The organism is Luteimonas terricola (assembly GCF_004352845.1).
GTDB classification, from domain to species: Bacteria; Pseudomonadota; Gammaproteobacteria; order Xanthomonadales; family Xanthomonadaceae; genus Luteimonas; species Luteimonas terricola.
Map to the genome: position 1 here is coordinate 1 of NZ_SJRX01000012.1, position 45,168 is coordinate 45,168.

Genomic DNA, 45,168 nt, shown 5'->3' on the forward strand with positions numbered 1-45,168 from the left:
GCAAAGCCGGTATCCCGCGAACCCGCAGCAACGCCGAGCCCCGTCGTGGCCGGAAGGCCTTCGCGGGGAAGTAAAGGAGGAGGCATCCGCCGCCAGGCGGATGCCGGGGGACATGAGCCGCGAAGGCCTTCCGGCCGCGGCGGGGCCCTCCAAGCCACCGCGAGGCGTAGCGAAAGAAGCAGACACTCCTCTTCCAAACCGTGTCCCTGGACTTGGGGGATGAACCAAAAAGAAGACGCCCGGCACTGGGCCGGGCGCTGTGGAAGCCAACGCTGGGCCTCCGAACCGCGGACGCCCGGCCTGGACCGGGCGTCACGATGCTGCGCTGTGGGGATCAGCGAATCGAAGGATCGAGTCGGCGCAAGGCGTCCTGGAGATCGACCGAACCGGTCTTATCGATGTCCTCGCGGGTGTAGACGCGGCCGCCGGCGGCCACGCATTCCTTCTGGTCGGACTTCGAGCGCGCATTGCGCGCGGCGGTGATGCGCGAGCCGGTCTGCTCGATGCAGAAACGGTCATCGGCCTTGCGCGCGTCCTTGGCTCGGCTGCGCGCGGCCTCCTCGGGCTCGTCCTGGGCATGGACCGGGGCCGGCGCGGCGGCGAACGCCATCGCGGCCAGGGCGGCGGTGATGAAGACGTACTTCATGGGTCACCTCATCGGTGCAGGGACAGTCTCCAACGATACGCCGGACGCGCCGGGCGCGCAGGCGCCCGCGCGCGGACGTTCACGACATCGTCAGACTTGTGGACAGCGTGGGCACCGGCGCCGCCGGCAGCAACCGGGCGCGGTAGCGTCGCTCGGCGTAGTAGCGGATCTTGCCGCAGCGCACCGGATGCGCCATGCCTTCGCAAAACAGGATCTCGCGCCCGGGCCCCATCGCCTTGAGTTCCTGCGGCAGCATCAGCGCGCGCCGCTCCTCGCTTTCGCTGCGGCTGACGTCGCGGCGGCGGCGGCCGCGGGTCAGGTTGCGCCGGCGCAGCGTGGTGTAGCCGAGCATCTCGGAATAGTCGGCGGCGTCCTGCTGCTCGCGCGGGGCGAACACCACCTGCATCGCGTGGTTGGTGACGATGGCGCGCGCCACGTCCTTCCCGTACACCGCATCGAGCTGGGCCATGCTCTGGACCACCGGCAGCAGGCGCAGGTTGTAGCCGGCCATGTAGGCCATGGCGGTGGCGATGATGTCGACCCGCCCGAGCGCGGTGAACTCGTCCATCAGCAGCAGGCACTGCTGGCGCAGCGAGGGATCATCCTGCGGCAGGACGCGGGTATTGAGGTTGATCAGCTGGCTGAAGAACAGGTTGAGCAGCGGCCGCGCCTCGGCCAGGCGGTGCGGCTGCACGCCGACGTAGATCGTCATCGGCCGCCGGCGCAGGTCGTCGAGCAGGAAGTCGTTGCCGCTGGTGGCGGCGTCGAGCACCGGGTCGATCCAGGGGTTGAGCGGCTCGCGGAAGCTGCCCAGGATCGAAGCGAAGGTCTCTTCGGCCTGCGACAGCAGGTTGCCGAAGGCGCGCCGCGCGTGCTCGCCCAGGAACGGTCGCGCCGCCAGGTCCTGCAGGTGCTGGCGCGCGGCCACGCCCTCCGACGACGACAGCCGGAACACATGGCCGATGGTCGGGAACAACTGCAGCTCCTCCGGCACGCCGTCGCGCCGCTGCGCCTCGTAGTGGTCGAACAGGTACAGCGCGAAGGCCAGGAAGGCGTTGCGGGCCTGGCTGGTCCAGAACTTCTGCTCCGGGCCGGCGTCGGGATACAGCAGGTTGGCGATGCCCTGCAGGTCGGACACGCGCTGCAGCGCTTCGGTCGACACGTACGACAGCGGGTTCCAGCGGTGCGAGCGGCGATCCTCGGCGAAGGGATTGAACAGGTACACGGCTTGCCCCTGCGCCCGGCGCCAGCCGCTGGTCAGCGCGAAGTTCTCCTGCTTGATGTCGAGCACCACCACTGAACCGCGGTACTCGAGCAGGTTGGGCACCACCACGCCGACGCCCTTGCCCGAGCGCGTCGGCGCGGCCAGCAGCACCGACTGCTGGCCGTCCAGGCGCAGCAGGCGGCCGAACCAGCGTCCGACGACGATGCCGTGGCCCGAGCGCGTGAACAGCCCGCGGCGCGCGAGGTCGAAGGCGTTGGCGAAGCGCGCCCTGCCGTGCGTCGCACGCCGCGCGGGCCGCAGCAGGGCGAACATCGGCACGCTGGCGAGCAGCAGCGGCAGGCCCATGCCGATCCCGCCCGCCAGGCGGATGCGTCCGGCATACGGCGCCACCTCGGGATGCCCGATGGCGCGCAGATAGTGGAGATACGTGGCCCAGCCGGCAGCGACATCGCCGATGCCGAGCAGCTTGAGCACCAGCGCGCCCGAGAACCACAGCCCCGCGGCAAGCGCCGCGCACAGGCACGCGAGTGCCAGCGTCATCCTGATCCTGTCCATGTCACCTTCCGTGGTGTCGCCGATACGTGGCTGCCGCGAGCTTAGCGTAAGCTGGCCGCGAGTCCCAAGGGAGGAGCCTGCCGATGCGCTGGCCCGGATTCCGCGAAGACGGCAGCCTGGCGCTGCCGCTCGACCCGGCGCCGCTGCTGCCGCCGGCAATGCCGCTGAGGCTGCGCCTGGACGGCCACGTGCTGGAACGCAAGCGCGAACTGCACATGACCCTGCTCGGCCGCGACGCCGGCGCCGCGCTGCGCATCCAACTGGGCGATGAGCGCATCCGCGCCCTGTTCGAATCGGTCGAATGGGCGCCCCGCGGCACCGGGCGCTACGCCCTGCTGCACAAGGCCAAGGACCAGTGGGACGGCACGCTCCAGGCCTGGTCGCTGATCGAACACCTGCAGGCCCCCGCCTGCGCCGAGTTCCGCTACCACCTGGCGCAGGCCAGCGGACTGGCACTCGACTGCGGCGTGCCGCACGCCACGCTGTACGTCGTCGGCGATCCCTACGGCATCGGCCTGCCCGACCTGGCGGCCTACCGCGCCTGCTTCGTGCGCGAGGTGGCCGCGTCGGAAGTGATCCGCGATCCGATCACCGCCGGCGAAGCATCCCGATAAACGCAGCGCTTCCGGCGCCGCGTACCGGCTTCAATCCTGCTCCTCGGCCGCCTCGCGGCCCTGCTGGCGGATCAGCGCCTCCTCGCGCGCGTCGTTGATCGCTTCGCGCACGCCGTCGATGTCGGGCACCGATTCGTCATGGGCGAAGACGCCGCTCAGCTCGCTGTCCGGCCGCAGTTCACCGGCCTCGAACAGCGCCCACATCTCCTCGCCGTACCAGGTGTCGAGCAGGTCGGGCGCCCACGCGCCGAGGCTGGCCGTCAGGTTGTTGACGTCGCGCAGCAGCATCATGCGCGCGGCGTTGTTGCCCGCCGCGCTGACCACCTGCGGGAAGTCGATCACCACCGGGCCGTCCGGCGCCACCAGCACGTTGTACTCCGACAGGTCGCCGTGGATCAGCCCGGCGCAGAGCATCCGCACCACCTGCCGCACCAGCACGCGATGGAACCCCCGTGCCTGTTCAGGCGACAGCTCGACCTCGGCCAGCCTGGGCGCCGAGTGCCCATCGGCATCGACCACCAGCTCCATCACCAGCACGCCGTGGAAGTATCCGTGCGGCTCGGGCACGCGCACGCCGGCGTCGCGCAGCTTGTACAGCGCTTCGACCTCGGTGTTCTTCCATTCCGCTTCCTGCTGCCGACGGCCGTAGCGCGTGGCCTTGCCGATCGCGCGTGCCTCGCGGCTGCCGCGCACCTTGCGCCCTTCCTGGTACTGGACGCGCTGCTGGAAGCTGCGCTGCGCCATGTCCTTGTAGACCTTCGCACAACGCACGTCTTCGCCTGACCGGACCACGTAGACCGCGGCCTCCTTGCCACTCTTGAGCGGGCGCATCACTTCGTCGATCACGCCGTCGTCGATCAGCGGTTGCAGGCCGCTCGGGGTCTTCATGGAATTCCGGCGCCTGGCCTGTGGGGGACCGAGCAGTCAACCACGCGCGCCAGCTGGATGCCAGTCCTGTGCGCGGGCCGCTGCCTGCGGCCCTGGAGCGCCGGCTGGCGCTTTCCGGCCGCTTTGTTCGTTACTACCGTGACCACGAACCAGGAGATCGGCATGCGCAGGAAGCAACTCACCACAGCAATCCTCTCGGCAGCCCTTGCAGCTTCAGCCGCCCTTGCGGCGGGTGGCTGCGATCGGGACAGCCACACGGACGCAGGGGACACCACCACCATCGCGGCCGCCAGCGGCCATGCCCCGCAAGCCACCGATCCCGTCACCGCGCGCTCGGCGACCGAGGCCGGCAGCGCGGATGCCTGCCGCCACGACACCCGCACCGTCGTGCAGATCGAACTCACCGACGAACTGCTGCAGGGCTATGCCAAGGGCCTCGCAAAGCAGGCCGAGATCATCAAACGCCCGGGACGCGAGCGTCCCAGCCACATGGGCGTGGACGTCTCCTGCCTGTATCCCGACGCGGAGTCCGAGGAGCTGCTGGCCGCAGCCGGCCTGAGTGCCCAGGACTACCGTGCGGCGGACAAGGTCGTGAATTTCGTCTTCGACACGCTCAGCCTCCAGGGGCGGATCGAGCCCAGACGCTCACTGGACATGGAGCGCGCCAGCGAGGACATGAAGCGGCGGATGGCCAGCGATCCCTTCGACGACCTTTCGCCGGCGTCGGCCGCGGCCCTGCGCCGCAACTTCGACCTGATCGCGAAGCCCTGGAGCGCGGTGACCGGCCAGCTGGCGCAGTTCGGCTGACGCACCCTCCTGGCTGTAACGAAAAACCCGGCACGCTGGCCGGGTTTCGTTCCTTCTCCACGAAATCCCTTTGAATCAAGGTCTTAAGTGGTGGGCGGTGAGGGTTTCGAACCCCCGACCCCTACCATGTCAAGGTAATGCTCTACCACTGAGCTAACCGCCCCGAAGGGACGCGAATTCTAGCTGCTCGCCGGGGTCCCGGCAAGCCTCAGCGGGCAGCCAGCATGGTTTCCTTTAGGGCCTGGATGCGGTCGCGGACGGCCGCGGCCTCCTCGAACTCCAGGTCGCGGGCGTGCTGGTACATCTGCTGCTCCAGCTCCTTTAGCCGGGCCGCGGCACGCGCCGGGTCCATCCGGGCGTAGTCTTCGCCCTGCTCGGCCACCTTGCGGCCCTTGCCCCGGCCGCTCGCGCGGGCCTCCGCGGCGTCGCTGCGGGCGCCCTCCATGATGTCCATGACCGGCCGCGCCACCGAGCGCGGGGTGATGCCGTGCTCGAGGTTGTATTCGACCTGCTTGGCGCGGCGGCGGTCGGTCTCGTCGATCGCGCGCTTCATCGAGTCGGTGACCCGGTCGGCGTAGAGGATGGCCTTGCCGCGCAGGTTGCGCGCGGCGCGGCCGATGGTCTGGATCAAGGAACCCGTCGAGCGCAGGAAACCCTCCTTGTCGGCATCGAGGATCGCCACCAGCGACACCTCGGGCATGTCCAGGCCCTCGCGCAGCAGGTTGATGCCCACCAGCACGTCGAACTTGCCCAGGCGCAGGTCGCGGATGATCTCCACCCGCTCGACGGTGTCGATGTCGGAGTGCAGGTAGCGCACGCGCACGTCGTGCTCGCCGAGGTACTCGGTGAGGTTCTCGGCCATGCGCTTGGTCAGCGTGGTGATCAGCACGCGGTCGCCCATGGCCACGCGCAGGTGGATCTCGCCGAGGACGTCGTCGACTTGCGTGGCCACGGGGCGGATCTCGACCTCGGGATCGATCAGGCCGGTGGGCCGGACCACCAGCTCCACGATCTCGTCGCCGGAGTGCTCGAGCTCGTACTTTCCGGGCGTGGCCGAGACGAAGATCTTGCGTGGAGCCCGCTCCTCCCACTCCTCGAAACGCAGCGGGCGGTTGTCCAGCGCCGACGGCAGCCGGAAGCCGAACTCCACCAGCGTCTCCTTGCGCGCACGGTCGCCGCGGTACATGCCGCCGATCTGCGGCACGGTGACGTGTGACTCGTCGACCACCAGCAGCGCGTCGGCCGGGAGGTAGTCGAACAGGGTCGGCGGCGGCTCGTCGACCGCGCGCCGGGTCAGGTGCCGCGAGTAGTTCTCGATGCCGTTGCAGTAGCCGACCTCGGCCATCATCTCCAGGTCGAACTGCGTGCGCTGCGCCAGCCGCTGGGCTTCCACCAGCCTGTTCTCCGCGTACAGCTTCTCGAGGTGCGACTTCAGCTCCACCTTGATGGTTTCGATCGCGTTGAGCACGCTCTCGCGGGTGCTGGCGTAGTGGGTCTTGGGATAGACCGTGTAGCGCGGCACCTTGCGCTGCACCTCGCCGGTCAGAGGATCGAACAGGCTCAGGTTCTCGACTTCGCCATCGAACAGCTCGATGCGCAGCGCCTCCGCCTCCGACTCCGCCGGATGCACGTCGACCACCTCGCCGCGCACGCGGAAGGTGCCGCGGCGCAGTTCGGTGTCGTTGCGCGTGTACTGCAGCTCGGTGAGCTGGCGGATCAGCTGGCGCTGCTCGATCAGCTCGCCGCGGGCGAGGATCAGGCGCAGCTTGAGGTAGTCCTCCGGATCGCCGAGTCCGTAGATCGCCGACACCGTGGCCACGATCAGCGCATCCGGCCGCGACAGCAGCGCCTTGGTCGCGGACAGCCGCATCTGCTCGATGTGCTCGTTCATCGCGCTGTCCTTGTCGATGAACGTGTCCGAGGACGGGATGTAGGCCTCGGGCTGGTAGTAGTCGTAGTAGCTGACGAAGTACTCGACCGCGTTGTGCGGGAAGAAGGACTTGAACTCGCCGTACAGCTGCGCGGCGAGCGTCTTGTTCGGCGCCATCACGATGGTCGGCTTCTGCACCGCCTCGACCACGTTGGCGATGGTGTAGGTCTTGCCCGAGCCGGTGACGCCGAGCAGGGTCTGCTGCGCCAGCCCGTTCTCGAAGCCTTGGATGAGGCGCTCGATGGCCTGTGGCTGGTCGCCGGCGGGCTGGTAGGGGGAGACGAGCTGGAAGCGCGGGTAGTCCGGACGATTCATCCCCCCATTGTAGGAGTGCGGGCGGGTGCGCTCCTCCCTGCCCCTTCACATCGAAGCCGGCTTCCCCTGCAGGCGGGTTCCGGCCCTCCTGATTCCGGCCGCCGTGCCGCCCGCCCCAAGCTGTCCCTGAACCTCCACCGCGCGCGCCGTCCTTGACCGAACCGGAACAAGCACTAAAATGTGCGTCCCCGCCCGAATAGCTCAGCTGGTTAGAGCACTTGACTGTTAATCAGGGGGTCGTTGGTTCGAGTCCAACTTCGGGCGCCAAAGAATTCAAGGGCTTGTGGAGCAATCCGCAGGCCCTTTTTCTTGGTTCATCTCCGAACTCCGGGGAACCGGTTCGACGAGGAGTGTCTGCTTCTTTCGCTACGCCTTGTCGTGACCTGGAGGGCCCCGTCGCGGCCGGGAGGCCTTCGCGGCTCATGTCCCCCGGCATCCGCCTGGCGCGGCATACGGACGCTCATTGCCCGCGACCAGGCAATGGAGACTTGGCTGCGCGAGCAGGTTGTGCCGGCCGCCCAGGCCTTGAAAGCCGATCCCGGACGAGCCGTGTCCGCCAACCTGGCCCGTGAGCAACTGGCGACGACCACGCCGATGAAGGCGGCAAAGCCTGAATGCAGGGCACCGTGTCTTGCCCCGGAGCGGTGATGGGGCTTACCGGGGGTCGGGCTGGGGCTGCCCGTCGAGGCCGACCAGTGACCACTTGCCCCACTGGTCGTCGACGCCGGCGCCCGCGGTCCGTTCCGCACCCGCATCGCCGGCGTAGCGGTACAGCGGCTGGCCGCCATAGGTGACGTAGCTGCGATCGCCGCGCTCCAGGGTGCCGATCCGCGCGCCCTCGACGCCGGGGCCGGCGGTCGGCTGCGCGTCATGCGCCAGCACGGGCGGCCAGACTTCTTCGCAGGCTGCATCGCACCGGCTGCCGTCGGTATTGCCGGCCAGCACGTAGATCGCGCTGCCCGCGCCATCCACCAGGTGCGATGACGGCGTGCCCGACATCGCGAGCGTCGCGTTTTCGCTGCCGGGTATCGTCGCGCCCTGCTGGATCGGCACCGGCGTGCCGGTCGGGCGAAGCGTCGGCGTGTCCGCCTGCGCGCGATCCGCCCCGGCGTCGGCCTGGCTCCTCGCCTCGCCCGCATCGGTACGCCGGTCGCTGTGGTCGCAGCCGGACATGAGCATCGCGCCGCCGAGTCCCAGCGCCAGCATCGTCATGGAGCGGTTCATGGGCATCACCTCGAAAAGGAGCGCTCCCGACACTAGAACGCGGCCCGTCGGAGGTGCGTGAATGGCGCCGTCAACGTGCCGCGACCGACGCCACGGCCTCGCAATCCGGCCCGCGCGTACCGCCGTCGGCGCTCACGCACAGGCGGATGTCATGCAGGCCGCTGACCTGGCGACTGTCGCCGCCGGCGATGACGAAGCGCTGGATCGAGACCCCGCCACATCCGCTGGCCTGCGCCGCCACCATCGCTGGCGTACAGCTGCGTGGATAGACCGTGTAATGGCACTGTCCGCTCGCGCTGCGCAGGCATTCGAATCGCGCCACGCCAGCCTGCACCTGCGTCCTGCTGTGGAGCACATCGCCGTCGTCCGCGCTGACGCGGTGCACGAACGTCGCCCCGCCGCCGTTGAAGCCGAACAGCGAAAGCACGAAATAGCAGAGGGCAAGGAGCTTGTTCACGGGACACCTCGAATGCAGTGATGCGGCAGTGCTGTCCTGGACGTCACCCGCGCGCTACATGTGACGGAACAGGGGCATGAAGGTCTGGCTGACGGCCAGCGTCTCGGGGCGCGACTTCAGGCGGACGGTGCCCCGGCCACTGTCGTCGCGGGTGATGCCGGCGATCGCCTTCAAGTTGACGATCGTCGAGCGGTGGATCTGCTTGAACATCGTCGGATCCAGCACCTCGAGCAGCTCGCGGATCGGCGTGCGCAGCAGCGCTTCCCCGTCTGCGGTCATCACCGTCGTGTACTTGTTGTCGGCGCGGAAATAGGCGACTTCATCCACCAGCACCAGCCGCGTCTCGCGGCCCGCGCTGGCGGTGATCCAGGTCAGCGGCGGCGGCGCGTCCTCGCGCGGGCGCAGCGGCCCGAGGCGCTCGAGCAGCGCAGCGAGCGCCACCGCGTCGCTGCCACCGCGCGCCTGCAGGCGCTGCACCGTGGCCGCCAGGCGCTCGGCCGAGATCGGCTTCAGCAGATAGTCGATCGCGCCGCGTTCGAAGGCGTCGATGGCGTACTGGTCGTACGCGGTGACGAAGACGACGCGCGTGCCGGGGCTGGCCTCGGCGGCCGCGGACGCGACCTCCAGGCCACTGAGACCCGGCATGCGGATGTCGAGGAACGCGACCTGCGGCCGGTGCTCGGCGATCGCCTCCAGCGCGCTGGCGCCGTCGTCGCACTCCGCCACCACGCGCAGCTCCGGCCAGGCGCGGTGCAGCTGGTCGAGCAGCGAGCGCCGCAGCAGCGCCTCGTCCTCGGCGACCACGCAGGTCCAGGCGATGTCAGACATGGCTGCGGACTCCTTCGTTGGCCGCGGGCACGGTGATCGTCGCCGCGACGCCAGCCGGGAAGTTGGCGACCACCGCCAGCGCCGCATCGCCACCGAACACCAGGCGCAGGCGCTCGCGCACGTTCTTCAGGCCGATGCCCGTACCGCTGCTCTTGGCGTTGAAGCCTTCGCCGTCGTCGGCCACCGTGACCGCGACCGTGCCGTCGCTGCGGCGGGCGCGGATCCACACCATGCCGCCGGCGGTGCGCGGCTCCAGGCCGTGCTTGATCGCGTTCTCGACCAGGGTCTGCAGCATCATCGGCGGCAGCGGCGTCGCGCGCAGGCTCTCGGGCACGTCCACGTGGACCGCCAGGCGCGGACCCATGCGGATCCTGAGGATCTCCAGGTACGCCACCGCGCGCTCCAGCTCCTGGCCCAGCGTCGACAGCTCCTCCTCGGTGCGCGGCAGCGAGTGGCGCAGGTACTGGATCAGGTGGCCCAGCATCTCCTCGGCGCGCGGCGGGTCGCTGCCCGCCAGCAGCTGCGCGCTGGCCAGCGTGTTGTAGAGGAAGTGGGGCTCGACCTGGGCGTGCAGCAGGCTCAGGCGCGCGACGGCAAGCTCCTTTTCCGTGGCGGTCTGCGCCGCGGCGGCTTTTTCGCCGCGACGATGCCCGGCGACGCGGCGGCTGATGGCGCGGGTGATCGCCTCGGCGTTCTCGAAGTTGGTGCCGTCGTCGACCAGGAACCAGTCGCTCCATGCCGGCGATTCGGGCTCGCAGATGAGTGTCACGCTGCCGCTGTCGTCGCCCGGCGTGACCGTGGCCTGGATCTGGTTGCGCGGGATGCCGAACCAGAGCAACGGGTTCCAGCGGCCCAGCGGATGCTCGCCATAGGTATCGGGGCGACCGACCTTGGCGCGCAGCTGCAGGCTGTCGCGCGCCGCCTCCACCTGCTCCACCCGCGGGAGTTCGCGCACCGCGGCTTCCAGCAGGTCGAAGGCCTCGCCGGCTTCGAAGGGGATCTCCACCTGTCGACGCTGCCGGTTGGACAGCACCGCCTTGTCGACCCGCCCCGCGATCAGGCGCACCCGGCCCAGGTGCGACAGGGCACCTGCCACCACCAGCGCCATCGTCGCCATGCCCAGCAGCACGATCGGCCACTCGAGGCGACCCAGGAGCGGCAGCTCGGCCCACATCAGCGACACCAGCAGCACCGCGAGGAACCAGGCGGCGGCGAGGCGAAGGACGAAGAAGAGGCTCTTGATCACGGAGGTCGGTTTCACGTTGGGAGTGCGACGGAGCATATCCGGCGCCGCCGCGCGCGCGCAGCGGTTTGCGACGGAACCGCGGATGCGGCGACGAAGCCGCGACAGGCGGGGGCGGACTCCCGCGGGTCACGGCGCCACCTCGACATTACCGTGGCCCGAAGGAGGGGCCACGGCCGGAAACAGCAGCATGGTGCGCAGTGCGCAGGTCTTGCGGTTCGTGTTGAAACATCGGGGCACCGGGCTGTTCAGCGGCCCGGACTTCGATTCCTGCCGGTTCCAAGCGACGCCATCCGCCGCATCGTCGAGGCCGATCTCGGCGTGCGCGTGTGGCGCCTGTCCCGCGAGTTCAATGATGTGCCGCTTGGTTCCGCGTCGCTGACACGAATGTAGTGATGCCGACCACCCAGTGCGTGTTCTGCGCCATCAAGCGCGCTACGCGATGCTTCCCGCAGTGTTCACCCAGGTCCAGCAGGTCGTCGGTCACTTTGCGATAGCGATAGATTCCGCCACTCTCCAGCCACGCCAGCTTGACCACCCGATCAGTCGCTGGTCTTCCTGTGCGCTGCATGCCCAGTACCCGGCACACGCTGTTCACGCGGAACTCGCCCAGGTGCGCTTGCACGAACGCGTACGTTGCCCTTATCCCTTGGCAAAGTACGCCGCGGCTTTTGTTAATCGCGCTCCTCGGTAACCCGCTTGAGTTCCGTCTGCAGTCGCCGCAGCTCCGCGGCCTGCGTCGCCTGGGCTTCAAGCATCTGCGGCGCCTTGCGGCGCTGACGCACCCATGCGTACAGCGGGTCCAGGCTCACTCCCAGTCGGGTGGCCGGATTGCAGGAGTCGCGGCGGACCGAGAACCTGCAGAAGATCGCGAACCGGATCGCCGCCGGTGTGATCGTGGCCGCTTTGATCCTCGCCAGTGCCATGCTCATGCGCGGTGACGTGGCGGGCCCGACGCTGTTCGACTACCCCGCCCTAGCGATGGTCATGTTTCTGCTGGCTTCCGCGCTGGGGTTCGGGATCGTGCTGAGCGTGCTGCTCAGTGACCGGCGGCCGAAGGTGCGGGAGGAGAGGAGTCCGAGGGCCTGAGGGCGGCGGGATTTCCGACGCTGAGGCGCGCCGCGCGCGGACTGCGCCCCGCCGATGGTGGCGCCTAGCCTGCAAGGATGGAAACGCAACCAGGCTTCACCCTCATCGAGCTGTGCATGACGCTGGCAGTCGTAGCGGTCGTGACCGCCCTGGCCGCGCCATCCGTCACTCAGGCCCGGCGCGACGCCAACGCGCTGGCTGTCTACCACTCCACCACCAGCAGCCTTGCCCTCGCCCGCAGTCTGGCAGTCACGCGCGGGCATCCCGTCACGCTTTGCCCAAGCGACGATGGCCACAGCTGTACCGGGGGCGTCGACTGGTCCGCAGGCTGGATCATGTATCTCGACCGCACCCGCAGCAGCCAGCCGGAGAACGCCTCGGCTGTGATGGAGGTAAGCCCTCCACTCAAGCGGGGTTTCGCCCTGCGCTCAAGCGCGGGCAGGCAACGCATCCGCTACCTGCCTCACGGATGGGCGTCCGGAAGCAACGTCAGCTTGGCCCTTTGCAGCGGCGGCGACTCCCGTCTTCTCGGCAAAGTGGTGGTCAACAATGCCGGGCGGGCGCGGATTCAGCGAGCCGCCGGGCCAACGGATTGCCCCGGCGCATGATGCCCCGCTACCAGCACTGCGCGGCACTGGTTGCCGTTCCATCTTCGGTCTTCGTGCCCGCCTGGTTGATGCTGAGCGTGCCGCACAGGGTATCGTTGGTGGCCTGGGCACCCTGGGGCACTGCTTCAACCACGAACGCCCCTGCAGTAGCCGGCGCCGCGAGCTGGATCACGTAGAAATCCTGCAGCTCCGCCATGCACGCCGTCGCTGGCATTGCCGCGTCGAGATACGTGAGATTGGTGGTGTAGTACCGCTCCATGAAATGCGCCGCCTCCATGGCACAGGCTGCTGCCGCGCCCCGGCGCGTTTTGGTGACGTGGTTGGTATAGCTGGGGTAGGCGATGGCGGCGAGGATCGCAATGATCGCCACCACGATCATCAGCTCCACCAAGGTGAATCCGCGCTGCTTTCGGACGTTCCCGCTCATGTTCACTCCTAATCGACCAGTTCGCGCCAGCGAAGCCGGGCGGGACCGCTCCCGGGCGGTGGTGTGGGCGCTCTGCCGCACTCGGCGTCGGAACCACACACGTAGATGGCATTGCCAACGCCGATGCCCTGCGAAGGCATGCCAATACCCAGGTCCACCGACGTGATGAAGCCGGACTCGCCCGTGCCACCGCTCCCTGCAAGTCGGTCATTGCCTTGGCCGTCATTGTTCACGTCGATGAATGTGTAAGTGCCTCCCCCCACCGGGGCGCGAGGATTGGTTCCGGTGAAGGCATCAACCGCGTTCAGATAGCCCGTGCCGCCCGAGTCGCAGCCTTCGCCCGGCAGGGGAATGATGCTCGAGAACCACAGCGCCCGTGCCCGGACGAAGGGCGCGGTGACCACCCGCTCGCCGGCGGTAGGCACGCCCAGATCGACGAACCAGCCCCGCTTGCCCACATCGAGCTCGGAATAGGGTTCCCAGGACCTCGCCGCTCGTCCCAGCGAATCGACGCCGGTCAGTGGGATGGTGCGCTCGTGCAGTTGGCTCCTGGTAATCGGATAGCTGCCCGAATCCTCGTCCATCAGTGCGTAGACGGATTGCGTCGCGGTGCTACCGAGGTCACCGTTGGTAAGGTACCTGCCTGTGCCGAACAGCACGAAGACGCGTCCGTTGCCTGGATGGCGGGCGAGCGCGACCGCCGAGGTGATCGGCTGCGGGTTATTGGAAGCGTCGCGCGCGCGAAAGATCGGGACCGGGGTATTTCCGCTCTTGTGCGAGACCTTCCACTGCGAGACGTTGGTCTCGCTGACGTCGAACTTCCAGAGATTGCCCTTCAGGTCCCCGGCATAGATGTAGTCGGCCTTGCCGTCGCCGGTCACGTCGGCTGCGCGTGCTTCCGCCAGGCCGTTGCCGCCTGTATCGTCGACGACGATCTTCTTGATGAGTGCACCGGTCAGAGCGTTGTAGATGAAGAGCGCGGCAGTCCCGTTGGGACTGTCGACACCGTTGCCGACGATCGCCAGGGGGACATCGGTGTTGCCCTGCCGCACAAGCGGCGCCCCCAGCACGTGGCCCATGTCCCCAGCCTCGATGCTGCCTTGCGAGGTCTTGTCCCAAAGCACCAGGTCGTCATCCAGCTCGTCCGCCCCGGTCTCTGTGACGTCCAGCGCGAACACGCCCCTGCCACCACGGCCGAGGCTCGCCACGAGGATATTGCGGCCGCCGCCCTGCGCGCGAGTGGTGACGTCCACCCCTCCATCCACGAAGAAGCGGTGGCTGTAGTCCTGGCTGCTGAGCATCGCGAGATTGCTGAAGTTCAGGCCCGCCGGCACATAGGAGAACCGCGTGCTGCCGTTCGAGGCGTCGATCGCATGCAGCATGCCGTCGTTGGCGCCAATGTAAAGCATATTGGTTTCAGGCACGTAGAACGGCGAGGAGTTCACGATGTCGCCGATCGGCGAGGTCCTCCTGCGCAATGAGGTCTGCGACGTGCCCTCGCCCGCGCGATGACCCTTGATGTAGTTTGCGTTCTCCTCGCCGGTGGCTTCACCTGCCAGCCCGACGTCCCGCGCCAATGCAGTGCGCTGCACCGATGTCGGGAAGTCAGTACCCGAACCGTTCCATGTATATACCTCGCGGTCACGGAAGGCCACGGGATCACTGTTGGCGACTGCGGCCATGCTCCAAGCCGGAGTGCCTGCGATGGTCCCGCCCACGATGCTGATGCCTGTTACGTCGCCGGACCACTCTCCGGAGGTGTACGTGGCCTGGAAAAGGTGCGATCCGCTGTTGAGCGACGGTCCGTTCGACGCGACGTTGGAACCCGAGGAGCGCCGACGTGCGATCGCCGCCAGACTGTCCTGCAGCGCGTCGGCGAATTCCTGGGGGTTGGACGCAGCCACGAAGCTGCCACGACCGTTCACGGAGGCATGCAACAAGTCGTCGATACGTCTCGCTGATTCGTTGTTCCAGCTGTCAGAACTGTTCGTGTCCGTCCGCCATGGGTTCGGCCAGCTCTTTTCATTGCCTTCGATGAGGATCACATCGTCCGGCGACAGCGTGCCCTGCAGGCCGATGGAGATGCCGAAGGTCGACATGTTCTGCCAGAAAGCCGGATTGGACGCAGAGGATGGCACGTTGTTATCCAGGTCATCGCGCAAGTCCCGCTTCCAATAGTGCATGGCGACGTCCGCCAACGTGTTCGAGAAACCGTCGGTGTACGGCCGCTCCGGTGCATACGTATAGGTCCGCTCGCCGTCGGGGGACTCGATCTTTTCCCCGGACGTGCCATCGGCATTGCCGATTTCGGTATAGCCGGAACTGCTGTTCCAGTAACCGTCAGTGGTGAGGATGGCGTAATTCTGGCGACAGCTCAGCTGCGCATCCCCCGTCTGCGGCCCCCAGGGACCGCTTGCGCCGGTCTGGGTTTCGTAGTATCGACCCGTACGCTGGAGTGCCCCATGCAAGGGCGTCGTGCTTATTCCCTGGGCCTCGAAAAGATGCTCGAACCAGGAGGTCCGGTTGACGCCTGTGAAAAGTCCATTGTTTTGCGACACCGGAATCTGCAGCGCCGGGAGGCCACCACCCACGGTGCTGGCGCCCCTGCGGTTCCAGATCGAGTCATAACCGACGCGGAAGTTCTGCCCAAGGCCCGAGAATGCCTCGCTTGCACCGGCCTTTGCCGCCTTCATGCGCGTGCGGTGGTAGGAAAACCAGGTCGCATAGTTGTTGCGTTCGGCTTCCGCGCTCCTGCCGGTTGGCGTAGCCGCGACACAGTTGTCCCAGCTACCACCGCCCGGACTGACCACCACCCATTCACAGTGCTCCACCGCTCCGCTGGGGCGGATGATGTATTTGTCATAGTCGGCGTTGTCGGTCCCAGGTAGCGTCACGCCGCTTCTCGGCACGTAATACGTCTGGTCGCCGATCGATGCGAGATTGATCGCGTCGGTGGCCAGATTCAGATTCCTGAAGGCGGACGCATAGGTCGTGCCTCCCGTCATCCGCAGGCCATTGGCCTGCATCCACGCCCGGTAGTCGATCCGCGGGTCGTAGTAGATCGTATTGTGGACGTAGCTCCGGTGCTCGACCCGGTCATTGAGCGTCGTGAGGTTGGCAGGCATCGCCAGCCATGCCATCGACCCTGAGTCGTCCAGGATGAACATGATGTTCGGCGGTATCGAACCTGTCCCGGTCTGCAACGGATAATCGGGGAAGGACGCCGCTGGCGCCTGTGCGCCGATGCACGCGGCCGCGAAGCCGATGGCGATCGCCAGGCGACGTCCAGTGTCCACGCGGGGAGTCTTGCGCTTCATGGCGTGATCCTCAAGGCACTTCGTACAGGGACTGCAGAAGGACGGCCGCGCCGTCCGGGGCGCGGCTGCGCACGGTGATGCGATATATCTGGGTCTCGACGTCACATTCAGGCGCGGACATGTCCACCGACCCCGTACAACTTGTATCCATGCCCTTGCCATAGTCCTCGACCACGTACTGTGCGCGAATTCCGTTCATGTCTGCGGCCGCCAGCCGGAAGCCGCTGCTTCCCGTCTCCCAGAACGCGTCGGCCTCCCAGGGCGGCAGGGTGCCCGCGGTTGCCACGTAACGCGCGCAAACACCGTTGGCACACCCGGCGGCCGGCGGCGAAGGCTTCGATGCCGCGAACCCCTCGGCTTCGCGCAGCACGGCTTCGGCGACCTGGAAGGCGTTGCCGCGCGCGGCCAGGTTGCCTGCCATGCGCTCCTGCAGCAGCGTGCTGCGCAGGGACGCAAGCCCGAGCAGCGTGACCACCAGCAGGAGCAGCAGCACCACCACCAGCGACGCGCCGCGCTCGGCCTGCACGCGGCTCACAGCACGCCCTCCCGGTTGCGGATCGCCACCACGTGGCTGACCGAGCGGTTGAGGACATCGCCGTCGGTGCCATCGAGGTAGCCGCCGCTGAGCGCGCCCTCGGTGCCTTCGGCGGTGAAGTTGACCCGCACGGCGTTGACGATCGTCCAGTCGGCTACCGCCGTCGCGTCCCGCCACACGGTCGAACCGTTGGACCGGTACTGGAGCTGCATGGCGCCGATGCCCTCGGCGATCTCGACCGCATCCACGATATTGGGCGTCAAGGTCGCCGTGCGGTTCACCAGTTGTGCCCGGTACAGCGAACGCCCGCCGCGCGCGTTGTTGCCGATGTACCAGCGCGAAGTCTGGATCCTGGCCAAGGCCGCAGGATCTTCGCTGCTCTTCACGCACTGCGCGGAGGTGGCACCCATCACGCAATAGCCGTTGGGTGCGCTTGCACCGGAGCACTTGGACAGGTCCGGATCCTCGAACTGGAACTCCGAGCCGCAGTTACCGGGCGTGATGCTGCCCGCGCCCGTATGCAGGAGACCTGTCCCGTTGAATCCGGTGATCTGGAAGATCAGCGAATACTCGGTGTTGCACACCATCACGATGTCGCCCTCGACCAGACCGTTTCTGTTGTTGAGGTCCAGTGTTGCGCTGGGCGTGTCGTGCTTGACCACCGCATAGTCGCCATCGTTGACCAGATGAAGGTCGATGGCATCGGTGCCGGCCACCCGCTGCGCGACCCCCGTACCGATCACGGTCCCGGGCGACACTTGGTTGCCGTCGTAGCCGCGGAGCCCCTCGCCGAACTGCTCCCACCAGGCGGAGTCGCGGCTTTGCAACAGGTTGACCGTCGTCGACGAGTTGCCACATGGCTTCGCCGCTGCCTCGCGGATGTCGCGTGACATGATCTCGAATGAGACGCGCGAGTTTTCCTGGATGCGGTTGATCGTCTCGGTGGACGCGTACACGCGTTTGTTGGTCAGGAAGAGGCCACTGGCCGCAGCCACCACCACCAGCCCGAGCAGGAGCGCGATCATCAGTTCGATCAGGGTGGCGCCGCGTTGGCCCTGCGCCGCGGATGGGCGACGACGTGCGTGGATGTTCATGTCAAAGCCTGCTCATGGTCTGGATTTCAAGTGCGTCGCTGCCATCGGTTCCGCGGCTGTCGTCCCAGCGGATGCCGGCCGTGCAGGTGTCCGCTCCGCAGACCAGCCGCCCGCATGCATTGGGGTCGCCGAGGTTCGCTTGCACCTGCGACAGCCAGCCATTGAACACCGAGTAGTCGATGCCGGAATCGGGGTCGGCATTGAGGGTCGCGCACGACCAGTCAGAGACGTTGAAGGCCCCCGCACTCGCCTGCGCGCGGTCCAGCCGCAGCGTGTCGAACAGGGAATACACCTGCACCACGGCCTGCGATCGCGCTGCCGCGCTGTTGCTGTTCTTGATGGTAACGGCCGAGAGCGCGGCGAGACCCAGCATGCCAATGGCCAGGATCAGCACGGCGATCATTACCTCGAGCAGGGTGCTGCCGCGCTGGTATGCAGCGCGCCGACCGGCAGGCTTGTAGTCGTGTGTGGTTGGCATGTCAGTTGTCCGATGGCGCGGTGCAGGCCGAAGTTCCGTTACGCGTGCTGACGGACACCCGGCTGGTGGCGATCCGCACGTCGCGTGTGTTGCTGGCATCGGGGAGCCGGTTGCTGCAGACACCGATCGCCCCACTGCGGTTGGCGCCCACCCAGGCAAGGCCGTCGGGTGAGAACCGGATCCAACCGCTGCCACCGACGCTGGCGCTGGGCACCACCTGCATCCCGGCAGCGGCCAGAGTGATGTCCCGGAGCACCACGTCCTGGGGAGCATTCACGGCCTGGTTGCCGTTTCGATCCGAGAACACGATCATCCGCGACCACTCTGCGCCGGCACAGGAAGCGCCGTCGGTGGAGGGGCAGATGACCACGCTCTGGCCGCGCCGGATGGCTTCCATCCGCGCCACCTGCAGGGCCGCCACGATGTCGTTGGCGGCGCCGGCGAGCCGGTTGGAGTTGATCAGGTTGGCGAAGCTGGGCGCGGCCAGCGCAACGAGGATCGCCAGCAGGGCCACGGTCACCAGCAGTTCGATCAGCGTGAAGCCACGTACCGGCCGTCGGCGCGGCACAGCGGCATCCCGGGCGAGTCCAACCACGGACATACATGCACTCCCCTGCATCGTTCTTTTTCGTCACATGCAGACTAAGGAGAACCATCCACGGGAGCCACCATTGGCCGATGGGTGGCCGCGCTGGACCTCCGAACGGCAGCGGCAGCCCCTATGATGTCGCGATGACCCGGGATGCATCCAGCCACCCCATCGATACCCTGTGGCAGGCGCCCGCCATCGTCTGGTCGATCCTGGCCGGCGAATGCCTCGCGCTGGTGCTGGCCCTGTCGCCAGGCGTCGAAGCCAACAGGCTGGTGCTGTTCGGTTTGGCTTCGTTCCTGATCCAGTGGGTGATCCTGCTGACACTTGGGTCGCTGTATGGGCTGCGGAAATGGATCCGCCGGCTCAGGCCACTGCACGTGGCATATCTGGGACTGCTGGGTCTGTTGATATGGACGTGGATCGCGGTCGGCTCCGTGCGGATGCTGCTCGGACCGTCGGTGCTCGGGACTTCGGATGCCTCCTGGCCATGGCCCGTGCTGCGGATCACGGGGATCGTGGTCGCGGTCGGCGTGCTGGGCCTCGCGGCGCTGCACAATCACTGGCAGGCACAGAGATCCGCAGTCCGCGCCAAGCACGCCGAACTCGAAGCCCTCCAGGCCCGCACACACCCCCACTTCCTCTTCAACAGCCTCAACACCGCCATTGCCCTGGTCCACCAGCGCCCCGCGGAGGCCGAGCAGGTGTTGCTCGACCTGTCGGACTTGTTTCGCGCCGCGCTGGCCGGGCCGCGCCACATCCGCTTGGAGGAGGAGGTTGGGCTGGTGCGCCGTTATCTGGAGATCGAGCAGCTCAGGCTGGCGGAGCGACTGACGGTCCGATGGGAGTTGCCACCTTCGTTGCCCGAAGTCGAAGTCCCTGCCCTCGCCATCCAGCCGCTGGCCGAGAACGCCGTCCGCCACGGCATCGAGCGGCGCGTGGAAGGTGGGCGGATAGACATCCTGGTCACCGTCGATGACATGTGGATCAACGTTACGGTGCGCAATGACCTGCCGGACCGTACCGATGTCACCGCCCCCACGCCAGGCCATGGCGTGGGGCTGCCGTCCGTGGCCAGCCGCATCGAGGCCATGACCGACGGCCGCGGTGCACTGTCCACCGGCGCGGCAGACGGACGCTACGTCGCCACCATCCGCCTACCCGCTGCTCCTGCCGCGACCTGAGTCAAGTCACCACTTCATAGCAGGGCCGATACTCCCCCGAAATCTTCATCCGCCGCTGCTCCACGAACGCCCTCAGCAGCGCATCCAGCGACTCCATCATGTCCCGGTCGCCATGGATCTGGAACGGCCCATACGCCTCGATCCGCCGCATCCCGTCTTCCTTCACGTTCCCCGCCACGATCCCGGAAAACGCCCGGCGCAGGTCCGCCGCCAGCTCATGCGGCTTCCGCCCGTGGTGCAGGTCCAGCCCCGCCATCGCCTCGTGCGTCGGCACGAACGGCTGCTGGAACGGCAGCGGGATATCCAGGCCCCAGTTGAAGTAGAACGAATCCTTGTTGTGGATCCGCGCCTCGCGCACGCGCTTCACGCCGGCGGCCATGCGACGGGCGACCGCCTGGGGATCGCCGACGATGATCTCGTAGCGCTCGGTGGCGGCGTCGCCCAGGGTCAGGCGGATGAAGCGGTCGATCTGTTCGAAATACGGCGCGGAGGACACGGGGCCGGTCAGGATCAGCGGGAACGGCAGTTCGGCATTCTCCTCGCGCAGCAGGAGGCCCAGCAGGTACAGGATCTCCTCCGCGGTGCCCACGCCGCCCGGGAATACGATGATGCCGTGGCCGATGCGGACGAAGGCCTCCAGGCGCTTCTCGATGTCCGGCATGATCACGAGCTGGTTGACGATCGGGTTCGGCGACTCCGCGGCGATGATGCCGGGCTCGGTGATGCCGATGTAGCGCGGGCGGCGCTGGCGCTGCTTGGCGTGGGCGATGTTGGCGCCCTTCATCGGGCCCTTCATGGCGCCGGGGCCGCAGCCGGTGCAGATGTCGAGGCCACGCAGGCCGAGCTCGTAGCCCACCAGCTTGGTGTACTCGTATTCGACGCGGCTGATGGAGTGCCCGCCCCAGCACACCACGAGGTTGGGATCGGACGGGTGCAGTAGGCGCGCGTTCCGCAGCAGGCCGAAGACGGCGTCGGTGATGCCGGCGGATGACTCCACGTCGGCCGCGTATTCGGGGCCGAGTTCGATGGCCATGTAGGCCAGGTCGCGCACGGTGGCGAACAGCAGTTCGGCCACGCCGCGGATGATCTCGCCGTCGACGAAGGCCATCGCCGGGGCCCTGACCAGTTCGATGTGCAGGCCGCGGTCCTGCTGCAGCACCTGGATGTCGAAGTCGGGGTACATCTCCTGCGCGGCGCGGGGGTCGTCGTTGGCGCTGCCGCTGGTCAGCACGGCCAGGGCGCAGCGGCGCAGCAGGTCGTGCAGGCCGCCGGTGGAGGCATCCTTGAGCCGGGCCACTTCATCGCGCGAGAGGATGTCGAGGCCGCCGCGCGGGTAGATGCGGGCGCTGACGGTCGGCAGGGTGGCCGGGGCCGTGGGGGTGTCCTTCATGCGTGCTCTCTTCTTCTTGTTGTCGTCGTGTTTTCGGGCACCGACTCTAGCGCAACGGGGCGCGGCAACGGAAACGGAAACGGCCGGGACATGCCCGGCCGTTCCGTTGTTGCTACGCGCTTGCGATCAGAACTTGTACTTCAGGCTCAGCATGACCGACCAGCGGGAGACGGCGGTGTTGATGCCGTCGCCGTTGTTCTCCTGGATGCCGGAGTTGTCGGTGGAACCGCTGAAGTTGTAGACGTACTTGCCGGTCTCCGGATCGACGCCCGCATAGTTGGCCACGCGGCGGGTGGAGAAGAAGCCGTAGTCGTCGATCAGGCCCCAGTCCTTGTTGATCAGGTTGCCGATATTCATGATGTCCAGGGCGATTTCCGCCTTGTGACCCTTGAAGAACATCGGGACTTCCTGGCTCACGCGGACGTCGAAGGTGTTGGTCCAGTCGGCGCGGAAGGCGTTGGCGGGTGCCACCTGGCCGCGGTAGCGCTGCAGCTCGGGGGCGTTCTCGGCCATCCAGTTGAAGTAGTCCTGCTCCATCGCCGCGCCCCCCGTCCACAGGACGTCGCCGGGGCCGGCAGGCACGTAGAACAGGTCGTTCGTGCCGGCGCTGTCACCGTTGATGTCGTTGTAGTAGATGTAGCTGAACGGACGACCCGAACGACCCTCGTAGAACAGGCCGGCGCTGGTCATGTTGTCGCCGAAGAACGCCTTCTGCCAGGTCACGGCCGCGGTGAAGCGGTCCCTGATGGCATAGCGGGAGTTGTAACCCACCGGGTCGTTGGAGTTGAACACCATGGTGTTGTTCCAGTTCGACGAGTTCTGCGAGCTCGTCGCCGGGCTGAACTCGGTGGCGGACGTGTGGGTATAGCCCACCGTCCAACCCCACTGGTCGACCACCGGCTTGGACAGCGCCACGGTGAGCTGGCGGGCCGAACCCTTGTCGGTGTTGCGGATCACGATGGCCTGGTCGACGTCGGCATGCTTGTTGGCGCGGTTGCTGGCGCCGCCGCTGCCGTGGGTCATGCCGAAGCGGCCGGAGTTGGCCGGATCCAGGCCAGCCTGGTTCCAGTAGAGCATGCGGCCGTCCTGGCCCTGGTAGGTCGGCGCACCGATGTCGATGCGGTCGAACCACAGGGCATTCTTGTTCTTGGTCAGCAGCAGTTCGGCCGACGCCACGATGCCGTACCAGGGCAGCTCGTGGTCGATCGCAAGGTTGGCCTTCCAGATCGACGGCAGGGCCAGGCCCGGCTCCACGATGTCGGCGGTGATGCGCGGCGCGGAGGCACCGCCGCCGGCCGGCACGGCCGGAGGCACGCTCGGATCGAAGTCCGGCACATCGTCGCCGCGAAGGCTGTAGCTGTCGAAGTTCAGGCCGGTGTTCTGGAACGGGCCGGCGAGCCACACGTTCGGGTTGCCGCCCTGGAACAGGCCGATGCCGCCGCGCAGCTGGGTCGGACGCTCGCTGTCGAAGGTGTAGTTGAAGCCGAAGCGCGGCTGCCACAGCTCCTTGTCGACGGTCACCGAGTTGTCGAGGCCGTAGATGTCCTGGATGCGCTGGTTGTAGATCGGCTTGTCGCCGAAGTCGGGCATGTCGACGCGCAGGCCGAACATCAGGCTCAGGTTGTAGTTGACCGCCCAGGTGTCCTGCACGAACAGGCCCAGGTTCTCGAAGGAGTAGGCCGCCGGGATGTCGGAACGGCTGCCGCCCGGACGCGGGGCGCGCAGGTCGTAGCGGATGGCCCGGCCGGCTTCGAAGTCCTCGAGGCTGTCGAAGGTCCACGCACCGTTGAGGTCGCGGCCGTAGAAGTTGAGGATCTCGTTGTCCTCGTAGTCGAAGCCGAACTTCAGGGTGTGGTCGCCGGCGTACCAGGTACCGGCACCGAACACGGTCAGCTGCTCGGTGTCGACGACGTTGACGTGGCGGTTGCGCTCGGTGCCGAGGTTGATGCTGTCCTGGCCCGGGCCGACGTTGTTGATGAAGATGGTCGGCAGGTCGGCATAGGTGGCCGCGATCGACGAGTAGTCGCGCTGCGAGACCTTGAACTCGGTCGAGAAGTTCTCGCTCCAGTCGCTGAAGAGTTCGGCGACGGTGCTCTCGAAGGTCTTGTTCTGGTCATACCAGTAGCTCGACAGCGAGACGCTGCTGCCACCGAAGCCGACCAGCTTGGGCACGATTTCCTCGGTCTTGCTGTAGCGCAGGGCCGCACGGTGGTTGTCGTTGATGTTCCAGTCGAGCTTGACCGCGTACTCCTCGATGTCGGTCTCGGAGATGCTCGGCGGGTTGAAGCTGCCCGGGTCGAAACCGAAGCCGTTGGCGGCCGCGATCACGCGCTGGATGTCGGCATCGGTGATGTCGCCGTCGCCGTACGGGGTGCCCGACAGGCTGGTGCCCGGGCGCTCGCGCTTGAACTGCTCGTAATTGGCGAAGAAGAACAGGCGGTCCTTGATGATCGGGCCGCCGAAGGTGAGGCCGTAGGTCTCTTCCTTGTCGAAGCCGTTGAACTCGATGCCGCGCAGTTCGTCGCGCACCCAGTCGCCGTCGCGCAGCGCGTAGTACGCACTGCCGTGGAACTCGTTGGTGCCCGACTTGGTCACGGCGTTGACCACCGCGCCGGTACCGCCGGAGATGGTGGTGTCGTAGTTGGCCAGGTCGATCTGGATTTCCTCGATCGCGTCCATGGAGACCGGCTGGCGCTCGGTCGGCATGTTGTTGGCTTCGAGGCCGAACGGGTCGGAGTTGCTGACGCCGTCGATGCGGATCACGTTGAAGCGCGAGTTCTGGCCGCCGGCGGAGATCGAGCCGTCCGCCTTGCTGATCTGCGAGATGCGCGGATCCAGGCGGATGTAGTCCTGGATGTTGCGGCTGGCCGAAGGCAGCGCCTCGATGATCTCGTTGTGGAGGTTGGTGCCGGTGCCCATCTTGGTGGCGCTGAAGATGTCCGAGCCGCCGGCCACGCCGATCGCGGTCACGGTGCCGAGCGTGGTCACGTCACCGGTGAGCTGGGCGTTGACGGTGTTGACCTGGTTCAGGCCGAGGTAGACGTTGTCCTCGGTCTTGGTGCCAGCGCCGGCCTTGGTGATGACGATCTCGTACGGGCCGCCCACGCGCAGGCCGCGGGCGCTGTAGCGGCCGCTGGCATCGGTGGTCACGCGGCTGGTGGTGCCGGATTCGACGTGGACGATGATGACTTCTGCGTTGGTGACCGGCTGGCCGTCGCTGCCCATCACCACGCCGCCCACGCCCGCGGAGGTGGAGCTCTGGGCGAGGACGGGTGCGGCGGCAAGCGCGGCGATCAGGCCGAGCGAAAGTTTCGACACACGGAGGACATTGCGACGGGTCATGGCTGGACTCTTGGCAAGGAAAAACGGATCGCGCCAGGCAGGCGCGGAAGGATGATTTCGGGTGTGGTTCCCACTCACGCCGCGACCGCCGGAGCGGCAGCGGTTAACAACAGATTAACACGGTAGCCGGCGTATATGACACCCGGATGACGGTTTCAAACCGGCGGCAGGCCGCCCAGATAGCTGGCCAGCCCGTCCAGCAGCATCTGCACCGAGATCGCCACCAGCAGCATGCCCATCAAGCGCTCCACGGCGGTCAGGGCACGGGCGCCCAGCAGACGGTATAGATAAGGTGCGCAGAACAGGATCGCGGCGGTTGCGCCCCAGGCGACCAGCAGCGCCAGGCTCCACTCCCAGAGGCGGTCGGGCTCCCGGGTCCCCATCAGCATCACCGCGGCCATGCCCGAAGGTCCCGCCACCAGCGGCACCGCCAGCGGGACGATGAAGGGCTCGCCGCCGGGCAGCTCGCCCATCAGGCCCTCGGGCGGCGGGAAGATCATGCGCAGGCCGATCAGGAACAGGACGATGCCGCCGGCGATCGACACCGACTCCTGCCGCAGGTGCATGACCTCCAGCGCGTGCTTGCCAACCCAGAGGAACACCATCAATACGCCCAGCGCGATCAGGAGCTCCCGGGCCAGCACGATCCGCTGCCGCTTCGGCGACAGGTTGCGCAGGATGCTGAGGAACACCGGGATGTTCCCCAGCGGGTCCAGGATCAGGAACAGCAGCAGGGCCGCGGAGGCGATGGTCATCGCGGCGGCGCCCAGGCCTGGCCGCGGTGCGCGGCACCGGCCGCTGACAGCAGGGTGACGCAGGCCTCGGCCGCCACGGCGGGATCGCGGGCGCGACGGTCCTCGTCGGCCACGTGCGAGCGCGCGCGCAGCGGCGTGCGCAGCGGACCCGGGCACAGGCCGTGGAAGCGGACGGGGCCGCCGCCGTGCTCGGCGTGCAGGGTATCGAGCAGGGCGCGCTGGCCGTGCTGGGCGATGCCGTAAGCGCCGCGGTAGGCGGCCGGGACTTCGTCATCGAGCACGAAGACCACCGAGGCGTCGGGCGCCTGGCGCAGCAGCGGCAGGCAGGCCCGGGTCAGCCACCAGCGCGCGGTGAGGTCGACGTGCAGCGTGCGGGCGAAGCTGCCCGGATCGGTGTGTTCGAGCGGGGTCAGGCCGGCAAAGTCGGCGGCACAATGCACCACGCCATCCAGGCGGCCGAGCTGGGCGCCGATGCGTTCCGCCAGCTCCACGTGATCCCCGTATTCGGCGCCGGCAAGATCGAAGGGATAGTTGACCGGCTCCGGCAGGCCCGCCGGGTCGCGCGCGATCGCGTCATAGACCCGGTTGAGCTTGGGTACCTTGCGGCCGAGCAGCACCGCGGTCGCGCCCGCGCGCGCGCAGGCATGCGCGGCGGCCGCGCCCAGCCCGCCGTGGGCGCCGGTCACCAGGACCACGCGCCCGGCCAGCGCGGCCGGCGCGCCCGCGTCGGCCGCGGGCGTGCTCACGCCTTCTGCGTCTCCGCGATCATGCGTGCCAGCTCACCGGACTCGAACAGCTCCATGGTGATGTCGCAGCCGCCGATCAGCTCGCCGTGGATGAACAGCTGCGGGAAGGTCGGCCAGTTGGAGATACGGGGCAGGTTGGCACGGACCTCGGGGTCCTCGAGCACGTTGACGCTGTGCAGGGTCGCCATGTCGGCGCCGGCTTCGCGCAGCGCGCCCGCGGTGCGGCTGGAGAAGCCGCACATCGGGAACTGCGGCGTGCCCTTCATGAAGAGGACGATGGGATGGCCTGAAATTTCGGCCTGGATGCGTTCGATGATGGGCATGTCGGCTCCGACGTTCTGGGCGGCGGGCCGGAGCCACGCAGCGCGCAATGGGGATCGCGCTATTGTAGCGTCCATGGCCATCGAACTTGCCGCCCTGCCCTGGGACCGCACCGCGCTCGAACCGCATATCTCGGGCGAGACCCTCGACCTGCACCATGGCCGCTTCCATCGCGCCCACGTTGAAGCGGTCAACGCGCTGGCGCCGGCTGCCGGGATGGGTGCGGCGAGCCTCGAGGAGCTGGTGCGCGGCAGCCAGGGCGCGCTGCAGCAGCATGCGGCACAGGCCTGGAACCTGGCGTTCCAGTGGCGCTGCCTGAAGCCGGCCGCGGGCGGCGGCGGCGGCGAGCCGGAGGGCGCGCTGGCCGAGGCCCTGACCCGCCGCTTCGGCGACATCGCACGGTTCCGCCAGCAGTTCGCCGTGGTGGCGACCTCGCTGCAGGGATCGGGATGGATCTGGCTGCTGCAGCGGCTGGATGGTTCCGTGACCCTGGCGCTGACGGCCAACACCGCTACGCCGATCACCGGCGAAGATCGCCCGCTGCTGGGCCTGAGCCTGTGGGAGCACGCCTACCTGCTCGACTACCGCGAAGCGCGCGGGCGTTACGTCGAAGCGGCGTGGAACGTCGTGGACTGGGCCTTCGTCGCTTCGAACCTGAAATAGTCGCGCCCCTACGGGGACTCTTTCCCCGCGGGCGGGGGAAGGGGATCGCATAAACGGGCGAGCACGGGCGCCACTTGAGCCTCCCGACCCAGCGCCGCACCGACCCGCTCCAGCGCATCGGCCAGATCTTCGTCGCTGTCCGCCCGCAGCGTGGCATGGCCAACCTTGCGCCCTGGGCGCGAAGTCTTGCCGTAGTCATGCCAATGCCCGCCGGGTTCGGCCAGTACGGGGCCGGGCGAAGGCATCTCGCCGATCCAGTTGAGCATGCAGGCCCGCCCCAGCGCGCGCGTCGCGCCCAGCGGAAGCCCGAGCACCGCACGCAGGTGGTTGCCGAACTGCGAAGTCTCGGCGCCCTCGATGCTCCAGTGGCCCGAGTTGTGCACGCGCGGCGCGAGTTCGTTGGCGAGCAGTCGGCCGTCGTGGCAGAACAGCTCCAGCGCGAACACGCCGACGTAGTCCAGCGCTTCGGCCAGCGCACGCGCGTAGTCCACGGCGCGCGCCTCCAGTTCCGGCGCGACGCGCGCCGGCGCGAGGCTGGCGGACAGCACGCCGTCGACGTGCCAGTTCTCGGTCAGCGGCCAGGTACGGAATTCGCCGTCGCGGGCGCGCACGGCGACCACGCTCAGCTCGCGCTCGAAGGGCACGAAGGCTTCCAGGATCAGTCCGCCGGCCCCGGCCTGCGCACCCAGCGCATCCCAGGCCGCGCCCGCATCGCCGGCGGCGCGGATCCGGAACTGGCCCTTGCCGTCATAGCCCAGGCGCCGGGTCTTGAGGATGCACGGCGCACCCAGCTTCGCCACCGCCGCATCGAGGTCTTCGCGCGTATCGACCGGCACGTAGCCGGGCACGGGGATGCCCAGTTCACCGAACAGCGTCTTCTCCGCCAGGCGGTCCTGGGTGGTGCCCAGCGCCCGGGGGTTGGGGAACATCGGCACCCGCTCGCACAGCCACTGCGCGGATTCGGCCGGCACGTTCTCGAAGTCGAAGGTGGCGATGTCGATCCCGGACGCGAATTCGGCCAGGGCCACGCCGTCGCGGTAGTCGCCCACCACCAGCGGCGCGAACTGGCCGGCACAGGCGTCGGCGCTGGTGTCCATCACCGAGAAGCGCAGGCCCAGCGGCGCGCCGGCCAGCGCCATCATGCGCGCCAGCTGGCCACCGCCGAGGATGCCGACGGTGGTCATCGCCGCGGGTCGTCGCTGCCGGCGACGTCGTCGGTCTGGCGCTGGCGGAAGGCGTCGAGCGCGGCGGCGACGTCGGCATCGCCGGCGGCCGCGAGCTGCGCCGCGGCGAACAGCGCCGCGTTGGCCGCGCCGGCGTTGCCGATGGCGAAGGTGGCGACCGGCACGCCGGCCGGCATCTGCACGATCGACAGCAGGGAGTCGAGGCCGTTGAGCGCCTTCGACTGCACCGGCACGCCCAGCACGGGCAGCGCGGTCTTCGACGCCAGCATTCCCGGCAGGTGAGCCGCGCCGCCGGCGCCAGCGATGATCGCCTTCAGGCCGCGCGCGCGCGCGGTGGCCGCGTACTCGAACAGCACGTCGGGCGTACGGTGCGCGGACACCACGCGGACCTCGTGCGCGATGCCGAGCTCCTCGAGCGTCTGCACGGCGTGCTGCATGGTGTCCCAGTCGGATCGCGAACCCATCACGACGCCGACGACGGGCGGGCTGTTGGTGGCGGTCATTGGCCGTCCCCGGTGGCAAAGACGTATTCTAGCGGCCCCACGCCGCGACGTACCGCCATGGACCGCAAGCTGCTCGATATCCTCGTCTGCCCCGCCAGCCGCCAGCCGCTGGCGCTGCTCGAACCCGCGGGCCTGGAGGCGCTGAACCGCGCGATCACCGCCGGCGGCGTCGTTCGCGGCGATGACGCGGTCCAGGCGCAGCCACTGCGCGAGGCCCTGGTCACCCGCGACCGGCGCACGGTGTACCGCGTCGACGACGGCATCCCGGTGCTGCTGGCCGAAGAAGGCATCGCCACCGCGCAGGCCGCGGGCTTCCCAGGCGCATGAGCGCAGCCGGCGCCGCCATCCCGCCGCCGCCGGCCGAAACCGTCGCCGCGGACATCGAACGCGCGCTGGCCGAAGACCTCGGCAGCGGCGACGTCACCGCCGCCCTGCTTGCCGACGCTCCCGAGTCCGCCTACCTGCTGTGCAAGGAAGACGCGGTGGCCTGTGGCCGGCCGTGGTTCGACGCCTGCCACCGCGCGCTCGATCCCGCCGTCGAGATCGACTGGCGCGTGGCCGAGGGCGACCACGTCCGCGCCGGCACTGTCCTTGCAACGCTGCGCGGCCGCACCCGTGCCCTGGTCAGCGCCGAGCGCACCTCGCTCAACTTCCTGCAGACGCTGTCGGGCACCGCGACCACGGTCGCCGCCCACGTCGACGCGGTGCGCGGCACCCGCGCGCGGATCCTCGACACCCGCAAGACCCTGCCCGGCCTGCGCGTCGCACAGAAGTACGCGGTGCGCGTGGGCGGTGGCGACAACCACCGCATGGGCCTGTACGACGCGGTGATGCTGAAGGAAAACCACGTGCGCGCGGCCGGTTCGATCGCCGCCGCCATCGCCGCCGCGCGCGCCAGCCAACCCCGCCTGCCGCTGATTGTTGAGGTCGAAACCCTGGACGAACTGCGCGCCGCGCTCGACGCCGGCTGCGACCGCATCCTGATCGACGACTTCGATGCCGCGACGCGGCGCGAGGCCGTGCGCATCGCCGCCGGGCGCATCCCGCTGGAAGTTTCCGGCGGCGTGGACCTCGAATCGCTGCGTGCGATCGCCGCCGACGGCGTCGACTGCATCTCGATCGGCGGCCTGACCAAGCACGTGCAGGCCGTCGACCTGTCGCTGAAGCTCGGGCCGTGCCCGGGCTAGCGCAGCAGCAGCGCCGCAGCAGCAGCAGCCCCGGCCAGCACCGCAAGTGCGGCTACCCACCACCACGCCGACACCCCTCCGCGCGTCCTGTGCGCCTGCGCCTGCTGCTGCGTGACCGCGCCCGGCGCGACCACGCGAAAGCGCAGCACGTCGAAGCCCAGCTCGTCGCCGTGGCGCGCCCATGCGCGTTGCTGCGGCGATTCGTTGAGCAACCAGCCGTTGGTCGAACCGAGGTCCTCCACCAGCAGCCCTTCGTCGGTCGGCGTCAGCCGCACGTGATGGCGGGACACCCCGGGATGGTCGAGGTGGATCCCGCAGTCCGGCGCCCGCCCCAGCACCGTCGACCCGACCAGCGGGAAGGTGCGGCCGAAGCCGGCGCCACCGACGCCGCGCAGCACGTAGCGCGGCAGCGCCGGGCGGACCACGGTGGCCATGATCGGCCCCTGGGCCGTGGTTGCCGGTGGCTGCAGGTCAAGGGCCTCGTCGGCCTGGCGAATGATGTTCATGCGTTGAAAACTGCGATGTCGTGCGTGAAGCCCACGCAAAGGCTTGCCGAAAGCCCGGGCTGGCCCCAGATTGCACATCCATGCCCAGCCTGATCCTGCTAATGATAGCCGGCGCGTTCGCCTACGCGTGGTGGAACGCGGCACGCGCCGCGAGCGAACACGCCACCGAGGTCGGGCGCGCGGCCTGCCGCGCCGCCGGCGTTCAGCTGCTGGACCAGACCGTTCACGCCACGGGCCTGCGCCTGCGCCGGCGCAGCGACGGCCGCCTGGGCCTGGAGCGCAGCTTCCGCTTCGAGTACTCGCACGAAGGCACGGACCGCAATCGCGGGCGCATGGTCTTCCACGGGCGCCGGCTGATGTCGCTCACCGGGCCAGCGCCGGCGGTGGCAGCCACCCTGCCCGGCCAGGACTGAGCGCGGGCCTACTTCACCACGCGCAGGTGCGCACCGCGGCGCGGCGGCGACGAGCCATCGTCATCGCCGCCGTCATCGCCATCCACCGGATTGCGATCGGCGTCACCGTCGCCGGCACCGCCCGGCACCACGCCAAGGATCACTTCGCCGCCGGCCGCGCCACCGCCTGCCGTGGCGGCATCGTCAGCCACGCCGTCGCCGGCGGCATCGCCGGCCAAGCCGCCTTCGGACCCCGGCTGCTCCTCGGGCAGGGCCATGCCCTGCCCCGTCTCGCGCGCATAGATCGCCAGCACCGCACCCACGGGGACCAGCACGGAGTGACTGACGCCGCCAAAGCGCGCGGTGAAGCTGACCGCTTCGTTGTCCATGTCCAGGCGGGCCACGGCGCGCTCGGCCACGTTCAACACCACGCGGCCGTCCTTGACGGTATGTGCGGGCACGCGAACGCCGGCGCGGGTGGCATCCACCAGCAGGTGGGGCGTCATCCCGTTGTCCACGATCCATTCGTACAGCGCCCGCAGCAGGTACGGGCGATGGCTGGTCATCCGCGACACATCATTCATGCGCGGGATTCTAACGCGGGCCGCATCAACCCGGCAGGTCGCGCAGGTTGCGCTCCTGCGGCGTCAGGCTCCGGGTGAAGCCCGGATTGCGGAAGATCCGGTTGCCGTAGTCCTCGATCGCCTTGCCGTCCTTCGGCAACGGCACGCCGAGCGACTCCAGGCGCCAGACGATCGGTGCCATGGCGCAGTCGGCCAGGCTCATCTCGGCGTTGAGGAAGAACTTGAAGGCCTTGAACAGCGGCACCGACGCGGTGACCAGATCCTTCAGGCGCTTGCGCGCCGCGTCCGCCTGGGCCTTGGTGCCGGTCTGGATCGCGCGGACTTCGGGCACCCAGTCGTGCTCCAGGCGCAGCATCGCCAGGCGCAGCCGCGCCCGCGACAGCGGGTCGACCGGCATCAGCGGCGGATGCGGGTAGCGTTCGTCCAGGTACTCGGTGACCACGCTCGAGGCGTAGAGCACGAGGTCGCGCTCCACCAGCGTCGGCACCGAGTGGTAGGGATTGAGGTCGATCAAGTCCTCGGGCGGATCCTTGGGATCCACCGTGATCAGGTCGTAGGTAACGCCCTTCGCGGCGAGCACCAGCCGCACGCGGTGGCAAAGGACGTCATCGACGGAGGAAAAAAGCGTGAGTGCATTACGCATGCGCGGACTCGCTGCCATCATCGAACCATTCCCCCAAGTCAGTGGACGTCCTTCCAGTATTCCTTCTTCAGCAACCAGGCCAGGAAGGTGAAGAACGCGAGGAACAGCATCACCCAGACCCCGATCGCCTGGCGCTTGAGCGCGATCGGCTCACCGGCGTACTCGAGGAAGGCGGTGATGTCGCGAACGGCCTGGTCGAACTGCACCGGGTTCATGCTGCCCGGGGTGGAGATCTCAAGGCGCTCGATCAACGGCTCGCCGGTGGCCTCGTCCTTGCCGCCGTAGACCGGCTGCTGGATGCCCTGCAGTTCCCACAGGACGTTGGGCATCGAGGCGTTGGGGAACACGGTGTTGTTCCAGCCCAGCGGACGCGACTCGTCGATGTGGAAAGACTTGAGGTAGCTGAAGATCCAGTCGCCCCCGCGCACGCGCGAGGTCAGGCTGAGGTCCGGCGGCACGGTGCCGAACCACTCCGCGGCGCCCTCGGCGGGCATCGCGGTGAGGATCTGCTCGCCGAACTTGGCGCCGGTGAAGTTGAGGTTCTCCATCACCTCGTCCTCGGTCAGCCCCAGGTCCTCGGCCATGCGCGAATAGCGCAGGTACTTCAGCGAGTGGCAGGCCGAGCAGTAGTTCATGTACAGCTGCGCGCCGCGCTGCAGCGAAGCGGTATCGCCCAGGTCGGTGCCGGCGTGCTGCACCGGGCCGCCCGCGGCGGCCAGCGCCGAGAACGAAAGCAGCATGGCGGCGGCGAAACCGGCGGCGCGGCTGATGAGGGTCATGGGCTTAGTCATGCGTCGTCACCCGTTCCGGAACCGGCTTGGTGGCGTCGAGCTTCGTCCACAGCGGCATGGTGATGAAGAAGGCGAAGTAGAAGAAGGTCAGCACGCGGCCGATGATGGTTTCGACCGGGTCGGTGCCGGGACCGGCGCCGATCTTGCCGAGCCATACGAAGCTCACCGCGAACAGGCCAAGCAGGACCTTCGACATCAGCCCGCGGTAGCGGTACGACTTGACCTTGCAGCGGTCGAGCCACGGCACCAGGAACAGGATCGCGATCGCGCCGAACATCACCAGCACGCCGCTCAGCTTGTGCGGCACCACGCGCAACATCGCGTAGTACGGCGTGTAGTACCAGACCGGCTTGATGTGCTCGGGCGTCACCAGGCGGTTGGCCTCGGTGAAGTTGTCGTGCTCGAGGAACCAGCCGCCGAACGCCGGCGCGAAGAAGATGACGAAGGCCGCGATCATCAGGAAGAAGCCCACGCCCACCAGGTCCTTGACCGTGTAGTAGGGGTGGAACGGGATGCCGTCGGTGGGCTTGGTCGCGTCCCAGCGGTTGCCCTTCGGGCCCTTCTTGATGTCGACGCCGTCGGGGTTGTTCGACCCGACCTCGTGCAGCGCGCCCAGGTGCAGCACCACCAGCAGCAGCAACACCAGCGGCAGCGCGATCACGTGGAGTGCGAAGAAGCGGTTGAGCGTGGCGTCGCTGGGCAGGTAGTCGCCCATGATCCACTCGACCAGGCCGTTGCCGATCACCGGGATCGCGCCGAACAGCGAGATGATCACCTTCGCGCCCCAGAACGACATCTGGCCCCAGGGCAGCACATAGCCCAGGAAGGCCTCGGCCATCAGCACCAGGTAGATCAGCATGCCCAGGATCCACACCAGCTCGCGCGGCTTCTGGTAGCTGCCGTACATCAGCCCGCGGAACATGTGCAGGTAGACGACGATGAAGAACAGCGAGGCGCCGGTGGAGTGCATGTACCGGATCAGCCAGCCCCACTCGATGTCGCGCATGATGTACTCGACCGAGGAGAAGGCCTCGGCGGCGGACGGCTTGTAGTGCATCGTCAGGAAGATGCCGGTGACGATCTGGTTGACCAGCACCAGCATGGCCAGCGAGCCCATGTAGTACCAGAAGTTGAAGTTCTTCGGCGCGTAGTACTCGGTCATGTGCTTGCGGTACATCGGCATCATGCCGGGCGCACGCTCGTTGACCCAGTCCATCACGTTGTTGGCGGTACGCGTGATCAGGTTCGACATGGCTTACGCGGCCCCCTGCGGATCGACGCCTACGACAATCGTGTTGTCATCGGCGAAATAGTGCGGTGGCACCACGAGGTTGGTCGGCGCGGGAACGCCCGAATAGACGCGGCCGGCCATGTCGAACTTCGACTTGTGGCAGGGGCAGAAGTAGCCGCCCTTCCAGTTGGGGTCGAACGGTGCCGGGCGGATCTCGGCGACCATTTCCGGCGAGCAGCCCAGGTGGGTGCACAGGCCGACGAGCACCGAGATCTCGGGCTTCAGCGACCGCAGCTCGGGATTGGCCTCCCGGATGTACTCCGGCTGCTGCTCGAGGTTTTCCGACATCGGGTCGCGCAGCTGGTCGTCCAGGGTCGGCAGCAGCTGCAGGATTTCCTGCGAGCGCTTGACGATCCAGATCGGCTGGCCGCGCCACTCCAGGATCATGCGCTCGCCCTCGGCAAGCGCGCTGATGTCAGCGGTCACCGGCGCGCCGGCGAGCTGTGCGCGCTGGCTCGGGAACCAGCTCTTGATGAACGGAACCGCGGCCACGCCAACGCCTACTGCGCCGACCACCGCGGTCGAAGCTGTCAGGAAGCGGCGGCGGCCGTTGTCGACCGTGCCCCCCTCGACAGGATCCAGAACCCCTTCATTACCCATTACCACTCCGAAATTCGCCCGGTCGCTGATGTTTTTGGCCGCAGACGGGGCGCCCGATACCGGGTACCCGCCGTCAAAGACAATGAAGTGTAGCGGAACGCCGATTCAGGGGACAACGTTCCGTTGCCCGCGGCCAATCAGTTCGCCGCCAGATGGCCGCGGTAACGATCGGCGAGGATGCCCACGCGCTCGACGTAGCGCCGGGTCTCGTTGTAGGGCGGCACGCCCTTGTGGCGGGCCACCGCGCCCTCGCCGGCGTTGTAGCCGGCGGCGGCCAGGGTCAGGTCGCCGTTGAAACGCTTGAGCAGCCAGGCCAGGTACTGCACGCCACCGCGGATGTTCTGCGCCGGGTCGAAGGCGTTGGCGACCCCGAAGCGGTCGGCGGTGGCGGGCATCAGCTGCATCAGCCCCTGTGCGCCCACGCGCGACAGGGCGTTGGGGTTGAAGGCCGACTCGGCGTGCATCACCGCGCGGATGACCGCTTCCTCCACCCCGAATTCCGTCGCGGCAGCCTTGACCTCGGCGTCGTAGGCGCTGGTGTTGAGGCGGACGTTGCCGAAGTTGAGCCCCGGCGAGCCGCAGGCGTAGCAGGTCTCGAAGAAGCTGTAGCGGATGGTGCGCAGCGCGCTGGCAGCGCCGCCGCTGGGCTTGCGGCTGGTGTAGTGGCGGACGCCGTCCTTCACATAGGAATAGACCTGGCCCTGGACCAGGCGCCGCGAGCCGGCAGCCGACGAGGATGCCGAAGGTGCCGAGGGCACGTCCAGGGCGGCGGGCCCGCTGCCCGTGCCCATGAACGTGGAGGGCGCATTGGCGTTGAGCGAGGCCGGCGAACCCTCCACCGCGGTCGAGGACTTCACCGCGCCCACCGCACCGGGGGTTGTGGACGGCTGGCTGGGCCGGGCGGGACGGCTCGGGCGATAGGTGCTGGCCACCGCGCAGTTCGCACCCTTGATGCGCTTGCTGACGTAGCTGGCCACGCCGTCGCCGGCATCGCAGCGGTAGATGGTGCCGGCCACGGCTGGCCCGGCCATCGCCATGCAGGCCAGGCCGACCGACGCCATCACGGCGAAACCCGGGACTTTACCGAAGTGATTCATCCCCGCCCCTCCATCGCGCGCAGTCTCCACTCTTGCAGGGGCCTTGCCAAGGGCCGGAACCGTGACGTCGCCCAAGGAAACGCCTCTCCATCCCCTGCCCGGCCAGCCTCTTCCCCGCAAGCGAGGGAATACGCCCGGAGGGCAGATGGGGGCAAGTCTTGCCGCCCCCCCCATCAACGCCGCCCTCCGGGCTTAAACTGCAGGTCCCGAACCAACCATCCGGCCCGGATGACCAGCTTCACTCGTTGTGAAGCGCTTCACCGCCGCGCCCGGGAACCGCCATGACCCAGAACACCGCCCCCCGCAAGCTCTTCATCGAGACCCACGGCTGCCAGATGAACGAGTACGACTCGGCCCGCATGGCCGATGTCCTGGCCGCCTCCGACGGCTACGAACTGACCACGAAGGCCGAAGATGCCGACGTGATCCTGGTCAATACCTGCTCGATCCGTGAAAAAGCGCAGGAAAAGGTGTTCAGCCAGCTGGGCCGCTGGAAACGCCTGAAGCAGGGCGACCGGCCGGTCCTGATCGGCGTCGGCGGCTGCGTCGCCAGCCAGGAGGGCGAGGCGATCGTGAAGCGCGCGCCCTACGTCGACCTCGTGTTCGGCCCGCAGACCCTGCACCGGCTGCCGGAGCTGCTCCGCGGCCGCCGCGAGACCGGCCTGCCGCAGGTCGACATCAGCTTCCCCGAGATCGAGAAGTTCGACCGCCTGCCCGAGCCGCGCGCCGACGGCCCGAGCGCGTTCGTGTCGATCATGGAGGGCTGCAGCAAGTACTGCTCGTTCTGCGTGGTGCCCTACACCCGCGGCGAGGAGGTCAGCCGGCCCTTCGAGGACGTGCTGGTAGAGGTCATGCAGCTGGCCGCGCAGGGCGTGCGCGAGGTCAACCTGCTGGGGCAGAACGTCAACGCCTACCGCGGCCCGATCGCAGCTGCCGACAGCGGGAGCGACGGCGCGGACGGGGATGACGGCGCCGCGGCGGGCGGGCCGCAGTTCGCCGACCTCGGCCTGCTGATCCGGACCATCGCCGAGATCGACGGCATCGACCGCATCCGCTTCACCACCTCGCATCCGCTGGAGTTCTCGGACTCGCTGATCGAGGCCTACCGCGACGTGCCGCAGCTGGCCAACTACCTGCACCTGCCGGTGCAGTCGGGCAGCGACCGGATCCTGTCGGCGATGAAGCGTGGCTACACGGCGCTGGAATTCAAGCAGAAGATCCGCAGGCTGCGCGCGGTGCGGCCCGACATCTCGATCTCGTCCGACTTCATCGTCGGCTTCCCGGGCGAGACCGACGCCGACTTCGAGAAGACCATGAAGCTGATCGAGGACGTGGGCTTCGACCAGTCGTTCTCCTTCATCTATTCGCGCCGCCCCGGCACGCCCGCCGCCGACCTCGAGGACAGCGTGTCCAGCGAGGTGAAGCATGCGCGGCTGTCGCGGCTGCAGGCGCATATCAACGAATACGCCGCGGGCATCTCACGGGCGATGCTGGGCAGCGTGCAGAAGGTGCTGGTGACCGGACCCTCGCGCAAGGATCCCGACGAGCTGACCGGCAAGACCGAGAACATGCGCTCGGTGAATTTTGCCGGCCATCCGCGCCTGGTCGGCCAGTTCGTCGACGTGGTGATCACCGAAGCGTTCAGCAATTCGCTGCGTGCCCGCGTGGCCACGGTCGAAACGCCGGTCGCGGTCTGAGGCGGCGGCGCGGAGTGGACCACGAGCCGCCCGCAACGCAAGCCGCGCGCGGGCGCCGCTTCGATCCGCTCGGCCTCTGGCTCTGCGGCCTCGCCGCACTGGGCCTGGCCCGTGCCTGGATGTACCTGGTCCGCGATGCCGGCAGCGCCGGCGCCATCGGCTGGATCTGGTTCGGGGGTTCGCTGCTGCTGGGCGGCATCGGTGTCGCCCTGCTCCTGCGCGGACTTGCCACATCCCGGCGCGGGCCGCGCCGCTAGTCGAGCCGCTTCCGGAAGCGCGCGAGCGCCTCGGATGAACCTTGCCCCGCCACCCTAGGGTTCGCCCCGGGCAGCGCGGTTCCGGGGCCAGCCACAACAATGGAACCTGCCCGCCGACCACCGTCAGGAGCCCCCATGACCTTCCCCGTCCAGCACCCGCAGTCGCCCCCCACCCCGCTGCCGACCGACCAATCGAGGCCGTCAAGCCTGGACCCGGCCCAGGATGCGACGGAACTGCTCGAAGTCGGCGACAAGACCTGGCGCCGCGACGACTACGACGCGCGGGCGGTCGCCTTCGGCGAGGCGATCCAGCAGGGCGATGCCCAGTACCGCCAGGAGCTGGTCGCCGAGATCCTCAGGCAGGACCCGAACGCCTTCAATTCCTGGATGACGCCCGCCCGGATCAACGGCCTGGTGGAGTCCGGCCAGATCCCGCAGACCGCGCGCGACGCCATGGCCGAAGGCATCGCCGGTGCCTACAACAACGGCCTGCTGCCGACCCACGAGATCCGCAACCAGTTCGGCGAGGTCGTGGCCGAGGCCAACGCGCTCGACACCTTCCTGTACAGCGGTACCGCCGGGTTCGACGTCGAAAACCAGGTCGAGCATGCACAGCACATGCGCGAGCTCGCGGAGTTCTTCAACGGCCCGCTCTACAGCGCCGAGGTCTCCGAGTTCCGCGGCAACTTCGCCAATCACCTGATCGAGAACTACGCGCTCAACGACGGTATCGACAACGGCATGGTCCGCGACAACGCAGCCACCCTGGCGGCCATCGTGCTCAACGGCGACCCGACGCGCGGCGACATCGCCGCGGAGGTCCTCAGCGGGCTCGACCAGGGCCAGCTGGACGCGTTCATGGAGCGCGTGGCCCGCGGCGGGCAGTGGCTCACCGCCGAGCGGCTGGAACAGATCGTGCCCGGCAGCGTCATCGCGCTGCGCGACGACCTGACCGTGTCCGACCTCGCGCTGCCCGACCAGGCCTCTTCGCTCATCGCCCAGGTGTCGCGCGTGCAATCGCCGGAGGCACAGGAGGCCGCGGCCATGCTGGCCCGGCTGCCTGCCAACGAAGGTGACATCTTCAGCGATCGCCACAGCGAGAACGCCCAGGACCGCATCGATGCCATGGGCCTGCTGTTCAGCAACCACTCGACCGCGATCCTGGACAGCCTCACCGATTACAGCACCACCAAGATCGGCAGCAAGGACGATGCCGACCTGAAGCAGTACATGCAGGATGCGTCCGATCTCGGCGCCCTGTTCAACATCGTGCTGTTCAACAGCGACCAGCTCTACCAGGGCTCCACGCGCGCCGGGGTCCTCGACTACGCCACCGCGCTGAAGGAGCGGATCAACACCGAGGAAGGCGATGCCGACGCCATGGGCCAGCTCGCCATGCTCATGGGCGGCGCGGACGACGCGATCACCCAGGGCTTCAACTCGCTGAAGGAACAGGAGGAGGCGCAGGAGAAGCTGCTGTCCTTCATCGTCGACCTGGCGGTTGCGGGCATTCCCCTGGCCAGCAAGGCCAAGGAATCCGTGGCTGAACTGCTGGGCGAGGTCTTCGACAGCCCCGCCGTGACCGATGCGTTGAAAGGCCTCAGCGGCAAGATCATCGATTCCGCCACCGGGCAGCTGACGACCGAGGCCAAGGAGGCGATCGCCGAGGTGGTGGGCGAGGATGAAGCCGAGCTCCTGAGTCAGCAGGAAGCGTCGAATGCGCTGCGCGAAGCCATGATGAGCGGCATCACCGACCAGCGTGACCTGGCTGCCATCGAAAACTATGCCGAAGACGTAAGCCAGGGCATCAACATCTGGCGTAAATAAAGGTTCATCTCCCAACTCCGGGGAAGCGGCTTCGACGAGGAGTGTCTGCTTCTTTCGCTACGCCTCGCGGTGACCTGGAGGGGCCCCGCCGCGGCCGGGAGGCCTTCGCGGCTCATGTCCCCCGGCATCCGCCTGGCGGCGGATGCCTCCTCCTTGACTTCCCCGCGAAGGCCTCCCGGCCACGGCGGGGCTCGGCGTTGTTGCAACTGCGCGAGATGCCCGCTTTGCTCCTGGGGCCACCGCGCACTGTGCGCACCGGGTGCCAAGGCCCTTGAGAGCGAAGTAAAGGAGGAGGCGATGGCCGCAGGCCAGCGCCGGGGGACATGAGCACTCAAGGGCCTTGGCACCCGGCGCCCGAGCGTATCAATGGCGCGCCATTCCCTCAGCGAGTACCAGGCCCGGTGCCGCGGTCATGGTCCCTGGACGGGCGGCGCGCTACCCTTCTCCACCTATGCCCAGCCCCCACCAGCGCGACTTCAGCCTCGAACCCGCCGACACCGAACGGCTGGCCAACCTCAGCGGCCCCTTCGACGGCCACCTTCGCCAGATCGAGCTCGCGCTCGGCGTCGAGATCGCCAATCGCGGCAACGTCTTCCGGGTCACCGGCGAAGATGCCGCGCGCGTCGGCGAGGCCGAGCGCCTGCTGCGCGACATGTACCGCGAGGCGGCCGCCGAAACCTTCGACGGCCATGCCATCCACCTGCGCCTGAACGCCTTCCGCGCCGCGCGCGAGGACCAGGAAGCGACCCGGCACGCCACCACCGCGCGCCGCGCCGACCCGGACTTCGTGCCGCAGGAAGTCGCGATCCGCGTCAAGCGCGGCACCATCCGCGGCCGCGGGCCGAACCAGCAGAAATACCTGCACGCCATCGCCACCCACGACATCAATCTCGGCGTCGGCCCGGCGGGCACCGGCAAGACCTTCCTGGCCGTGGCCAGCGCGGTCGAGGCCCTGAACGAATCGCGGGTGCAGCGGCTGGTGCTGGTACGCCCGGCGGTGGAGGCCGGCGAGAAGCTCGGCTTCCTGCCCGGCGACCTGTCGCAGAAGGTCGACCCCTACCTGCGCCCGCTGTACGACGCGCTGTACGAAATGCTGGGCGTGGAGACCGTGTTGCGCCTGCTGGAAAAGAACGTCATCGAGATCGCGCCGCTGGCGTATATGCGCGGACGCACGCTCAACGACGCCTACGTGATCCTCGACGAGGCCCAGAACACCACCATCGAGCAGATGAAGATGTTCCTGACCCGCCTCGGCTTCGGCAGCACGGCGGTGGTGACCGGCGACCTCACCCAGATCGACCTGCCCAAGCAGGTGAAGTCGGGCCTGCGCGACGCGCTGGACGTGCTGCACGACGTCGAGGGCGTGAGCTTCACCTTCTTCGAATCGCGCGACGTGGTCCGCCACCCGCTGGTGGCCCGCATCGTCAACGCCTATGACCGCCGCGACGCGCAGGACGCGTCCAGCGGACCGGCGTAGACTCCGGGCCATGACCAAGGGTCCGGTCCGCCTCGACGTGTCCGTCGGCTATGCCCTGCCCCGCGCCGGGCTGCCGGCCTCTGTGAGTTTCCGCAAGTGGGTGGCCGCGGCGCTGGCCGGCCGCATCCTGGAGGCCGACCTCGCGATCCGCCTGGTCGATACGAAGGAAGGCCGCGCCCTGAACCGCCACTACCGGGGGATGGACTACGCCACCAACGTGCTCAGCTTCCCCGCCGAGCTTGACGAGGGCATCAAGCTGCCCCCGGGCGTACGCATGCCGCTGCTTGGCGACCTGGTGCTCTGCGCCCCGGTCATCGCCCGGGAGGCCCGCGAGCAGGACAAGCCGCTCGCGGCCCATTACGCCCACCTGACCGTCCACGGCACCCTGCACCTGCTGGGCTGGGACCACGGCGACGACGTCGAGGCCGAGGCCATGGAGCAGCTGGAGCGGGACATCCTGGCCGGGCTGGGCATCGACGACCCCTACCGCGCAGCCTGAACGGACGCGGTAAACTGCACCCGGCCGCCCTACCCCCCGGGGCGACGATACGAGCGAGATGTCCGAAGACGACAGTAGTAGTGGCAATGGCAACGGCACGGTGCCGGAACCCCCGGAACGCCGGCGCAGCTGGCTGGATCGCCTGAGCTCGGCGATTTCCGGCGATCCCAGTTCGCGTGACGACCTGGTCGAACTGTTGCGCGACGCCCAGGCCGACGGCCTGATCGAGGCCGACACCCTGCGGATGATGGAAGGCGCCATTGCCGTGTCCGACATGACCGTCGGCGACGTCATGGTGCCGCGCTCGCAGATGGTGTCCCTGCCCGTCGACTCCCGCCTGATCGAGCTGATGAAGGACGTGGTCGAATCCGGCCACTCGCGCTTCCCGGTGCACGGCGAGGACAAGGACGAGATCCTCGGCATCCTGCTGGCCAAGGACCTGCTGCGCGGCGTGGTCGCAGACAACGGGCCCGGCTCGATCCACGAGCTGCTGCGCCCGGCGGTGCTGATCCCGGAGTCGAAGAAGCTCAACGTGCTGCTGCGCGAATTCCGCCAGTCGCGCAACCACATGGCGATCGTGATCGACGAGTACGGCGGCGTCGCCGGCGTGATCACGATCGAGGACGTGCTGGAGGAGATCGTCGGCGAGATCGACGACGAGCACGACGACGCCGAGGATCCCGAGGCCCTGATCGCGGCCCAGGCCGACGGCCAGTACGTGGTCGACGCGCTGACCCCGATCGACGACTTCAACGAGCGCTTCAGCGCCGATTTCGACGACGACGAGTACGACACCATCGGCGGCCTGGTCACCGCCGCCATCGGCCACCTGCCCGAGGCCGGCGAGGAGCTCACGCTCGGCCGCTTCACGTTCCGCGTGGCCAGCGCCGACGCGCGCCGGCTGCACGCCCTGCACCTGTCGATCCATGGCGACTGACGCGTGACTGCACGCTTGGCGATGACGCACCGCGCGGCGCGCCCGAGCCGCTCCGCCATGCTGTGCCTGCTGCTGGCACTCATGGCCTGCTGCCTGCCGGCACTGGCCGCACCGCGCATCGGCGTGGCCACGATGCAGCCCGGCGAGATCTTCTTCGAGCGCTTCGGGCACAACGCGATCGTGGTCGACGACCCCGCCGCCGGCCCGCCGCTGTCCTACAACTTCGGCTTCTTCGATCCCGACGAACCCGACTTCCACCAGCGTTTCATGCGCGGCGAAATGGAGTACCGGCTCGCCGTGCTGCCGCTGGCGCAGGACCTTGCGTATTACGAAAGCGTCGGCCGCGGCGTCTCCATCCAGTGGCTCGACCTCGACGAAACAGCAGCCACGGAGCTCGCCGGACGCCTGGCCTGGAACGCGCGCCCCGAGAACGCCAGCTACCCCTACGACTACTTCCTCGACAACTGCAGCACCCGCGTGCGCGACGCGCTGGACGCGGCGCTGGACGGCGCGCTGGCCCGCCACCTGCAGGGGCGCTCGCAGGGCAACACCTTCCGCAGCGAGGCCGTGCGCCTGGCGCGCCCGGACCGGCTGATGGCGCTGGGTTTCGACCTCGGCCTGGGCCCGGCGTCCGACCGCCCCAACGCGCTCTGGGAGGACGCCTTCGTGCCGATGCGGCTGGCGCAGTCCCTGCGCGACGTGCGCCTGGCCGACGGACGGCCCCTGGTCGTGGCCGAAGAAGCGCTGCTGCCACACTTGCTGGAGCCCGAGCCCGTTCCGCGCCGCGTGGCCTGGTGGCCCTGGCTGCTGGCGGGGCTTGCGCTGGCGGCGCTGGCCTGGTCGCAGCGCGACCGGCCCCGTGCCGTTGCCACCGCAGCGCAGCCCGTCTGGCTGCTCTGCGCGGCCATCGGTGCGCTGATGCTCTACATCTGGCTGGGCACAGCCCACCGCTTCGGCTGGGCCAACCACAACCTGCTGCTGTTCAACCCGCTGTGCCTGCTGCTGCTGCCGGGAGCCTGGCGGATCAGCCGCGGCCGCGACGGGGGGCCGATGTTCCGCGCGGCCCTGGCGGTGGTCGCCGTGGGCCTGCTGATCGCGCCGTTCCTGCTGTGGATGCCGCTGCAGTCCCAGCGCAACGGGCACTGGCTTGCGTTGATGCTGCCGCTGCAGGCGGCCCTCCTCGCGGTGCTGTGGCGACCGGGGCATAGACCAAAGTCTTAGCCGGCCAGGGTCGTTGTGCGGCGCAATAGGATTGACCACCGCCGGCGCAAGCGAGACTCTCCCCACTTCACAAGACGACGTGGGGTGTGGGTGATGAAAGGTGCCGCTGGAAAACTGGCCTGGGCGGCACTCGCCGTGCTGGGAGCGTTCTGCCTCGGAACCATCGCCCTGCGCCGCGGCGAGCCGATCAACGCGCTGTGGATCGTGGTCGCCGCCGTCTCGATCTACCTGGTCGCCTACCGCTTCTACGCACGCTTCATCGCCAACAAGGTGTTCGAGCTGGACGCTTCGCGTGCCACGCCGGCGATGATCAACAACGACGGCCTCGACTACGTCCCCACGAACAAGCACGTGTTGTTCGGCCACCACTTCGCCGCGATCGCCGGCGCCGGCCCCCTGGTCGGCCCGGTGCTGGCCGCGCAGATGGGCTACCTGCCCGGCACGCTGTGGCTGATCGTCGGCGTGGTCCTGGCCGGCGCGGTGCAGGACTTCATGGTGCTGGTGGTCTCCAGCCGCCGCGACGCGCGTTCGCTCGGCGACCTGGTGCGCGAGGAAATGGGCCAGGTACCGGGCACCATCGCGCTGTTCGGCGCCTTCCTGATCATGATCATCATCCTCGCAGTGCTGGCGATGATCGTGGTGAAGGCGCTGGCCGAGAGTCCGTGGGGCATGTTCACCGTGATCGCGACCATCCCGATCGCGATCTTCATGGGCGTCTACATGCGCTACCTCCGGCCCGGCAGGATCGGCGAGATCTCGGTCATCGGCCTGGTGCTGCTGATGGCGGCGATCTGGTACGGCGGCCACGTCGCCGCGCATCCCACGCTGGGCCCGGCCTTCACCTTCACCGGCACCCAGATCACCTGGATGCTGATCGGCTACGGCTTCGTCGCCGCGGTGCTGCCGGTGTGGCTGCTGCTCGCACCGCGGGACTACCTCTCCACCTTCCTGAAGATCGGCGTCATCCTCGGCCTGGCGGTCGGCATCCTGATCGTGATGCCCGAGCTGCGCATGCCGGCGCTGACCCAGTTCACCGACGGCACCGGGCCGGTGTGGAAGGGCTCGATGTTCCCGTTCCTGTTCATCACCATCGCCTGCGGCGCGGTGTCGGGCTTCCACGCGCTGATCGCCTCGGGCACCACGCCCAAGCTGATGGCCAACGAGCGCCACGCGCCCTACCTCGGCTACGGCGGCATGCTGATGGA

The 45,168-nt window shown here is 68.3% G+C and carries 45 protein-coding genes, 2 tRNA genes and 2 pseudogenes; 18 read left to right on the forward strand and 31 right to left on the reverse strand.

What is annotated here, in order from left to right; genetic code table 11:
• Positions 1-334: 334 nt before the first annotated feature.
• Positions 335-646: a hypothetical protein gene (locus tag E2169_RS13310; protein ID WP_132987107.1), complete on the reverse strand. Its 312-nt coding sequence runs from the start codon at positions 644-646 to the stop codon at positions 335-337.
• Positions 647-725: 79 nt separating this feature from the next.
• A complete protein-coding gene (locus E2169_RS13315) occupies positions 726-2,426 on the reverse strand; it encodes a type IV secretory system conjugative DNA transfer family protein (RefSeq protein WP_132987108.1) in 1,701 nt (566 codons plus the stop codon).
• 83 nt (positions 2,427-2,509) lie between these two features.
• On the opposite strand from E2169_RS13315, the gene E2169_RS13320 reads away from it, so the two are divergent.
• Positions 2,510-3,040, forward strand: coding sequence for a hypothetical protein (locus tag E2169_RS13320; protein ID WP_132987109.1), 531 nt, complete (start codon positions 2,510-2,512; stop codon positions 3,038-3,040).
• A gap of 30 nt (positions 3,041-3,070) precedes the next feature.
• Here the strand turns inward: E2169_RS13320 and E2169_RS13325 are convergent, their stop codons facing one another.
• Positions 3,071-3,928, reverse strand: a complete 858-nt coding sequence (locus tag E2169_RS13325; RefSeq protein ID WP_132987110.1) for a PA4780 family RIO1-like protein kinase — start codon at positions 3,926-3,928, stop codon at positions 3,071-3,073.
• 162 nt (positions 3,929-4,090) lie between these two features.
• On the opposite strand from E2169_RS13325, the gene E2169_RS13330 reads away from it, so the two are divergent.
• The gene (locus E2169_RS13330) at positions 4,091-4,735 is read left to right on the forward strand and encodes a hypothetical protein (protein ID WP_132987111.1); all 645 of its coding nucleotides are present in this window, start codon (positions 4,091-4,093) and stop codon (positions 4,733-4,735) included.
• 88 nt (positions 4,736-4,823) lie between these two features.
• On the opposite strand, the gene E2169_RS13335 is transcribed toward E2169_RS13330, so the two are convergent.
• Positions 4,824-4,898: transfer RNA gene (locus E2169_RS13335), tRNA-Val, on the reverse strand.
• A 45-nt stretch (positions 4,899-4,943) separates the two neighbouring features.
• Positions 4,944-6,980, reverse strand: coding sequence for an excinuclease ABC subunit UvrB (uvrB, locus tag E2169_RS13340; protein WP_132987112.1), 2,037 nt, complete (start codon positions 6,978-6,980; stop codon positions 4,944-4,946).
• A gap of 190 nt (positions 6,981-7,170) precedes the next feature.
• On the opposite strand from uvrB, the gene E2169_RS13345 reads away from it, so the two are divergent.
• Positions 7,171-7,247: transfer RNA gene (locus tag E2169_RS13345), tRNA-Asn, on the forward strand.
• A 387-nt stretch (positions 7,248-7,634) separates the two neighbouring features.
• Here the strand turns inward: E2169_RS13345 and E2169_RS13350 are convergent.
• The 6 genes from E2169_RS13350 to E2169_RS14300 all read right to left on the reverse strand — a co-directional run bounded on the left by E2169_RS13350 (position 7,635) and on the right by E2169_RS14300 (position 11,544).
• Positions 7,635-8,204 (reverse strand): COG4315 family predicted lipoprotein, encoded by a 570-nt coding sequence (locus E2169_RS13350; protein WP_165942430.1) that lies wholly within the window; start codon positions 8,202-8,204, stop codon positions 7,635-7,637.
• A gap of 70 nt (positions 8,205-8,274) precedes the next feature.
• The gene (locus E2169_RS13355) at positions 8,275-8,661 is read right to left on the reverse strand and encodes a hypothetical protein (RefSeq protein ID WP_132987114.1); all 387 of its coding nucleotides are present in this window, start codon (positions 8,659-8,661) and stop codon (positions 8,275-8,277) included.
• A 54-nt stretch (positions 8,662-8,715) separates the two neighbouring features.
• Positions 8,716-9,489 carry a LytR/AlgR family response regulator transcription factor gene (locus E2169_RS13360; protein WP_132987115.1) on the reverse strand — a complete coding sequence of 258 codons (774 nt, stop codon included), beginning with the start codon at positions 9,487-9,489 and terminating at the stop codon, positions 8,716-8,718.
• On the reverse strand, positions 9,482-10,750 hold the full coding sequence (locus tag E2169_RS13365; RefSeq protein WP_229659158.1) for a sensor histidine kinase: 1,269 nt from the start codon (positions 10,748-10,750) through the stop codon (positions 9,482-9,484). Before E2169_RS13365 ends, E2169_RS13360 begins: the two co-directional genes overlap by 8 nt.
• Before the next feature lie 331 nt (positions 10,751-11,081).
• Entirely contained in the window at positions 11,082-11,357 is a 276-nt protein-coding gene (locus E2169_RS13370) for an IS3 family transposase (protein WP_132987117.1), read from the reverse strand.
• A gap of 49 nt (positions 11,358-11,406) precedes the next feature.
• Positions 11,407-11,544, reverse strand: coding sequence for a hypothetical protein (locus E2169_RS14300; protein ID WP_165942431.1), 138 nt, complete (start codon positions 11,542-11,544; stop codon positions 11,407-11,409).
• Positions 11,545-11,551: 7 nt separating this feature from the next.
• Here E2169_RS14300 and E2169_RS13375 point away from each other — a divergent pair.
• A pseudogene (locus E2169_RS13375) lies at positions 11,552-11,821 on the forward strand (AarF/ABC1/UbiB kinase family protein); the annotation flags it as partial.
• Positions 11,822-11,898: 77 nt separating this feature from the next.
• Complete coding sequence (locus E2169_RS13380) at positions 11,899-12,429, forward strand: GspH/FimT family protein (protein ID WP_132987144.1); 531 nt, start codon at positions 11,899-11,901, stop codon at positions 12,427-12,429.
• Between the two features lie 7 nt (positions 12,430-12,436).
• On the opposite strand, the gene E2169_RS13385 is transcribed toward E2169_RS13380, so the two are convergent.
• From E2169_RS13385 to E2169_RS13410, 6 genes are read right to left on the reverse strand one after another with little or no spacing between them, the layout of a single operon-like run.
• A complete protein-coding gene (locus tag E2169_RS13385) occupies positions 12,437-12,856 on the reverse strand; it encodes a type IV pilin protein (protein ID WP_132987119.1) in 420 nt (139 codons plus the stop codon).
• 8 nt (positions 12,857-12,864) lie between these two features.
• Entirely contained in the window at positions 12,865-16,173 is a 3,309-nt protein-coding gene (locus E2169_RS13390) for a pilus assembly protein (protein WP_165942432.1), read from the reverse strand.
• A 10-nt stretch (positions 16,174-16,183) separates the two neighbouring features.
• Positions 16,184-16,708: a pilus assembly PilX family protein gene (locus tag E2169_RS13395; RefSeq protein WP_132987121.1), complete on the reverse strand. Its 525-nt coding sequence runs from the start codon at positions 16,706-16,708 to the stop codon at positions 16,184-16,186.
• Entirely contained in the window at positions 16,705-17,802 is a 1,098-nt protein-coding gene (locus E2169_RS13400) for a PilW family protein (RefSeq protein WP_132987122.1), read from the reverse strand. The genes E2169_RS13395 and E2169_RS13400 overlap by 4 nt, the downstream gene beginning before the upstream one ends.
• 1 nt (position 17,803) lies before the next feature.
• A complete protein-coding gene (gene pilV / locus E2169_RS13405) occupies positions 17,804-18,280 on the reverse strand; it encodes a type IV pilus modification protein PilV (RefSeq protein WP_165942434.1) in 477 nt (158 codons plus the stop codon).
• A 1-nt stretch (position 18,281) separates the two neighbouring features.
• Complete coding sequence (locus tag E2169_RS13410) at positions 18,282-18,881, reverse strand: GspH/FimT family pseudopilin (RefSeq protein WP_165942435.1); 600 nt, start codon at positions 18,879-18,881, stop codon at positions 18,282-18,284.
• Between the two features lie 131 nt (positions 18,882-19,012).
• Here E2169_RS13410 and E2169_RS13415 point away from each other — a divergent pair, with 131 nt between their 5' ends.
• Positions 19,013-20,053: a sensor histidine kinase gene (locus E2169_RS13415; RefSeq protein WP_132987125.1), complete on the forward strand. Its 1,041-nt coding sequence runs from the start codon at positions 19,013-19,015 to the stop codon at positions 20,051-20,053.
• A 1-nt stretch (position 20,054) separates the two neighbouring features.
• On the opposite strand, the gene ppnN is transcribed toward E2169_RS13415, so the two are convergent.
• From ppnN to grxD, 5 genes are all read right to left on the reverse strand, one after another.
• A complete protein-coding gene (ppnN, locus tag E2169_RS13420) occupies positions 20,055-21,443 on the reverse strand; it encodes a nucleotide 5'-monophosphate nucleosidase PpnN (protein ID WP_132987126.1) in 1,389 nt (462 codons plus the stop codon).
• Between the two features lie 126 nt (positions 21,444-21,569).
• Positions 21,570-24,785: a TonB-dependent receptor gene (locus E2169_RS13425; RefSeq protein WP_132987127.1), complete on the reverse strand. Its 3,216-nt coding sequence runs from the start codon at positions 24,783-24,785 to the stop codon at positions 21,570-21,572.
• A 155-nt stretch (positions 24,786-24,940) separates the two neighbouring features.
• Positions 24,941-25,540, reverse strand: coding sequence for a YhgN family NAAT transporter (locus tag E2169_RS13430; RefSeq protein WP_132987128.1), 600 nt, complete (start codon positions 25,538-25,540; stop codon positions 24,941-24,943).
• Positions 25,537-26,286: an SDR family NAD(P)-dependent oxidoreductase gene (locus E2169_RS13435; protein WP_132987129.1), complete on the reverse strand. Its 750-nt coding sequence runs from the start codon at positions 26,284-26,286 to the stop codon at positions 25,537-25,539. The genes E2169_RS13430 and E2169_RS13435 overlap by 4 nt, the downstream gene beginning before the upstream one ends.
• Complete coding sequence (gene grxD, locus E2169_RS13440; RefSeq protein WP_132987130.1) at positions 26,283-26,609, reverse strand: Grx4 family monothiol glutaredoxin; 327 nt, start codon at positions 26,607-26,609, stop codon at positions 26,283-26,285. The genes E2169_RS13435 and grxD overlap by 4 nt, the downstream gene beginning before the upstream one ends.
• A gap of 73 nt (positions 26,610-26,682) precedes the next feature.
• Here grxD and E2169_RS13445 point away from each other — a divergent pair, with 73 nt between their 5' ends.
• Positions 26,683-27,270 (forward strand): Fe-Mn family superoxide dismutase, encoded by a 588-nt coding sequence (locus tag E2169_RS13445; protein WP_132987131.1) that lies wholly within the window; start codon positions 26,683-26,685, stop codon positions 27,268-27,270.
• 8 nt (positions 27,271-27,278) lie between these two features.
• Here the strand turns inward: E2169_RS13445 and E2169_RS13450 are convergent, their stop codons facing one another.
• Both E2169_RS13450 and purE read right to left on the reverse strand, forming a co-directional pair.
• A complete protein-coding gene (locus E2169_RS13450; RefSeq protein ID WP_132987132.1) occupies positions 27,279-28,454 on the reverse strand; it encodes a 5-(carboxyamino)imidazole ribonucleotide synthase in 1,176 nt (391 codons plus the stop codon).
• Positions 28,451-28,957, reverse strand: a complete 507-nt coding sequence (gene purE / locus E2169_RS13455) for a 5-(carboxyamino)imidazole ribonucleotide mutase (RefSeq protein WP_132987133.1) — start codon at positions 28,955-28,957, stop codon at positions 28,451-28,453. The genes E2169_RS13450 and purE overlap by 4 nt, the downstream gene beginning before the upstream one ends.
• Before the next feature lie 57 nt (positions 28,958-29,014).
• Here purE and E2169_RS13460 point away from each other — a divergent pair, with 57 nt between their 5' ends.
• Both E2169_RS13460 and nadC read left to right on the forward strand, forming a co-directional pair.
• Positions 29,015-29,284, forward strand: coding sequence for a Trm112 family protein (locus tag E2169_RS13460; protein WP_132987134.1), 270 nt, complete (start codon positions 29,015-29,017; stop codon positions 29,282-29,284).
• Entirely contained in the window at positions 29,281-30,144 is an 864-nt protein-coding gene (gene nadC / locus E2169_RS13465; protein WP_132987135.1) for a carboxylating nicotinate-nucleotide diphosphorylase, read from the forward strand. Before E2169_RS13460 ends, nadC begins: the two co-directional genes overlap by 4 nt.
• Here the strand turns inward: nadC and E2169_RS13470 are convergent.
• A complete protein-coding gene (locus E2169_RS13470; protein WP_165942436.1) occupies positions 30,141-30,650 on the reverse strand; it encodes an FHA domain-containing protein in 510 nt (169 codons plus the stop codon). The two genes, nadC and E2169_RS13470, sit on opposite strands and share 4 nt — an antisense overlap.
• Positions 30,651-30,730: 80 nt before the next feature.
• Between E2169_RS13470 and E2169_RS13475 the strand changes: the two genes are divergently transcribed.
• A complete protein-coding gene (locus tag E2169_RS13475) occupies positions 30,731-31,063 on the forward strand; it encodes a DUF3301 domain-containing protein (RefSeq protein ID WP_132987137.1) in 333 nt (110 codons plus the stop codon).
• An 8-nt stretch (positions 31,064-31,071) separates the two neighbouring features.
• On the opposite strand, the gene E2169_RS13480 is transcribed toward E2169_RS13475, so the two are convergent.
• The 6 genes from E2169_RS13480 to E2169_RS13505 all read right to left on the reverse strand — a co-directional run bounded on the left by E2169_RS13480 (position 31,072) and on the right by E2169_RS13505 (position 36,012).
• Positions 31,072-31,626, reverse strand: coding sequence for a ClpXP protease specificity-enhancing factor (locus E2169_RS13480; RefSeq protein ID WP_229659159.1), 555 nt, complete (start codon positions 31,624-31,626; stop codon positions 31,072-31,074).
• 25 nt (positions 31,627-31,651) lie between these two features.
• Positions 31,652-32,287, reverse strand: coding sequence for a glutathione S-transferase N-terminal domain-containing protein (locus tag E2169_RS13485; protein WP_132987146.1), 636 nt, complete (start codon positions 32,285-32,287; stop codon positions 31,652-31,654).
• A 20-nt stretch (positions 32,288-32,307) separates the two neighbouring features.
• Positions 32,308-33,048 (reverse strand): cytochrome c1, encoded by a 741-nt coding sequence (locus E2169_RS13490; protein ID WP_370465123.1) that lies wholly within the window; start codon positions 33,046-33,048, stop codon positions 32,308-32,310.
• Between the two features lie 4 nt (positions 33,049-33,052).
• Positions 33,053-34,312 carry a cytochrome b gene (locus E2169_RS13495; protein WP_132987139.1) on the reverse strand — a complete coding sequence of 420 codons (1,260 nt, stop codon included), beginning with the start codon at positions 34,310-34,312 and terminating at the stop codon, positions 33,053-33,055.
• A gap of 3 nt (positions 34,313-34,315) precedes the next feature.
• Entirely contained in the window at positions 34,316-34,951 is a 636-nt protein-coding gene (gene petA / locus E2169_RS13500) for a ubiquinol-cytochrome c reductase iron-sulfur subunit (protein ID WP_132987140.1), read from the reverse strand.
• A 137-nt stretch (positions 34,952-35,088) separates the two neighbouring features.
• Positions 35,089-36,012 carry a lytic transglycosylase domain-containing protein gene (locus E2169_RS13505; RefSeq protein WP_132987147.1) on the reverse strand — a complete coding sequence of 308 codons (924 nt, stop codon included), beginning with the start codon at positions 36,010-36,012 and terminating at the stop codon, positions 35,089-35,091.
• Positions 36,013-36,353: 341 nt separating this feature from the next.
• On the opposite strand from E2169_RS13505, the pseudogene miaB reads away from it, so the two are divergent.
• The 8 genes and pseudogenes from miaB to E2169_RS13545 form a co-directional block, all read left to right on the forward strand.
• Positions 36,354-37,745, forward strand: a pseudogene (miaB, locus tag E2169_RS13510) (tRNA (N6-isopentenyl adenosine(37)-C2)-methylthiotransferase MiaB); the annotation flags it as partial.
• 14 nt (positions 37,746-37,759) lie between these two features.
• Complete coding sequence (locus E2169_RS13515; protein ID WP_132987142.1) at positions 37,760-38,002, forward strand: hypothetical protein; 243 nt, start codon at positions 37,760-37,762, stop codon at positions 38,000-38,002.
• 135 nt (positions 38,003-38,137) lie between these two features.
• Positions 38,138-39,829: a hypothetical protein gene (locus tag E2169_RS13520; protein ID WP_132987143.1), complete on the forward strand. Its 1,692-nt coding sequence runs from the start codon at positions 38,138-38,140 to the stop codon at positions 39,827-39,829.
• Between the two features lie 451 nt (positions 39,830-40,280).
• Positions 40,281-41,306, forward strand: coding sequence for a PhoH family protein (locus tag E2169_RS13525; RefSeq protein WP_132986593.1), 1,026 nt, complete (start codon positions 40,281-40,283; stop codon positions 41,304-41,306).
• Positions 41,307-41,316: 10 nt separating this feature from the next.
• Positions 41,317-41,805 carry an rRNA maturation RNase YbeY gene (gene ybeY / locus E2169_RS13530; protein ID WP_132986592.1) on the forward strand — a complete coding sequence of 163 codons (489 nt, stop codon included), beginning with the start codon at positions 41,317-41,319 and terminating at the stop codon, positions 41,803-41,805.
• Between the two features lie 58 nt (positions 41,806-41,863).
• Complete coding sequence (locus E2169_RS13535) at positions 41,864-42,742, forward strand: CorC family transporter (RefSeq protein WP_132986591.1); 879 nt, start codon at positions 41,864-41,866, stop codon at positions 42,740-42,742.
• Between the two features lie 57 nt (positions 42,743-42,799).
• Entirely contained in the window at positions 42,800-43,963 is a 1,164-nt protein-coding gene (locus E2169_RS13540; protein WP_165942403.1) for a lipoprotein N-acyltransferase Lnb domain-containing protein, read from the forward strand.
• A gap of 93 nt (positions 43,964-44,056) precedes the next feature.
• Positions 44,057-45,168 (forward strand): carbon starvation CstA family protein (locus E2169_RS13545; RefSeq protein ID WP_279432756.1); only part of this gene is annotated, 1,112 nt, incomplete at its 3' end.

Excerpts from the sequence above, each read along its gene's own strand:
- petA (WP_132987140.1), bottom strand. The coding sequence starts at position 34,951 with ATGGGTAATGAAGGGGTTCTGGATCCTGTCGAGGGGGGCACGGTCGAC.
- E2169_RS13315 (WP_132987108.1), bottom strand. The coding sequence starts at position 2,426 with ATGGACAGGATCAGGATGACGCTGGCACTCGCGTGCCTGTGCGCGGCG.
- E2169_RS13380 (WP_132987144.1), top strand. The coding sequence starts at position 11,899 with ATGGAAACGCAACCAGGCTTCACCCTCATCGAGCTGTGCATGACGCTG.
- E2169_RS13485 (WP_132987146.1), bottom strand. The coding sequence starts at position 32,287 with ATGGCAGCGAGTCCGCGCATGCGTAATGCACTCACGCTTTTTTCCTCC.
- E2169_RS13535 (WP_132986591.1), top strand. The coding sequence starts at position 41,864 with ATGTCCGAAGACGACAGTAGTAGTGGCAATGGCAACGGCACGGTGCCG.
- E2169_RS13520 (WP_132987143.1), top strand. The coding sequence starts at position 38,138 with ATGACCTTCCCCGTCCAGCACCCGCAGTCGCCCCCCACCCCGCTGCCG.
- pilV (WP_165942434.1), bottom strand. The coding sequence starts at position 18,280 with ATGCCAACCACACACGACTACAAGCCTGCCGGTCGGCGCGCTGCATAC.
- E2169_RS13490 (WP_370465123.1), bottom strand. The coding sequence starts at position 33,048 with ATGACCCTCATCAGCCGCGCCGCCGGTTTCGCCGCCGCCATGCTGCTT.
- E2169_RS13460 (WP_132987134.1), top strand. The coding sequence starts at position 29,015 with ATGGACCGCAAGCTGCTCGATATCCTCGTCTGCCCCGCCAGCCGCCAG.
- E2169_RS13495 (WP_132987139.1), bottom strand. The coding sequence starts at position 34,312 with ATGTCGAACCTGATCACGCGTACCGCCAACAACGTGATGGACTGGGTC.
- E2169_RS13310 (WP_132987107.1), bottom strand. The coding sequence starts at position 646 with ATGAAGTACGTCTTCATCACCGCCGCCCTGGCCGCGATGGCGTTCGCC.
- ppnN (WP_132987126.1), bottom strand. The coding sequence starts at position 21,443 with ATGAAGGACACCCCCACGGCCCCGGCCACCCTGCCGACCGTCAGCGCC.
- grxD (WP_132987130.1), bottom strand. The coding sequence starts at position 26,609 with ATGCCCATCATCGAACGCATCCAGGCCGAAATTTCAGGCCATCCCATC.
- E2169_RS13415 (WP_132987125.1), top strand. The coding sequence starts at position 19,013 with ATGACCCGGGATGCATCCAGCCACCCCATCGATACCCTGTGGCAGGCG.
- ybeY (WP_132986592.1), top strand. The coding sequence starts at position 41,317 with ATGACCAAGGGTCCGGTCCGCCTCGACGTGTCCGTCGGCTATGCCCTG.
- E2169_RS13360 (WP_132987115.1), bottom strand. The coding sequence starts at position 9,489 with ATGTCTGACATCGCCTGGACCTGCGTGGTCGCCGAGGACGAGGCGCTG.
- E2169_RS13410 (WP_165942435.1), bottom strand. The coding sequence starts at position 18,881 with ATGTCCGTGGTTGGACTCGCCCGGGATGCCGCTGTGCCGCGCCGACGG.
- E2169_RS13430 (WP_132987128.1), bottom strand. The coding sequence starts at position 25,540 with ATGACCATCGCCTCCGCGGCCCTGCTGCTGTTCCTGATCCTGGACCCG.
- E2169_RS13350 (WP_165942430.1), bottom strand. The coding sequence starts at position 8,204 with ATGAACCGCTCCATGACGATGCTGGCGCTGGGACTCGGCGGCGCGATG.
- E2169_RS13400 (WP_132987122.1), bottom strand. The coding sequence starts at position 17,802 with ATGAACATCCACGCACGTCGTCGCCCATCCGCGGCGCAGGGCCAACGC.
- E2169_RS13525 (WP_132986593.1), top strand. The coding sequence starts at position 40,281 with ATGCCCAGCCCCCACCAGCGCGACTTCAGCCTCGAACCCGCCGACACC.
- E2169_RS13330 (WP_132987111.1), top strand. The coding sequence starts at position 4,091 with ATGCGCAGGAAGCAACTCACCACAGCAATCCTCTCGGCAGCCCTTGCA.
- E2169_RS13445 (WP_132987131.1), top strand. The coding sequence starts at position 26,683 with ATGGCCATCGAACTTGCCGCCCTGCCCTGGGACCGCACCGCGCTCGAA.
- E2169_RS13325 (WP_132987110.1), bottom strand. The coding sequence starts at position 3,928 with ATGAAGACCCCGAGCGGCCTGCAACCGCTGATCGACGACGGCGTGATC.
- E2169_RS13390 (WP_165942432.1), bottom strand. The coding sequence starts at position 16,173 with ATGAAGCGCAAGACTCCCCGCGTGGACACTGGACGTCGCCTGGCGATC.
- E2169_RS13505 (WP_132987147.1), bottom strand. The coding sequence starts at position 36,012 with ATGGCGTCGGTCGGCCTGGCCTGCATGGCGATGGCCGGGCCAGCCGTG.
- nadC (WP_132987135.1), top strand. The coding sequence starts at position 29,281 with ATGAGCGCAGCCGGCGCCGCCATCCCGCCGCCGCCGGCCGAAACCGTC.
- E2169_RS13470 (WP_165942436.1), bottom strand. The coding sequence starts at position 30,650 with ATGAACATCATTCGCCAGGCCGACGAGGCCCTTGACCTGCAGCCACCG.
- E2169_RS13320 (WP_132987109.1), top strand. The coding sequence starts at position 2,510 with ATGCGCTGGCCCGGATTCCGCGAAGACGGCAGCCTGGCGCTGCCGCTC.
- E2169_RS13450 (WP_132987132.1), bottom strand. The coding sequence starts at position 28,454 with ATGACCACCGTCGGCATCCTCGGCGGTGGCCAGCTGGCGCGCATGATG.
- uvrB (WP_132987112.1), bottom strand. The coding sequence starts at position 6,980 with ATGAATCGTCCGGACTACCCGCGCTTCCAGCTCGTCTCCCCCTACCAG.
- E2169_RS13480 (WP_229659159.1), bottom strand. The coding sequence starts at position 31,626 with ATGAATGATGTGTCGCGGATGACCAGCCATCGCCCGTACCTGCTGCGG.
- E2169_RS13475 (WP_132987137.1), top strand. The coding sequence starts at position 30,731 with ATGCCCAGCCTGATCCTGCTAATGATAGCCGGCGCGTTCGCCTACGCG.
- purE (WP_132987133.1), bottom strand. The coding sequence starts at position 28,957 with ATGACCGCCACCAACAGCCCGCCCGTCGTCGGCGTCGTGATGGGTTCG.
- E2169_RS13540 (WP_165942403.1), top strand. The coding sequence starts at position 42,800 with ATGCTGTGCCTGCTGCTGGCACTCATGGCCTGCTGCCTGCCGGCACTG.
- E2169_RS13425 (WP_132987127.1), bottom strand. The coding sequence starts at position 24,785 with ATGACCCGTCGCAATGTCCTCCGTGTGTCGAAACTTTCGCTCGGCCTG.
- E2169_RS13385 (WP_132987119.1), bottom strand. The coding sequence starts at position 12,856 with ATGAGCGGGAACGTCCGAAAGCAGCGCGGATTCACCTTGGTGGAGCTG.